Source organism: Streptomyces liliiviolaceus, assembly GCF_018070025.1.
In the GTDB taxonomy this organism is placed as follows: Bacteria; Actinomycetota; Actinomycetes; order Streptomycetales; family Streptomycetaceae; genus Streptomyces; species Streptomyces liliiviolaceus.
The window spans coordinates 4,808,208-4,865,878 of record NZ_JAGPYQ010000001.1; the positions used below are offsets into that span (position 1 = coordinate 4,808,208).

The window sequence follows — 57,671 nt, forward strand, 5'->3', positions numbered from 1 at the left end:
TTCACCCCGGCACTGACGCAGAGCGCCGGCCAGGCGCTGCTCGGCAGGGAAGCCTCCGCCGCCGAGCGGAAACTCGACTCCTGGCAGCCTCCGGCCCCCGGCAGCACCGGAATCTATCAGGGCATCGACCCGGACGACCGGCCCGTGGAGAACGCCGACCCCATCGACAGGATCACCGTCGCGCTCGGCCCGGCGGACCTCGCAACGGTGGGCGGTGTCGGCCTCGGCATCGGCCTCCTCGCCACCGCCGTCCCGGCCGCGTCCGTACTGCGGCTGAGTCCCCGCACCATCCTCACGAAGGGCAAGTGACCCGCCATGACCACGCTCCCCGCCAGCACGGCTCCGCCCCTTCTGCGCCTGGCAGGCGTCAGCCACACCTACTCCGGCCAGCGCCGCAGGACCACGGTCCTCAAAGACGTCGACCACACCTTCGAACGAGGCACCTTCTACACCGTCCTGGGCCCCTCCGGCAGCGGCAAGACCACCCTGCTCTCCCTCGCCAGCGGCCTCGACACCCCCACCAAGGGCACCATCAGCTTCAACGGGCAGGACCTCACCGAGCTCGGTCTCGGCCGCTACCGCAACAAGCACGCCGCCACGGTCTTCCAGCAGTACAACCTCCTCACCTACATGACCGCCCTCCAGAACGTCACCACCGCCATGGAGATCACCGGCGCGAAACCCGTCACCGGAACCCGCAGGGCACGGGCCCTGCGGCTCCTGGAGGACATCGGCCTCGACAGGGCGACGGCCACCCGCAACGTCCTGCGCCTGTCCGGCGGCCAGCAGCAGCGCGTCGCCATCGCCCGCGCCCTCGCCTGCGACGTCGACATCCTCTTCGCCGACGAACCCACCGGAAACCTCGACGAGGACACCGCCCAGGGCATCATCGACACCTTCCGCGACCTCGCCCACGAGCAGGGCACCTGCGTCGTCGTGGTCACCCACTCCCAGCACCTGGCGTCCCAGTCCGACCGCGTCCTCAGGCTCCGCAAAGGCAGGCTCACGGAACAGGTCAACGCCCGGTGAATCCCCGCGCCCGCCCGCGCGGTGCTGACAGCCGCTGCCGCTCCTCTGCTCGCGGTGCGCCTTTCGTTCAGTGGCGGCGAAGGGTCAGCGCACCGTGCCGAGCTGCTTGACGTTGTGCAGCAGCGGCTCCGACTCGATCCGCTCCACACCGTCCAGCGAGCCCAGTTTCTCGGTCAGGTACCGGTAGAGCTCCGGCATGTCCCGGCAGACGACGAGGGCCTGTACGTTCGTCGGACCGGTGGTGGCCGCCGCGAAGACGACCTCCTCGTGCGCGCGAAGTGCCGCGCCGACGGCCGCCAGCCGGGACGGGGACACCGTCAGCCAGAGTAGGACGGGGGCGCGGAACCCGTACAGCTCCACATCGATCTCCACGTCGGTGTAGAGCGCCCCGGACTCGAACAGTTCCTGCACCCGGCGGCGGGTGGTCGACTCCGGCCAGCCGGCGGCAGCCGCCAACTCCGCGTAGCCGAGCCGCCCGTCCTGGGCGAGCGCCTCCAGCAGGGGCGCGTCCGCGGGGGTGAGGCGCGTCGCCGGTCGGTCGCTCCCCTGCGGCGGCCTGGCCGGAGTCAGCGCGGTGATCTGTTCGGCGGTCAGTGCGTCGTCGTGCAGGTCGGGTCCGACCGCCCCGCCGACGAACTGGTGGATGACGCAGTGCGCGCTGACGGAGGTCACCCGCGGGGTCCGGGGCAGTTTCTGCAGCAGCAGGGTCTCCCGGTCGGCCGAGGCCGGTACCCGCGCCATGCAGGCGATCTCGGTACCGCCGGAGGTGATCGACACCCAGCCGGTGTCCGGGCGGCGGGCCAGCGCGCCGGCGATCCGCGGCGCCGACTCCGGGGCGGTACGCAGGCGGATCAGCCAGGTTTCGTAGCCCAGCCGGATGGGGTTGGGCACGCTGACCACCCGCACGCCCGCTTCGGCGCGCAGCCGGCGGTATCGCCGGGCGACGGTCTGGTCGGAGACGCCGAGCACCGCGCCGATCTCCCGGTACCCGGCCCGGCCGTTGATCCGCAGCGCGTGCGTCACCTGCCGGTCCAGCTCATCGATTTCCACCGCGTCAGCGTAGCGAGTGTCGAGATCCGCAGGAACAGCGAAGAAAGGTGGGGAGAGTTGGGCAGGTACCGGCATTCTGCGGCGCATGCGTAAATGGTCTCCGCTCATCGCCGTCTGTCTCGGCACCTTCCTGCTACTCGTGGACGTCCTCATCGTCGTCGTCGCCCTGCCGGCGATCTCCGACGACTTCCGGACGGACTACACCGACCTCCAGTGGGTCATCGACGGGTACGCCCTGTCCCTGGCCGCCCTGGTGCTCGGCGCCGGTTCTATCGCCGACCGGTTCGGCCGCCGCCGCGTCTATCTGATCGGCATCGGCGTCTTCGCCCTCTCCTCGCTGCTCTGCGCGCTCGCCCCGAACGAACAGGCCCTGATCGCCGCCCGGATCCTCCAGGGCGTCGGCGGCGCGGCCATGTTCGCGTGCACCGCCGCCCTGCTCAACTTCACCTACCACGGCCACGACCGGGGCATCGCGTTCGGCATCTGGGGCGCGGTGAACGGCGCCGCCGCCGCGGCGGGCCCGCTCGCCGGCGGCCTGCTCACCGAACACCTCGGCTGGCGCTGGGTGTTCCTCGTCAACCTGCCGGTCTGCCTGGTCGCGCTCTGGTTCACGGTCCGCGGAGTCAGCGAATCCCGGGCGCCGCGGGGCGGCCGCCTCGACCTGCCGGGCACGATCAGCTTCACCGTGGCTGCGGCCGCCGTGACGTACGGACTGATCCGCGCAGGTGAAGCCGGCTGGACCGACGGCGTGGCCCTGGGCGCGTTCGCCGCCGGCCTCGCGGCCCTGGCCCTGTTCCTGGTCGTCGAGGCCCGCTCGGAGCACCCGATGCTCGATCTGGCGCTGTTCCGCCGGGCGCCGTTCACCGTACTGATCGTCGCCGCGTTCCTCACCCAGGCCGCCGCCTTCGGCTATCTGCCGTTCAGCACCGTCTGGCTGCAGCAGGTGCTCGGCAACGGTCCGGTCGACGCCGGACTGTACGGCGCCCTCCCGATGGCGGCCGCCTCCCTGGTCGTCGGCGCGGGCGCCGGACGGGTCCTGCAGAGGATCGCCCCGCGGTTGACCGTCGGCCTCGGCCTGTTGCTGATCGCCGCCGGCAACCTGCTGCAGGCCAGGATCGACGCGGACAGCACCGGTACGGTCCTGGTCCCCGGACTGATCGTGGCCGGACTCGGCGTCGGCAGCGTGCTGCCCACGAACGCCTCGGCACTGCTGGCCGAGGTGCCGCGCGAGCGCAGCGGGATGGCCGGCGGGGCACTGAACACGTTCCGCCAGCTCGGACTCGCACTCGGCGTGGCGGTCTTCGGGAGCGTCTTCGCCGACCGGGTCGCCGACGGACACGGCTCACCGGCCGCATTCGCCGACGGGGTCAACGCGACCCTGCGGATCGCCTCCGCGACCGCCTTGGCCGCCGGGATCCTGGTGCTCGTCCTGCTCCGCAAGCACGCCGCCACGCCGGTCGCGGCACCGGCCCTGGAGGAGGCGCAACCATCGGCCCGCCGCTGAGGCCGCTCCGGCAAGGTGGCCTCAGGACGGAGAGCCCGGCGCAGGACGAAACCACTGGTACGGGGTGGGGCTGTCACCCTCCGTCGCGTGCGCGCCCGAGCAACTCCTCCAAGGTGTCCACCGCCGCGTCGGGTTCGGCCACCCTGGCCAACGACCAGAAGAGCAGGGCCACTCCGACGGCTCCGGGGTCGGGGGCTCCGAGTGCGCGGTCGCCCACGTAGGCGGCGCGGCCCCGGCGGGCCCTGATGCCGGCGGTGGCCTGTGCGCCGGAGAGGGCGGCACGGGCTGTGCCGGCGAAGTCCTCTCCCGCGGTCAGGGCGTCCCGGGCCGGGGCGAGCGCGTCGACCATGGTGCGGTCCCCCGGCTCCGCCTCGCCCACGCGTTGGATCGCGGCTAGGCCCTCGGCGACGCCCGTACGCCAGCCCTCGCGGGCGTCTTCGGAGTGGGCCAGGGCGCGGGCGATCTCCTGGAAGAGCAGGCCGATCAGGGGACCGCTGGTGCCGCCGACCTCGTCGAGGAAGACGGAGGCGGCGACCGCGAAGGCGGCGTCGCTGGGGCGTTCGCCGAGAGCCGTCTCGACCCGGTCGAGGCCTTCACGGAGGTTGTCGCCGAAGTCGCCGTCGCCGGAAAGCTGGTCGAGCGCGGTCAGCGTGTCGTGCGCGGTGCGCGCGGTCTGCGCGTAGGTGCTCAGGACGAGGCGGTGGTCGAGGGTCATCGTGTGGGCTCCGTACCGGCGAGGGGCTGTGTGACGGGGAAGGCCGGGGTCCGGGCGGGCGCGTGCCACCAGTCGAGCCAGCGTTCTCCGGGCGTGGTGAGGGTGAGGGAGAAGCCGCTCATGTCGAGGGCGGGGACGAACGTGCCGACGAGTTGTCCGGCGACGCGCACACTCTGGGCGTCCAGGAAGTGGCGGACCCGGTCGTGGACGGCGTACAGCTCCAGCAGGGTGGTCGCGCCGAGGCCGCCCACGAGGAGGAGGACGTCGTCGGGGCGCCGGGGCAGGCCGTCGAGCACCTGCCGTGCCATGCGGTCGACGAGTTCCTCCAGCGGTGGACGGGCGACGGTCCGCGCGGCGCGCTCGCCGTGGATGCCCACCCCGTACTCCAGCTCGTCGTCGCCGAGTTCGAAGGCGCGGCCGCCCTGGGCGGGTGAGGTGTGGGCGCGGGAGGCGACGGCAACGCTGCGCGAGGCCGCGGCGATCTCGGTTCCGAGGTCGGCGAGTTCGTCGAGGCCGAGTCCGGTGTCGCCGGCCCCGCCGAGGAGTTTCTCGACGATGACGGTGGCTCCCGTACCGCGCCGGCCGGTCGCGGTCGTCTCGTCCTCGGTGGCGAGGTCGTCGTCGACCAGGACGCGGCGCACCCGGATGCCGTCGGCGCGCAGGCGCTCGGCGGCGATACCGAAGTTGATGCGGTCCCCCGTGTAGTTCTTCACGATGTGCAGGACGCCGTCCTCGCCCGCGACGGCCCGTGAGGCCTCGTAGACCTGGCGGTTGTGCGGTGAGGCGAAGACCCGGCCGGGGACGGAGGCGTCGAGCATGCCGCGGCCGACGAACCCGGTGTGCAGGGGTTCGTGCCCGGAGCCGCCGCCGGAGAGGAGTCCAACGCGGCGCCGGGGGTCGCGGTCGCGGGCGGTGACGTAGAGCGGGTCCTGGTGGAGGTGGAGCAGGTCGGGGTGGGCCAGGGCGAGACCGCGCACCGCGGCCTCCACGGGTGCGGTGTCGGGGAGGAAGAGGCGGGTCACGGGGTCGCGGTCCTTTCGGGGGCGGGCGTCGGCAGCGGAGCCGGGGTGGTGGGTTCGGCCTCGCCCGCGCCGAGCCGGGTGGTGGCGAGCGCGGACAGGACCGCCACGCCGACGCAGTAGAGGATCAGCCAGCCCCAGTGGCCTCCCGCGGTGGCCAGCAGGGCCGTTCCAATGAGCGGGGACAGGCCACCGCCGAGGGTGGCGCCGAACTGCTGGGTGACGGAGAGGCCGGTGTAGCGGACGTTGACGGGATACAGGTTGGAGAACAGCGCGCCCTGCGCGCCGTACATCGCCGCGTGGCCCACGCCGAGGCCGAGGGTCATGCCGAGGACGTACGCCCAGAACTGGCCGGTCTCGATGAGCAGGAAGAACGGCACGGCGAGAACGGCCTGGAAGAGGGCGCCGGCGATGTACACCTTGCGGCGGCCGATGCGGTCGGAGAGCGCACCGAACAGGGGCAGGGTGCAGCATTCGACGGCGCACGCGACCAGGACGGCGAGCAGTACGGGTGTCTTGTCGCGGTCGAGTTCGGTGGTGACGTAGGTGATGGCCACCACGTAGTAGATGTTGAACAGACCGCTCTCCGCGATCTTGGCGAGGATCGAGAAGACGACGGTGGCAGGGCGCCGGGTGAGCACTTCCCGTACGGGCAGGCTCTGCACCTCGCGGTCGGCCCGCATCTTGACGAACTCGGGACTCTCGGTGATGTGGAAGCGCATCCACATGCCGACGCCGACGAGCAGGATGCTGGCGAGGAACGGCAGTCGCCAGGCCCAGTCGTCATAGGCCCCGCCGGGCAGCGCCGCGTCCAGGGCCGTGACGAGTCCGACGGGGATGAGCACTCCCGCCGGGGTGCCGATGTGCACGAGGGAGGTGAAGAAGCCCTGTCGGGTCCTGGGGCTGTATTCCAGCGCCATGAGGACGCCGCCGCCGTATTCGCCGCCCATGCCGAGGCCCTGCACGAGGCGGATGAGGACGAGCAGGATCGGGGCGGCGATGCCGATGCTGTCGTAGGAGGGCAGCAGTCCGATGGCGAAGGTCCCCAGGCCCATCATCAGCATGGTGATGATCAGTACGTTCTTGCGGCCGAGGCGGTCGCCGAAGTGGCCGAAGAGGATGCCGCCGAGCGGACGGGCCGCGTACCCGACGAAGTAGGTGGCGAACGCGGCGAGGGTGCCCACCAGGGGTGAGGCGTCGGGGAAGAAGATCTTGTCGAAGACCAGGGCCGCGGTCGTCGCGTAGAGGGTGAAGTCGTAGTACTCGACGGTGGTGCCCAGGGCGCTGGCGGTGACGACCTTGCGCAGCGACGCCCGGGAGGCCGGCGCGGCGGCCGGTGCCGTGGCTGGTGTGGACATGCTCGCTCCATTGCGATGGCGGCTCGAATGCGATGGCGGCTCGAAGACGCGGTCGGTGCCGTCCTCATCATGCGCGCGGGTCGGCGGTGACCGGAAACTGCGGTTCCGCTTTCGGGGACCCGTGCTAACATCTGATGCATCAGACATTACATCCGCATCCTGAGCGCGGCAATACGCAGGAGGACACGTGAAGGACATCCAGCTCGGCGGGATGATTTCCACCGTCGTCACGCCGTTCGACGAGAACGACGAGGTCGACCTGGATCTGCTGCGCGGCGAGGTGAAGTACCTCCTCGGCCAGGGCGTCACCGCCATCTGCGCCTGCGGCAGTACCGGTGAGGGACAGACCCTCTCCCTGGAGGAGAGCGCGGCGATCTGCGCCACCGTCGTCGACGAGGTCGCCGGCCGGGTGCCGGTGATCGGCGGCGTCATCCAGAACTCGACCGCCCAGGCCAAGCGCTACTCGCTCGCCCTCAAGGAGGTCGGCGTCGACGCCCTCCAGGTGACGCCCGTGCACTACGTCTTCTCACCCTCGCCCGAGGAGACCGTGGCGCACTACCGGGAGATCGGCGAGGCGACCGACCTGCCCATCGTCCTGTACAACGTGGTGCCCTGGGCCCTGGTCCCCGTCGACACCATCGAGCTGCTGCGCGACGTTCCGCAGGTCGTGGCGATCAAGCAGTCCGGCGGCGACATGCACCTGCTCGCCGACCTGCTGCACCGCATGCGCGAGCGGTTCGTCATCCTCGCCGCGCTCGACGACCTGCACTACCCGGCGTTCGCCATGGGCGCCCACGGCGCGCTCGCCGCGATCCCCACCGTCACGCCCGCGCTGAGCGTCGAACTCTGGAACGCGGTCCAGAGCGGTGACCACGCCAAGGCCCTGAGCCTGCACGAGCGCATCCTCACCGTGTGGCGGGCGATCGACGCGCCCAACCTCCCCGCGACACTGAAGGCGGCACTCGAACTCCAGGGCCGCTCCCCGGGTCTCCCCCGCCGCCCCTTCCAGCCGGCCACCGAATCCGACCGCGCCCGCATCCGCGCCGCGCTCCGAACGGCTAATCTGATCGATTAGATGTCACGTCCCACAACCTCGTGGGCGACCCGTCAGACCAGATCCGACCGGACCCGACCAGAGGGGCGATCATGGCCAGCACATCGGTCCGCAACCGTCGCGGACCACAGCCCCTCGTCGTCGAGTCGATCTCCGAGCAGCTGTACGCGATCCTCTGCGCACGCATCACCTCCGGCGAGTACGCCCCCGGTTCACGCCTCGACCCGGGGGCCATCGCGACCGAGTTCGGCGTGTCGCGCACACCGGTACGCGACACACTGGTGCGCCTCGAACACGACAGGCTCGTCGAGACACGTCCCCGCTCGGGTACGTTCGTGACGCGGCCGAGCCGTCAGGACGTGCACGAGGTCTGCCAGTTGCGCAAAGGGCTTGAGTGGCTCGCCACCGGTGTCGCCGCGGCGGCCATGCCGCTGAAACAGATCGCCGACCTCCGCGAGGAGGCCGTGGCCGCCCTCGCGGCCGCCGAACGCGGCGACTACGAACCGTTCTTCGCCAGCGACACCCGCATCCACGGCGAGATCATCGCCAGCACCGGCAACAGCAGGCTCATCTCCGCCCGTGACTCGGTCGAGCCCTTCGTGTACTGGCTGCGGGTCCTCGGCGCGACCGGCCCGCACCGCCTCGCCGGCTCCACCGAACGGCACCTGGAGATCCTGGACGCCATGGCGGCACGCAATGTGCCGGCCGCCCAGGAGGCCGCCGCCGTCCACCTCGCCGAGGTCGAGGAATGGACCCTGGCCGACATGGACTCCCACAGCATCGTCACATGATCCCCGAGCGCACCTGCGACCCCCCTCACGCGCAGCCCTGGCTTTCCACCCCCGGCTCCAGCCAGTCGAAGCGACGCCGGCCGGCGCGCAACCGCGAGCCGGTACCTGGGCAGGAAGTAGCTCTTTGGATTGACGAAGGCCGCTGCGTGAGCTCCTAGGGTTGGCCGGATGGGAATCGTTGACGTTCGGTGGCCGGGGTGGGGCGGCGATGCGGGCCTGGTCGTACTGACACTTGTTCCACCGCTGCTGTCGCAGCCCTACGCGGACCCGTCCGGGCCGGCGTGGGTCGCGCTGACTGCGTACGAGGCGGTGGCCGCCGTGGTCCTGCTGTTGCGCCGGCGACTGCCGGCCACTGCCCTCGTCGTGGGGGCCGGGGCCCTTGTGACGGCGCTGGTCGCGGGCGCGGCGCAGGGCGCGAAGCTGTCCCCGCTGGTCTTCCTGCCGCTCGCCGTGCTGCTCTACAACCTGGGCAGCCGCTGTCCGCGTTGGACGCGAGCCGTACCGGCAGCGGCAGGCAGCGCCGCGTTGTTCGCGGCCGGTATCTGGGTGAACCGGGCGACGGCCGCTCCCCCCGGGTTCAGGGGCGGCGTGGACGTCCTCGCCGTGCTCGCCCCGATGCCGCTGGCCTGGGCGATGGGGTTCGCCGCGCGCACCCGGGGGACACTGCTCGCCGCGGCCGAGCGGCGGGCGGCCGACGCGAGCCGGGCCCGGGCCATGGAGGCCGAGCACGTCGCACGGCGGGAGCGGGAGCGCATCGCGCGCGAGATGCACGACGTGGTCGCGCACTCGCTCACGCTGCTGGTCATGCACGCGGAGATCCTGCGTTCTCACGGCGCCGAGCTGCCCGGCTGGGCCCGTCCCCAGGTCGACGCACTGGCGGCGGCCGGCCGGCAGAGCAGCGGCGATCTGCGGGGCCTGCTGCGGATGCTGCGTGACCCCGCGGACGCCACCGCGCTGCTGCCGACGCCCGGGTTCGGCGAGCTGGACGCCCTGCTGGACAGCCACCGTGCCGCGGGTGGAACCGTGGAGGTGCGCAAGGCGGACACCTTGGAGTCGTTGCCGGGACCGGTGCAACTGGCCGGGTACCGCGTCCTCCAGGAAGCACTGGTCAACGCCCGCCGGCACGCGCCCGGCGCGCCGGTCCGGCTGACCCTCGACCATGGGCCGACGCAGCTGCGGTGCGAGGTCGTGAACGACCGCGGGACACGGCGCGCCACGGCCGGTGCGGGCGTCGGCCACGGCCTGACCGGCATGCGCGAACGAGTCGGCGCACTGGGCGGCGAGTTCACCGCGGGGCCGACCGGCGACGGCGGCTTCCGCGTCCTGGTCACGATGCCGTTGGAGGTCTTCGGTGGCTGAGCGGATCAGTGTGCTCGTGGTGGACGACGAGCCGGTCATCCGCGCCGGCCTCAGCGCGATCCTGGACAGCCAGGCGGACCTGACGGTGGTGGGCACGGCGGGCGACGGCGAGGAAGCCGTCGAAGCGTGCACGCGGCTTCGGCCGGACGTACTGCTGATGGACATCCGCATGCCGCGCCGCAACGGACTGTGGGCGCTCACCGAGCTGGGCCGCCGGGGACTGGTCGGTCCCGGACGCTGCCGTGTCCTCATGGTGACGACGTTCGACCTGGACGAGTTCGTCGACGACGCGCTCGCCGCGGGGGCGTCCGGATTCCTGCTCAAGAACAGTTCGTACGAAGAACTGGCCGGGGCCGTCCGGGCCGCGGCGGCGGGCCACAGCGCACTGAGCCCCCTGGTGACCCGCCGGATCATCGAGGGCCATCTCAACGGCCGGCAGCGGCCCGACGGCCAGGAACTGGCCCGGCTGGAACACCTCACCGAGCGGGAACGCGACGTCCTGGGACTCATCGGGGAGGGGCTGAGCAACGCCGAGATCGCCGAGCGGCTCGTCGTGAGCCTGCACACGGTGAAGACGCATGTCAGCCGGATGCTCACGAAGACCGGCTGCCGAAGCCGCGCCCAGGCGGCGGTCCTGGCCAGGAACGCGTTGTCGTCCCCCGCCCCCGGGGACGCGGCGACGCCGGAGCCCGGCGGCCGGGGTCGTCCCTTGGAGTGAGCCGGCACCCGCGACAGCCACGCCATGGAGCGATGTGCCGGGCCGGCGCCGCTGGCTGAATGGTTCTTGTGCGCGGGGCCCGGCCGGCAGACGGCCGAACGGGGCCGACGCCCCGGGTTCCCGGCGCACCAGGCAACCGTCACCCGTCGAAGGAAACCGTCATGCCCGCACAGACATCGTCCCACTCCCACCGCATCCTGCGCAGGACACTGGCCATGGGGCTTGCCACCTGCACCGGTGCGGTGCTCATGGGCTGCTCCCAGCCACCGGCCGAAGCCGCACACCCCTCGGGCGGACAGAGCAAGGGGGCGGTGAACGCGTCGGCCGACAGGACTCTGGGCGGCCTCGCGCAGAAGGCCGCGGACACCGGCTCCCTGGGCGTGATCGTCCGCGTCGACACCGGCAGGGGCAAGGCCCTGGAGACCGCCCGACAGGCCTCCTGGACGAAGGCCGACCACCGCCTCGCTCCCGGTGACCTGTTCAGGGTCGGTTCCAACACGAAGACACTCACCGCCACCCTCGTCCTGCAGCAGGTCGCCGAGCACCGCATCGGTCTCGACGACACGGTCGACAAGTGGCTGCCCGGGGCGGTCAGGGGCGGCAAGGACATCACCGTACGGATGCTGCTCAACCACACCAGCGGACTCGGCGACTTCTTCCTCACGCCGCAGTTCCTGGGTTCCCTGACGGGCCAGGAAGAGCGGACGTGGACTCCGCAGGAACTCCTCGCGATCACCCCCGACCAGGACCCGCCGACCGCACCCGGTGAGAAGTACTCCTACAGCAACACCAACTACGTAGCCCTCGGGATGATCCTGGAGAAGGCCACCGGTACGGGTCTGGCCCGGCTGCTAGAGCAGCGGATCACCGAGCCGCTGGGCATGAAGGACTCGTACCTGGCCACGAACGCGGACTGGACCTCGGACAGTCATGCGGCGGGCTACGAGCCGGACGCCGAGCGTCTCAAGGCCATCCTGGCCGGGGTCGTGGATCTGCCCGACGGTTTCGGGTTCGCTGGTCCCGAGCGTCCCGAGGGCAACGTCGAGACGTCCGCCATCGACCCGGCTTGGTCCTGGGCGGAGGGAGGCATGGTCTCCACCGCGCAGGACTGGCAGCGCTTCCTCACCGCGCTGATGTCCGGCGACCTGCTGCCCCCGGCCCAGATGAAGGAGATGCGCACCACGGTCGACGCCCCCGAGGAAGGCGGACGCTACGGACTCGGTCTGATGCGGATCAACACTCCTTGCGGCACCGTCTGGGGGCACACGGGCGGCCTGCCCGGCTACTCCAGCGAGATCTACACCGACACGAGCGGCCGCCGCAGTGTCGCCGTCCTGACGAGCACCAACTTCGGCATCAAGGAGGAGCGGGCAGCCGCCGCGAACAAGGAACTCACCCAGGCCGCCATCTGCCTCATGCTGGGCAAGCCGCAGCCCTAGCCTCCGCCTTGAGGATCGCGTCGGGGGCGGGCCGCAGTTCGCATGCGCTGTTTTCCAGCCAGGATCGACACGGGCACGGCCCCCGGCTGCGACAACGCGTCGAGACTCCGGTCCGCCCCGCGCCCCATGAGCACGGCACCCGGGCCGACTTGGGTATATCTCACACCGGGATCTGAGTATCCGACCCGGGACGTGGAGCCGATCCTGTGCCTAATATCGCCACGCACCGGGAAGATCGGGCGTGGTTCGCACGAGCCCCGAGGCGCAAAACGACCGGGGGTAGACCATGGCAAACATGCATGAAGCATGCCGATCCGTCGCGATGGGGACAGCCGTCGCGTTGGCCGTCACCGTCCTTGCCGCCTGCGGCGGGGACGGTTCCGCTTCGGAGAAGACGGATGGGGACGGTAAGGGCTCGTCGGGTACCGGCGCCGGGGGGCCGGGCAAGAACAGCCCGTCGGCGGACCCGAGCCCGGCTGTGGAAGCGAGCGGCGAGCCGAGCACCGGCTCCACGGCGGACCCGCAGCAGAGCGATGACGCCTACGACTTCACGCCCGACCCGAAGAAGGTCCCCAAGAACGCGGCCCAAGCGCGCGAGTTGAGCCGGAACGCTGCACTGGCACCGGCCGACTGGACGCCCGGCATGGTGAAGCACGACCCGTACGAGACGGCGGGTACCTGGCCGGTGCTCGCCGATTCCTGCGTCTGGTCGCGCGGCAGCCTGCCGCAGCACGTCCTGGACAGCTACACCCGCCGGATCGACGTACCGGCGAAGGGCGGCAAGGGCCGTGTGCAGGGTTCGGTGACGGTGACGGTCCACCGCACGACCGAGGACGCCGACCGGGAGATGAAGGACACGGTCCAGGAGAGCTTCCGCTGCCCGGGGCAGGACCTGGGCGGCGGACAGCGGCTGGACGGCCTGATGTCGATGCACCTGGATCAGAAGGACATCAAGAACGCGGACGCCACCCTGTTCGAGGCGGGCAAGTACACCGGAGCCGGTTCGGGCGGGAAACAGGAGTACGTGTGGACGAAGTCCCGTATCGGCCCGGTGACGACGGCCGTCTCGGTCAAGGGGGCCCGGGGGTACGAGACCACGGACCTCGTCCGGCTGGCGGCCGAGGCGGGCGCCAAGCTCCTCTACCGGGTCGAGACGGAGCTGAAGTGACCTTCCCCGGCAGGCACTTGGCGCCAGGCGAGGCCGGCCACCGCCATGAACCGCTCCCCCACCGGCCGACCGCCACCAGATGACCACGCTCAGATCTCCGGGACGTCACCGCTGATGGAACCACTCCACTCCTCCGATCCGGCCCACATCGCCGGCTACCGCGTCCTCGGCCGGCTCGGCGCCGGCGGAATGGGTGTGGTCCTGCTGGGCCGCTCCCAGGGCGGCGCGCTCGTCGCGATCAAGCTGATCCGGGCCGAGTACGCCGACGACGACGCCTTCCGTACCCGTTTCCGCCGCGAGGTGTCGATCGCCCGGCAGGTCCGCAACCGCTGGGCGGTGCCGGTCGTGGACGCGGACACGGAGGCGGCGGCCCCATGGCTGGCCACCGAGTTCGTGCCCGGTCCCGCGCTGAGCGACGCGATCGGAGCCGGGCCGCCGCTCCCGGAGCACAGCGTGTGGGCCCTCGGCGCGAGGCTCGCCGAGGCACTGGAGGCGGTGCACGCGGCGGGGATGGTACACCGGGACGTCAAGCCGGGCAACGTCCTGCTCGCACTGGACGGGCCCCGCCTGATCGACTTCGGGATCGCCCGCGCCCTGGACGACACCGTCCTCACCGCGACGGGCACGGTCGTCGGTTCCCCCGGCTTCCTCTCCCCCGAGCAGGCCCAGGGCCGCCGGATCGGCCCGCCCAGCGACATCTTCTCGCTGGGCTGTGTCCTGGCGTACGCGGCGACCGGCCGCCGCCCGTTCGGCAGCGGCCCGGTCGACGCGATGCTGTTCCGTACGGTCTACGATCCGCCGGACCTGGACGGCGTACCCCCGGCTCTGCTGCCCCTCGTCCAGGCATGTGTGTCCAAGGACGCGGAGTCCCGGCCGACGGCCGCGCAGATCCGGACACGGTGGACGCAGGACACGGTCGGGCAGAGCTGGCTGCCCGCCCCGGTGACCCATCTGATCGCGTCACGTTCCACGCGGATGCTGAGTCTGCCGGACATCGAGTCCACGCAGTTCGTCGCGGCCCAGGGCGACACGGACACCCGTCCCGCACAACCCGGAGCCCCAGCGCCCGGCCGGCGCCGCTTCCTGACCTACCTGGCCGCGGGCGGCGCGGTCCTCGCGGCGGGCGGGGCGACGACAGCATGGCTCACCGGAGCGGGGAACGACGGCCGAACCGGTTCGGACGATGGCAGAGGCACCGGTTCGGACGGCAACGGCGGCGGGGCGAAGACCCGCCCGGTGCTGGGCATCGGCATCCAGGCGGACCTGAGCGGCGCGCAGAGCGCCCGGGGCAGGGCACAACAGCAGGGTGCCCAGCTGGCGGTCGAGGCCCACAACTCCCGCTCGGACGCCCCCTTCACGCTGAAGCTGACCACGGTCGACGACCGGGGTGACGAAGCGCGGGCACTGACCGCCGCCCGCCGGTTCACGGACGACGCCTCGGTGGTCGCCGTCCTGGGTGCGACGAGCACGCGCGCGGCGGGCGCGGTGCTGAGCGCGTACGACGAGGCCGCCCTGTCGGTGATCAGCGTGATGGACGGGGACACCCGGCACATCAACCGGGTGTTCCAGTGCGCCCGGCCGAACGACGCGATGCAGATGGTCCCCGTCTCCGGCTACCTGGGGATCCACGATCTCGACGACATCGCCCTCGTCGACAACGAGACCGAGTACAGCCGCCAGGTCACCCGCTTCCTCAGCGAGGGCCTGCGCACCGGCGGCGACCGGAACGTCCTCGCCGAAACCCTGCCGCTGGACAGCGACGACCACGCGGCCCGCGCCCGGCAGTTGGTGGCGAAGCGGCCCGGTGCCGTGGTCCACGGCGGGGACTGGCAGGACGCGGCCCGCTTCGCCCGCGCCCTCGCGAAGACCGGCTACCGGGGCCCGAAGTTCGCCACCCAGGCCGCCCACGACCCACGGTTCCTGCGCGAGGCGGGCGCCGCGGGCGACGACTGGCTGATCGTGTCCACGGCGGTCGACCCGTCGGCCGTACGGTCGGCGCGCGCCTTCGCGACGGCGTTCCGCGCCCGCTTCGATTCCGCTCCGCCGCTGTTCGCCGCCGAGGCGTACGACGCGGTCCGGCTGATCACCGCCTGCGTGGAGGGCCTGGACAGGAAGAGCGTGTCCCGCCAGGACCTGGTGCCGGTGCTGCGCACCACCACGTTCGAAGGGGTGTCCAAGCCGTACGCCTTCAACAAGGAGAACGGCTGGTACACAGGCGATCAGGGCGTCTTCCTGTACCGGGTGAAGAACGGCCGGTTCCACTTCCTGGGCACGGACCCCGAGAAAGCCTGAGCCTGCCCTCGGTGCCCCGGTCCGGTGACAGCGGGAAACTTTGGCCTCGGTGAGGACAGAGTATGGACGAGTTCGGAGAAAGTCCCTACTGTGTCCGTCGCGACGGCACGAGATCTCATACGTCCCGTACGCCACACTCCGTATCCGGTGCGACGGCGCGCACCGGCAGCGGTGGATCTACTCACTCGTCCATCTGCGTTCCCCATGCCGGGGAGCGAACAGGAGGCCACGTGTATCCACGGCTGTTATCCGGGCGGTTCGGCAGACGCCTGGCCACGACCATCGTCACTTCGCTTCTGGCACTGGGGCTGTCCACCCCCACGGGTTCGGCGGCCCCGCCCGACCGTTCCGCCGACGCTCTTCCCCCGCAGGAGCCGGGCGTCACCCTGCGTGTCTTCGACATGCAGGTGCCGCTTGAGAAGCTCTGTGAGCTCAAGCCCGGCCAGACACCGAACGTCGACAAGCTGATGCCGGTGATCGACTGGTCCTCCGACGCGGACTTCGGCTTCAGCGCCAACTTCGTCTCGCAGACGATCGCCAACATCAACGTCCCCACCGCCGGGACGTACAGCTTCCGGCTCACCACCGACGACGGCTCCCGGCTCCTCGTCGACGACCAACTCGTCATCAGCCACGACGGGCTGCACGGCGCCGACCCGAAGGACGGCAACGTTGTCCTGACGGCCGGATACCACTCGATCCGCATCGACCACTTCGAGAAGGACGGCGGGCAGCAGGTCACCCTGGCCTGGAAGCCGCCCTCCGCCACCGCCTTCACCGTGGTGCCCAACTCGGTGCTCAGCACGGACGCCGACGTCGTCCGGGTCACGGCTCCGGGACGCAAGGAATGCGAACTTGCCGGCGATTCACCGGGCGACGGCCTGCCCCTGACCGGCGTGCACCCGAACTACACCCTGACCAACCTGCGGCCCACCGGGTTCGAACCGCAGGTCTCCGCCATGGACTGGCTTCCCGACGGCAGGCTCGCCGTGGCCACCTGGGGCGGCTCGGAGAACACGACCGGCGAGGTCTACCTATTGAGCAACGTCACCGGCAGCACCGGACCGGACAAGGTGACGTACAAGAAGGTGGCTTCGGGGCTCAAGGAGCCCATGGGCATCAAGTACGTGGACGGCAAGCTGTACGTGTCACAGAAGCACGAACTGACCGAACTCAACGACACCAACGGCGACGAGGTCACCGACACCTACCGGAGGGTCGCCACCTGGCCCTACGGCGGCAACTTCCACGAGTTCGCGTTCGGCCTGCTGTACAAGGACGGGTTCTTCTACCTGAACCTGTCCGTATCCATCAACTACGGCGGAGCGACGACGAATCCGCAGCCCGCCGCGAACCGCGGCACCACGATCAAGGTCAACAAGGCCACGGGAGCGGTCAGTTACGTGGCCGGCGGGCTGCGCACCCCCAACGGCATCGGGTGGGGTCCTGAGGGTGACATCTTCGTCACCGACAACCAGGGCGGGTGGCTGCCCTCGTCGAAGCTGGTCCAGGTCAAACAGGACCGCTTCTTCAACCACTACATCAATCCGGCGGGCCCGTTCAGCTCGCAGAACGTGACCAAGCCGGTGCTGTGGCTCCCCCAGAACGAGATAGCCAACTCCCCGAGCACACCACTGCAGTTGAACGACGGGCCGTTCGCCGGCCAGATGCTGTTCGGCGACGTGACCTACGGCGGCATCCAGCGCGGATACCTGGAGAAGGTCAACGACGAGTACCAGGGCGCCGTGTTCCGCCTCACCCAGGGCCTGGAAGTCGGCGTCAACCGGATCAGTGTCGGCCCCGACGGGGCCCTCTACATCGGCGGCCTCGGCGCGGACGGCAACTGGGGCCAGGAAGGCAAGCTCAAGTTCGGTCTGCAGAAGCTGACGCCGTCCGGCACCGGCGCCTTCGACATCCGTCAGATGCGTGCCGTCAACGGCGGCTTCGCCTTCGAATACACCCAGCCCATATCGAACGAGACCGCCGCAGGCCTGGCCGCGCGCTACAAGGTCAAGCAGTGGCGCTACGTGCCCCGGGTCGACTACGGCGGTCCCAAGGTCGACGAGGAGACACTGACCGTCCAGTCGGCCACGGTCTCCAGCGACCGCAAGACGGTCACCCTGGCCATCCCCGGGCTCAAGCCCAACCGGGTGGTCCATGTCCGTTCGGCCCGCCCCTTCAGCTCGGCCGACGGCAAGCAGCTGTGGAGCACCGAGGCCTGGTACACCCTCAACCAGCTCCCCGGTACGCCGTCCCGCACCGGAGAGGTGAAGGGCCTCGGCAAGTGCCTGGACGTGGACAACGCCAACACGGCCGACGGGACCAAGGTCCAGCTGTGGACCTGCAACAGCACCGTGGCCCAGGAGTGGTCCCTGCTCGGCACCGGCGCCGTCCGCGCGCTGGGCAAATGCCTGGACATCGACAACTCGGGCACGGCCGACGGCACGAAGGTGCAGCTCTACACCTGCAACGGAACCGCGGCCCAGGTCTGGCAGCCGCAGACCAACGGCACGTTGCGCAATCCGCAGTCCGGCAAATGCCTGGACGTCACCGGCGGGGCGTCGGCCGACGGCACCGCGGTCCATCTGTGGACGTGTGGCAGTCAGCAGAGCCAGAAGTGGGTCCTTTCGTAGAGGTCCTGCCGAAAGGTGACGGTTCCACAGCGCCGAGGCCCGGGAACACCTGGGCCTCGGCGCACCGTCGGGACACGGGAAGCGTCGTCCTGCCGGCCGCCGGCCGCCGGCTAGACGTCAGCTGGGCGTCCACTCACGCATAGCGGCGACAAGGGACCTGTCAGCCCCTGCGTTCGAACGCCCGGTGGAAGAGACCGCGGAGGGAGGGATCGGTCCAGAACGCGTTGTCGCAGAAACCCATGGAGCCGTTGCGGGCGACGATGAATCCGTGGTCGCCGGCGTGGAAGGTGATGCCGTCCTCCCAGTGTTCGATGTTCGTGACCCGGACGGTGGAAGCGTCCCCGTCGGTGTACCAGTGGTCGACCTTGAAGGTGACCTGATCGCCGCTGACGGAAGTCACCGTGCCCTCGAAGGCTGCCGTATGTCCTGTCGCCCGGTCGCGCAGACTGTCGACGGTGGGGCCTGCGCACCTGGCTTCGCCGCTCTCCCCCGCGGCCTTGAGGACAAGCGCGGACGGGCGCGCGGACGGGGTGTCGTCGGAGAAGTCCACCGCGCCCCAGGCGATACCGCCGGCCACCGTGAACACCGCCGCCGCCACGAGGGCCAGTCGGCGGCGAGGCCGGTGGGGGGACGACGGCACGGTTCGTACCTCGGTGTCGACGGTCATGGTGGCCTCCATCAGCCGGTGGGGAACGGGGGGAGGAGTCGACGCGGCCGATGCGGGGTCGGCGGCCTTCAGCCGGGCGAGCAGTTCCTCATCGTTCACCGGTCGCTCCTTCCTTGTCCTTCACCAGACATATGTGCGGCCGAAGCGCCGTTCTTTCGCTCCAGCAACGCGGCGAGCTTCCTCTTCGCCCGATGCATGCGGATGCTGACGGCGTTCGGGGTCATGCCGATCGCCTCGGCTATCTCACGCGGCGCCAGCCCCTCCCAGGCCCACAGCAGCAGCACCTCGCGGTCGACCGCGCCCAGCCTCCGCAGTGCGGATTCCAGCTCACCGTCACCGATGTCCTGGGCCCCCGGCCACGAGACAGGTGCCCGTGTTGTACGGGCCAGCCGTTCCACCAGCCGGAGCCGACGCCCTTCGGCCCGGCGCGCGTTGGCCAGACAGCCACGGGCAACTCCGTAACACCACGGCAGCACTTCGGCGGGATCGGCCGTACGCCCCGTGCCGAGCCCCGGCACATCCTCCAGCCTGCGCCACAGCACGAGCATCGTCTCCGCGAGGACGTCGTCGACCGCACCGGGATCCGCTCTGCGACGCAGATACCGGTGCAGCGGCTCGGCGACAACACCCACCAGCGCCTCGAATCGGGCTTCCCGATCCCGGGAGCGCCCACGCTCCAGCATGAACTCCATACCTCCGCCTGTCCGGCACCACCCGCTTTCTTTCACCGGGGCCCGCTGTCGGGACCGGACCGTCTGCGGGTGGAGATCTCTCCTTCTTGAGGACTACTCGGCGACAGCGACCTTCGACTTTGGTCAGGAGCAGTAACGGGCGTGCGGGCGGATGTCCGAGGTCTCGTCGGCACGGAGGATGGAGACCACGACGAAACCCCACTGGTTCACCCCCACGGGCCCCAGGCATCTTCCGGTCCGACGGCCCTCGTACGACAGGAGCACTCCACCGTGACCGCCTTCCCCTCCGGCGCCCCCACCGCGACCCGCCCCGCCGTGGCCGCAGCCCGCGCAACGGACCTGACCAAGGTCTACGGACAGGGCGAGACCCAGGTGGTCGCCCTGGACAGCGTCTCTGTCGAGTTCCGGCAGGCCGAGTTCACGGCGATCATGGGCCCCTCGGGCTCCGGCAAGTCCACGCTCATGCACTGTATGGCCGGTCTGGACACGATCTCCAGCGGCTCTGCGCGCATCGGCGACGTCGAGGTGTCCTCACTCAAGGACAAGAAACTCACCCAGCTGCGCCGCGACAAGATCGGCTTCATCTTCCAGGCCTTCAACCTGCTGCCGACGCTGACGGCGTTGGAGAACATCACGCTCCCCATGGACATCGCCGGCCGCAAGCCCAACAAGCAGTGGGTGGACATGGTCGTGGAGACCGTCGGCCTGTCCGGGCGGCTCAAGCACCGGCCGAACCAGCTGTCCGGTGGTCAGCAGCAGCGTGTGGCCGTGGCCCGCGCGCTGGCCGGCAAGCCCGAGATCATGTTCGCCGACGAGCCCACGGGCAACCTCGACTCGCGCTCCGGCGCCGAGGTCCTCGGCTTCCTGCGCAACTCGGTGCAGCAGCTCGGCCAGACCGTCGTCATGGTCACCCATGACCCGGTCGCGGCCGCCCACGCGGGCCGGGTGATCTTTCTCGCCGACGGCCGGATCGTCGACGAGCTGTACGACCCGACCGCAGGCACCGTCCTCGACCGCATGAAGCGCTTCGACGCCAAGGGACGCACGACCTGACGCCGCGCGCGGCGGCCTCCCGGCGCCGTCGCACCGTGAACCGGCCACCACGCTCCCGCCTCTCCTCCAGGACTCCCCCATGTTCCGTACCGCCCTGCGCAATGTGCTGGCCCACAAGGCCCGGTTGTTGATGACCGTGCTCGCCGTGCTCCTCGGCGTCGCCTTCGTCTCCGGCACCCTGGTTTTCACCGACACGATCTCGAAGGCCTACCAGAAGAGCTCCGAGAAGGGATTCGGCGATGTCGATGTCGCGGTCCGCCCGCACGACAAGGACGCCGACACGACTCCCGGCGATCCACCGCGGCTGAGCCAGCGTCTGCTGGACCAGGTCTCGGGCGTTCCCGGGGCCGGGACCGTCACCGGCACGGTGGCCGGCTACACCGCCGTCGCCGACAAGGACGGCGACCTCCTCGGCAACGGCTTCTCCAGCACCGGTGGCAATTACTACCCCGCGAAGAACGGCAAGGACCCGCGGTACGACCTCGGCTCCGGCCGCGCCCCGGTGACCGCCGCCGAGGTGGCACTCGATTCCAGGACCGCCGACCGCGGGGACTACCGCGTCGGCGACACCGTGCGGCTGTCGACCGACGGCCCGGTGCGCCAGAAGAAGATCGTCGGCATCTTCACCACCGACGACGGCAATGTCGCGGCGGGCGGCACCCTCACGCTCTTCGACAACGCCACCGCGCAGAAGCTGTTCACCAAGCCCGGCCAGTACGACCAGATCGACATCGAGGCCGCGGCCGGCACCTCCCAGGCGACGCTGAAGGCCGGTGTGGACAAGCTGCTGCCTGCCAGGTCGGAGGCGGTCACCGGCAAGAAGCTCGCCGATGACCAGGCCAAGGACATCAAGGCCGGCATGAGCGGCCTGCAGACGGCCCTGCTGGTGTTCGCCGGGATCGCGCTGTTCGTCAGCATCTTCATCATCGCCAACACGTTCACCATGCTGGTCGCCCAGCGCACCAGGGAACTCGCCCTGATGCGTGCGGTCGGTGCCAGCCGCCGCCAGGTGACCCGCTCGGTACTGATCGAGGCCACCGTCGTCGGTTCGGTCGCTGCCGTCACCGGTCTCCTCGCCGGCATCGGCCTGGGCGCCGCACTGCGCTCGCTGCTGGGCGCCACCGGGTCCACGGTTCCCGACGGGCCGCTGGTCGTCTCCTCGACCACCGTCCTTGCCGCGCTCCTCGTCGGCGTCGTCGTCACCGTCCTCGCCGCGTGGCTGCCCGGCCGCCGTGCCGCGAAAATCCCCCCGATCGCCGCGATGAGCAGCGTGCACGCCGCTCCGAGCACCCGCGGCCTCGTCGTACGCAACACCATCGGCACGATCCTCGCCGTCGGCGGTGTCGCACTGGTCCTCGCCGGGACGGGCATGAGCAGCGGCGACGCCAAGGCACCGATGGGTCTGGGCGCCGGCGCGCTGGTGATCGGCGTGTTCGTGCTCACCCCGCTGCTGTCCCGGCCGATGATCGCCGCCTTCGCCCCGGTGCTGCGCGTCTTCGGTATCTCGGGCAAGCTCGCCCGCCAGAACGCGGTGCGCAACCCCCGCCGCACCGCCGCCACCGCCTCCGCGCTCATGATCGGCCTCACCCTCATCACCGGCCTGACCGTGATCGCGGGCAGTGTGCAGAAGAGCATCGAAGAGATGGCCGCAGGTTCACTGCGCAGTGACTACGTCGTCTCCCTGGGAGCCATCGGCGCCACCGGCCTGTCACCCAACGTGGAGAAGACCCTCAAGCACACCGACGGCGTCACCGCCACCAGCGCCCAGCGCACCTCCCCGGCCCTGGTCGACGGCGACACGACGGCGCTCACCGGCGTCGACGGCGACACCATCAGCCAGATGATCTCGGTCGACTTCAGCTCCGGCTCGCTCTCCGAGGTCACCGGGAACAGCATCGTCGTCGACGAGGACACCGCCAAGGACAACAACTGGCGCGCGGGCTCGAACGTCCCGGTCACCTTCGAGGACGGCGCCAGGAAGCAATTCACCGTCGCAGGCGTCTACGAGGGCAATTCCCTGCTCAACGGAATCGTCATCGACAGCACGGTCCTCTCCGCGCACATGGACAACGTCACCGACAACAAGGTGATGGTGAAGACCGAGGACGGCCCGAACCAGGCCACGAAGGACGCGTTGCAGAAGGCACTGGGCGACAACCCGGCCATCAACGTGCAGGACAAGAAGGACATCTCGGACGACATCGCCAAGGCGATCACTCTGCTGCTGAACATGCTCTACGGACTGCTCGCCATGGCCGTGATCGTCGCCGTCCTCGGCGTCATCAACACCCTGGCCATGTCGGTCTTCGAGCGTTCCCGGGAGATCGGCATGCTGCGCGCCATCGGCCTGGACCGCAAGGGCATCAAGCGCATGGTGCGCCTGGAGTCGCTGGTCATCTCGCTCTTCGGCGCGGTCCTGGGCCTGTGCCTCGGTGCGTTCTTCGGCTGGGCGACCGGCGAACTGATCGCGCCCTCACTTCCGACGTACGAACTGGTCATGCCCTGGGGCCGACTGGCACTCTTCCTCGCCCTCGCCGCCGGAGTGGGCATGCTGGCCGCGGTATGGCCCGCCCGTCGCGCCTCCAAGCTCAACATGCTGGCGGCCATCAAGTCCGAGTGACTTCGCGCCTCGCGTGACACCCACGTCGGCCGGGCTGGCTTCCAGCCCGCCCGACGTGGGTTCGTCGGGTCGAGGGTCAGGCCGGTCACCGTCTGCGCCGAGGTCGTCCGGGTGGCAGGCCACCCGCCTTCGACGCCGAGGCGTACCAGCAGCGCGACGCGGTCGAGCGACGCGTCAACCGGCTCAATGTGTGTCGCGGGGCGTGGCTGCGCAGCCCTGCCCCTGAGCTACCCCTGAGCTATCCCTGGGCTGTGGGGCGAACGACGATGTCGCCTACGTCGACGCCGTCCGGCTGTTCGATGGCGAAGGCGATGGCGCGGGCCACCGCGTCCGGCGGAAGGGCGATCTCCATCAACTTGTCGATCTGGCCCTTCACCGCCGGATCCATGCGCTCCGCGAAGTCCGTGCGCACGGCGCCGGGCGAGACGACGGTCACGCGCAGGCTGTCGCCGGCCTCCTGGCGCAGACCCTCGGAGATGGTGCGCACGGCGTTCTTCGTGCCGGCGTACACCGACTGGAGCGGCACGATACGCAGTCCGGCGGTGGACACGGTGTTGACGAAGTGTCCGAAGCCCTGCTCCCGGAAGACGGGAAGGGCTGCGGCGATCCCGTACAGGACGCCTTTGAGGTTGACGTCGATCATCTCCTCCCAGTCCTCGACACGCAGGTCGTCCAGGCGGGAGATCAGACCGACACCGGCATTGCTGACGAGGACGTCGAGCTTGCCGTATCGATCGCGCGCCAGCTCGACGAGGCCCAGAAGGTCCTCGTGTCGCGTCACGTCCGTGCGGGCCCAGGCGGCTTCACCGCCGGCCTTCTCGATGCGGGCGGCCAGGGCCTCAAGACGTTCCGGACGGCGTGCCCCGAGGACGATCTTCGCGCCGCGCTCGGCGAGCAGGAGCGCGGTCGCCTCACCGATGCCGCTGCTGGCGCCCGTGATCGCCACGACTTTGCCTTCGATTCCCGACATGATGGACAGTCCTTCCAGTAAAGGAGCAGGGGCGGCCATGCCCTACGATCTAAGTGGAGGCGCCGCCACTTAATCGACACTAAGCGGCGGCGCCTCCACTTAGCAAATGGATGCAGGGAGAGTGCTTGATGACCCGGGATGCAGGACGCCCGCTGAGGGCTGACGCACAGCGGAACCGGGACAAGATCCTGGCCGCCGCGGTACGCGTGTTCACCGAGGAAGGGCTGGACGCGCATTTCGAGCGCATCGCCAGGGAAGCGGGCGTGGGAACCGGCACCCTCTACCGCAACTTCCCGACCAGGGAAGCCCTGATCGAGGCGGCGTACCGCAACGAGGTGGCCCGGCTGTGCGACGCCGTCCCCGGCCTCCTCGCGGCGATGCCGCCCCCCGAGGCCCTGCGAGCCTGGACCCGCCGCTTCATCGACTACGCCACCGCCAAACTAGGCATGGCCAACGCCCTGCGAGCCGTCGTCGACGCGGGAACCAATCCCTACGCCGACAGCCACAAGATGATTCAGGCCGCCCTCTCCTCCCTCATGGACGCCAATACCGCCGCCGGAACGATCCGGTCCGACATCAGCCCGACCGACATGTTCGCCGCCCTCGCCGGCATCGCCCTCACCTCGGCCAAACCCGAGCAGCGGGAACAGGCCGAACGCCTCCTCGACCTCACCCTGGACGGACTCAAACCCGCGCACTCGCGGGCCCCCTCGCCGGAGGACTTGGCCTAGCCGTTCCTCCCGCTACCCGTTCGGTCGTCGAAGCGACTCGGCGGTGGAGCGGTTTTGGGCTCAGGGTCAGCCGAAAGGGGTGACCAGTAGCGGGATTCGACGTAGGTCTTCGACAGTGCAGGAGAGGCCGGCAAGAGCGCAGATGGCGCGCATACAGATGTCGTAGTCGGGTTGGCCGGGCTTGAGATAGTCGTGTGCGACGGTTCCGGCCGCCCGGAACGCGGCGCGCAGTTCGTCCGGCATCCCGGGCAGATCCCTCTTGAGGTCGAGGTCGTCGACGTCGATCCAGGCGAGCTGGGTCCCGTCGACGGTATACGTGAGACTGGCGTCGGCGTTGATGGAGAACATGCTCGTGGCCGCCGCTCGGCCGTCGGCGGACAGCGACATCGTGTCATCGTGGTCGGTGAACCCGGAGTCGTCGTAGACGAATGTCCACGCGCCGATGCGTCCTGCCAACAGTGCGGCGGAAGTTCCCGGTTCGATGCCAAGGGCCGCACCGGGCAGGGAGCTCCACCGGTCCGGCTTGGCAGCGGGCAGCTCGCACGGTTGGAACAGTTGCGGATTGGCGCCCAGCGCTTCCAGTGCCTGTGCCGGTTCGAGGCCGCGCACGACGTGCAGGGTGTGGTGCGGATCGTCGCTGGCCAACTCGCTGAGCCAGATCGGCGTTCCCTGGGAATTCAGCGTGTTCAGCGGGAATCCAGGCGTTGACGTGGTCGGCGTCGTTCTCGAAGGCGCCGGCGCATCCTCGGGCAGCGGTTCCGCCGGCGTATCCGGTGCCGCTGCCTGCGCGATTCGTATGCCCCGGTAGGCGGCTGGGGCGTGACCCGCACGTTGGCGGTAGCCGATGAAACCGGCACTGCCGTCGGCCAGGAACCGAACGGCTTCGAGTTGCAGGTGGGGAGAGCCGTTGTTGCCCGTGATGTCGAGACGATAGCGGTCATAGGTACCTGGCTCGGCGATCCGGTACGTCCTGGACTGGTGCCGCTCGCCGAAGGACTGACCGGAGCGGATGTCGAGGGTTCGCCACAACTGCCCGTCCGCCGAGCCGCGCAGGGTCCATGCCGCCGGGTCGCGATCAGGGGCGTCGTCGGCGGAGGTGAGAACGTATCGGTCCACCGCGATCGGCCGGGCCAGCTGAATTTCGAGGGCGGCACGGTTGTGCGGTGCGAACCATTTGCCGGCCGATGCGTCCACTAGGTTCCTGGCCACCTCGCCGGCGTCGCGATGCTCGGCACTGGCCCACACGCTCACCGGGTCGCCGACGTCCGGGATACCGGACGGGCTCACCGAACGCAGCGCGAGGGAGCAGGTGTTGCCCGTCTGATCGCCCCAGGTCAGCCACCGCACGGGCGCCTCACCGCCGTCGTCGATCAGCACCCTCAGTCGTCCCGCCGGGTGCCAGTCCCCCGCCTCCTCGGTCTCCGTGGCGAACTCATGTCCGCGAGCAGTGTCAGCCCCTTCCGGGTACTCTCGCCGGTCGTCGCGTTCGCCGCGGATCTCGACCACATCACCGCTGGTTGTGCGGCGGTGGCCGTAGCAGCTCGCCATGTCCGGCGAGAAGGCCACCGAGGACTGTGTACCGTCCTCGGTGACCCAGGAAAGGTGTGCCGGTATCGCACTCTTCCCGTCGCCCACCTGCACCAGCAACCGTGACGTCGGCAGCCATTCCGCGGAGTCCGACGCGCGCCGCGACAATCGAAACACCAGCACTTCATCCGATACCGACGGCACCGATCCTCCTCAGTAACTACGCTGCCGGGAACAGTTCCCCCGGTGGCACACGGTGAGAGGACCATATCCACGCCGGGGACCGAGCTGGACACCGTCTTGGCGCTGCGGGACGACAGGCTCAACCGCCCCTCTCGGCAAGGGCCTTGGTATTCCTCTCGGCGACCTCGCAGGACGTGAAGTGGTTGGCCGGCCCGGCACGCGGTGCGTTGTCGTTTTCAGGCGATCGGGGTGCGGGGGCCGGTGAACCGGCTTGCGTCGCCGCCCAGGAGGTTCTCGCGGATCATCCCATTGATCCCGTGAGGGACACCCAGTTCAACGGCGCTGACCTCGCCAAGCCGTATGTACTGCTCATCGGTGAGCGTCACTTCGAGTGCGCCGAGGTAGTCGTCCAGCTGGGTCAGCGTGCGCGGTCCGACGATCGGGACGAGGGTCGCGGCGGGCCTCGTACCCCGTTCACGCAACCAGGCCATCGACACCTGTGCGGCGCTCGCGCCCGTCTCCTCGGCCACCGCCAGGACCGCATCGATGACAGCGGTGCGCTGATGGGTGGATTCCGCGGTCACGAACCGGCTGGGATCGGTTGCCCGGCCCTCTCCTCCGTTGCGGTACTTGCCGGTCAGCAACCCGCCGGACAGTGGTGACCACAGGTTCACGGCCAGCCCGAGCGCTTCGGCCATCGGCAGCAGTTCCCGCTCCGCGGTCCGCTCGACGAGGCTGTACTCCGTCTGGATACCGACGATCGGCGCCCAGCCGCGCAGATCCGCCAGGGTCGCCGCGGACGACACCTGCCATGCCGGGAAGTTCGAGAGTCCGACGTGATGGACCTTCCCGGAGCTCACCAGATCGTCCATGCCGCGAACGATCTCGTCCATGGGTGTGACGCCGTCGGGGAAGTGGACCCACAGCAGGTCGATGTAGTCCGTGCGCAGTCGCTTCAGGCTTGCCTCCACCGAGGAGACGAGGTTCTTCCGTCCACCGCCCGTCAGCGATACGTGCGGCCGCGCCGCATCGCTCGCACCGTACTTCGTCGAGACCACGAACTGTCCGCGGTCGGCGCGCAACAGGTCACCGAGGATCGTCTCGGACTCTCCCGCCTGGTACATGCCCGCGGTGTCCAGGTACGTGCCGCCGGCCTCGGCGAACCGGTCGAAGATCGCGCGGGCGCCGGCGGCGTCCGTACCGCTGGCCCAGGCCGTCCCGAAGTTCCCCGTACCGAGGGCGTACTCGGAGACCCGCAGGCCGGATCGACGCCCGAATGTCGTATAGCGCATGAAGCTCTTCTCCTGAATGAGTTGATCGTCTTGAAGCGAGGGGCAGAGGTCGGTGGTGGTGCGGCTGCCGGAGCTACGTGTGGCGCATGTCCCGCACGACGCTCGGGACAGGACGGGAAGCCTGCGCACCTGTCCAGCCGATCGAGGGCCGTGACCCCGTCCCGCTTCGGACGACGGTTGACCTTCCTGTAGGGGGAAGGTCAACTCTTGTCGCGGTGACCGTGACGTGACAGACCTGGGTCGGTCACTCCGCTCGCTGCCGTGGGCCAGGGCCTGCCGCCCCTACCCTTGGGTCCCCGAGCCCCGCAGCATGTTCGCGAAGGAGAAGACGTGACGGCACGCCTCACCATCGGGGAGTTCGCCTTCGTAACGCATCTGAGCAAGAAGGCGCTGCGCCACTACCATGAAGTCGGCCTGCTGGAACCGGCTCACACCGACCCGCACACCGGATACCGGCACTACGGCACCGATCAGGTCGCCCAAGCACAGATCATCCGGTGCTACCGCGGGCTGGACATGCCGTTGCCGGACGTGAAGGCAGTGCTGGGGGCGGAAAGCGCGGAGGACCGCAACGCGATCATCGCCGCGCATCTGACGCGCATGGAGGACCAGCTCCGCGAGACCGGCGAAGCCGTCCGGACACTGCGTGAACTCCTGACCGCGGAGACCACGGAGATCGACGTCGAGTTCCGCACGCTGCCCGCCGTACGAGTGTGGGCCCTGACCAACATGATCGCTCTGGGCGATTACCACACGTGGTACGCCGACGCTCTGCAAGAGATCCGGGCGGCCCTGGCCGGTGTCGATCAGGCCCCGCTCGGCCCACTGGGCGGGCTCACCACACGAGAGCTGTTCACCGAGGACACGGGAAGGGCTACGCTCTTCGTCCCCACAGACCTGTCGGTGCCGTCCGGTACCCGGCTGGTGGAGAGCCACCTGCCGCCCGCCCGCTATGCGATCGCGGTGCACGACGGTGACCGCGCGAGCTCGGATCTGACGTGCGGTGCCCTGGGCAGCTACGTGACGGAACGGCACATCGGTGTCTCGGGGCCCGTCCGCGAGCACTACATGTCGATGGACGGCTCCAGCCCTTCGACCACCGAAATCTGCTGGCCTGTCATGGCGGACGCGTAGTAGTCCCAGGACGTCCGCGGATGGGCCGCAGACTCTGACGCACGCGGGCCTGCCCCGAAACACCCGCGAACATCACCACCTGACCAGAAGTGTGACAGCACTCAACCGGCAGACATCTCCTACCGTCGGTGATGGGCGCAGAAGGAGCTACTCAGGGCGCTCACAGACCGCTTCGATGTTGTTGCCGTCCGGACCGCGTGCGAAGGCGGCGTAGTCCTCCTCCAACCGTCCGGCACGAGCGTCACCGATGCGGGCCCGGGTCCTGCGGGTACTGGGAGAGGATGGCGCGGGCGAGGTCGGCGAGGGGCAGGTTCTGTGCGCGTGCCATGGTCTGCAGCCAGGTGACGGCTTCACTGGGGCTGATGTGTTGGGTCGCGGCGACGATACCGATGGCTGTGTTCAGGTCGTCCCGGTCGGCGGTCGCTCTGATCTCCTCGATGATCTCGCCGTCCATGTCGGCCAGCAGCACCGCCGTCGTGATCTCCGCGAAGGCCTGCGCGTCGGCGGGCGGTCCCGCGGGGGCGGTGGCGCCGCGCCTGCGGTAGAGGGTGAGGGTGCCGAGGGTGGCGGTGGCCGTGCGCAGGGGGTAGGCGAAGACTGCGCCGACAGCGATACCGGCCGTGGCTTCGGCGAACAGCGGCCACCTGGCAGCGCCGTGGTCCAGGTCGGGCACGAGAACGCGTTCACCCGTGTCGAACGCGGTCAGGGAGGGCCCCTCGCCGGTGATGTACTGCAGTTCTTCGGCACGTCGGCCCCACGAGGAGCTGACGGCGAGCTGAAAATTCTCCGGGCCCTCACCGTGCAGGGTGATCACGGCGGCATCGGCTGCTGACAGTTCCCGCACGGCGGCCTCACACACCGCACCGGCGCAGTCGCGGGGGCGGGTGTGGCGGGCGGCGTGAAGGACCGCGTGCCACAGCCCGTCACTGCGGGCGACCTCGGCGACCGGCAGGACTGCGGAGGGAGACGGCCCGCCGGGGTTGGCGCGACCGGCGGCGACGGCCCGGGCCGCGCGCTCGTAGCGGGTGAGGGCCAGCATGGCGCGGCGCAGCACCACGGCCGGCGGGCGCGCGGTGTCCGTCCTGTCGTCGCGGTGGGCGCGGTACAGAGCCTCGTGCACCGCGGTGACGTCCTCGACGTGGTGCAGGGCGCCGACCACGTGGCCGTCGGCGTCCGTCAGAGGGGAGTTGACCGGGCTCCAGGCCCGGCGTTGGAAGGCCCCGGCGACGCGGATGTCGGGGATGTCGTAGCGCTGGATGCCCATGTCGTCCGGTGCACCGCGGCGCAGGACCCGTTCCAGGGAGGCGGTGAGGTTGCGTACGCCGGTCGCGTCAGCGTCCCGGGGGTCGTCGGGGAACGCGTCGAACATGTACGCGCCGAGCAGTTCCTCGCGCTCGCGTCCGGTGGCGTGCAGGTAGGCCGCGTTGACCCCGCGGATCCGGAAATCCGTGTCGAGCACCACGTAGGGGGCGGTGGTCACTTCGAACACAGGGCTGTCCGTTGTGACACGCAGCACTTCGTGCACGGGCATGCACCTGCCGAAATTCGGGACCATGACGGGTGTCCATCGCCAGCGTAGTCCTGCCCGCTGACCGGCCGTCAGCACTTTGCGGGAGGGCGTCCCAGGCCTGCCGTCACCCGCCCGTAGCACGTGGCCCGTGGCCCGTGGCCGTCGCGTCGGCGGTGCCGGCGCCGGTGCACGGCAGCGCGCCGCCCTCGTACAAGGTGGGGGCTGCGCAGCGGCTGCAGGGGGCAGGGGCGTCAGTCGGTCTCAGGGGTGCCGGTCTGGGGCTGGCCGGGAGCGGTGGATGCGAGCGATGCGCTCCTGCCTGCTCATGGGTGTACTCCCTGGCGCGGCCCCACCAGGCCGGCCGCTGGATCCTTCGCTGTCATCCTGGCAGCTCCCGCGCGATGACAGCGCGGGCGGCGTCCGCCAGAGAGCGGCCCGAGGTGTAGGCCTGGGCCCGCAGTCGGTCCAGCGCTTCCGCGAGCGGAACACCGAGGCGCACGCTCAGCACACCGGTCGCCTGGTGCACCTCGGCCCGGTGCAGGTCGACGGCCCCCGCATGGCCGGGACCGTCCACGGCCTCGCCGGCAGAGGGCCACAGGCGCACCACCCGCTGGGCGAGCGCGTCGGCGACCAGCCAGCCCTCCGTCGACGCCCGGCCGGTCAGCGGGCCGGTTGTGCGGCGATAGCCGGTCATCGTTCCGACCTGTACGGCACCGATGTGCACCGGCCAGACAAACACGGCCGCCACCCCCAGCACCTCCGCCTCCGCGGCGAACTGCGGCCACTGCCGCAGCAGCAGCCGCTCCAGGTCGGGCACCTCAACCGTCGTCTCGTCCTGGAACAGCAGGCCGGGCCCCTGCCCCAGGACGAACTGCAGATCCTCCAGCCGTTCACTGGTCGCGTCGCTGAACCACACCAGTTCCCGGCCCACCGAGACGGCCATCCCGTCCAGACCCAGAGCCCGCGCGCAGGCCACCGCCCACCGCCGGTGCTCCTCCTCGGTCGCCGCCGTATGCAGGGCGTCCAGAAGATCCCGGACCGAAGGCCCCATCCCTACACCCTTCCGCCGCTCCCGCAAGCTTTCCGCGCCGTGCGGCCGGCGCCAGCCGCACACCGGCAGCGTAGTACGACCACCACACACCGTGACAGGCGGACCGTCACAGATCTCACCGCACTGCCCGCCTCACGCGCTAGGCCTGCCACGCCAGGAGGTCGATGCCTGCCTCAGCGGGCCGGGCGGCAGAGTGTCTCGGTTCGGGGGCGGACAGGCCGAGCCCAAGGTGAGACGCTGAAGGTGCCGGCCGCCGCCCATCGGGTGCGGCGGCGGCCAGGAAGCGCGAGGGGTCGGGAGCCCCCTCCTCGATCGGTTCCTCGCGCGGGCATGCCCTCCCGGCGATGCGAGGCCGCGGGAGTTGCCTCGCCGGGTGTGCCGGGCCGGGCGGAGGCTGGAGCTGCGTTGTCGGCGGCGCGGCTCCAGCCGGCTCTGTGTGGTCGTCACGGCTCAAGGGCTGGGAGCCTGCGGCATGGGCATCGCGCCCAACGTCACCTGCTCATGAGCGTAGAAGGAAAGCCGGATGATCGGAAGGCCGCACCCCACCACATGCACGGCGGGACGGCATAGCTCTCGCCCTCCGCCACGGGACCGGGCAGCCAAGGGCCGGGAACACGGGGCGACCCCACCGGGATGGGACGTCGGGGGCAGTGAAAATGAGGCCGGGGTTCTCTAGCTACGGTCCGGAGTCTTGACGATACTGGGCGGTGTCAGTAAGGAGAGGACGCCTGCTGAAGGGGTGTCCACGCGACTTGGGAGGCGAGTGGGCATGCCGGACAGGTCGCGTGACGATCGGTTGGCTGCCGCTTTCGTCGAGCTCTCCGACACGCTGGTGCGGGACTTCGACGTGATCAGTTTCCTGCACACGCTCACCGAGCACTGTGTGGGACTGCTGGAGGTGCGGGCCGCGGGAGTCCTGTTGGCCACCCCGCAAGGACAGTTGGTGGACGCGGCCGCCTCGGACGACCACACCCGCCAACTGGAGATGGACAGCATCGAGTGGGACGAGGGCCCCTGCCGGGACTGCTACCACTCCGGCGTCCAGATGCCCGATATGCCGCTCGACACCGAAGCGGCCCGCACCCGCTGGCCCCGGTTCGCGCCCCGGGCCCTGGAGATGGGCTTCACCTCGGTGGTGGCAGCCCCGCTGCGGATGCACGAACAGGTGATCGGCGCCCTCAACCTGTTCCGCGACCAAACCGGCCCGCTGGATCCTTCCCAACTGCGGCTGGGCCAGGCCCTGGCGGACACCGCGACCATCGGCATCCTCCAACAGCGGGCGGTGACCGAGCAGATGAACATCACCGTGCAACTCCAGGCGGCCCTCGACAGCCGCGTCATCGTCGAACAGGCCAAGGGTTCCCTCTCCCAGCGCCGCCGGGTCAGCGTCGAGGAGGCGTTCACGCTGATGCGGGTCCACGCACGTGAACACCAGGTCCGGCTCACCGACATCGCCCGCCAGATCCTGGACGGCACCGCCGACGCCTCCCTGCTCGATCCCGGACACTAAACAGCCGCGCCCGGCCGCTCTCCGAGCTGCCGGGCCGACGAGCAGAGCGGAGGGGTGAGCACCATGGTGCTGTCGGCGATGGCCTCCTACCTCCGGGCTCTGCACGTTCACCCGGGACCGGAACTCGCCCCGCTGCCGCTTCAGGCCTGCGCCGCGGCACTCGGCCTGGACGGCCTGGGTTTCCTGCTCGCCCCCGCCCAGGGGCCCGTCGAACTGGTGCAGTCCTTCGGCCCCCGCACCCTCGCCCTGGAGGACCTGCAACTGACGCAGGGACAGGGACCCAGCCTCGACGCCGCCCGAGACGGCACACTCCTCCTGCTGCCCGACCTCAGCGATCCCACCGCCACCGCCGCAACCCGCTGGCCCACCCTGCCCGGCGCCATCCAAGACCTGGGCATCGCCGCGGTGTTCGCCTTTCCCGTACGCATCGGCGTCATCACCCTCGGCGCGCTCACCGGCCACCGCACCAGCCCCGGCCCCCTCAGCGCCGACCGGCTCGCCGACACCTTCGCCCTGACCACCACCCTCGCCCAGGTCATCATCGACCAGGCCGCCCGCCCCGGGGCCATGAGCAGCCTCCTCCTCGACGAACCCGGCCTGCACTTCGCCGAGGTCCACCAGGCCACCGGCATGCTCTCCAACCAACTCGACATCACCTGCGCCCAGGCCTTGGTCCTCCTGCGCGCCCACGCCTACAGCCAGAACCGGTCCATACTCACCTGCGCCCGCGACATCCTCCATCACCGGCTCCAGCTGAAGAAGGATGGCAGCCGAGACCACGGTACGTAACAGGGTGATCATCGGCGTGGGGTCACTGGAGGGGATGCACCACGGCCGCGTCGCCCCCGCCGAGGAGCGAAGCGAGGCTGCGCGCCAAGCAGGAACGACCGTGCATCGCCGCCAACTGCACGACGTGATCTGATCTGTCCCCCTCCCCCCTCACTCGGGCGAATGTGCCTGATCCTCTCGCCACATCAGTTATGGGGAAGACGACCAGGGATGCGCGATGGACGTCCGGGATGCGGGCAGTCAGGCTTCGACCCCGCGGACGCATGAGGTAAGAAGACATCCGTGACCGAACCGCCCCGGACCGCCACCCAGCACGCGTTCATCGCGCTCGCCCCGCCCGACGAGGCGAAGGTCGAGCTGGCACACGCGCTGAGCCCGGCCTACGCCGCCTACCCGGACCTGCGCTGGAACCGCATCGAGGACTGGCACATCACCCTGGCCTTCCTGGGCGAGCTGCCGGTGCAGGCCGTCCAGCGGCTGCGTGCACCCCTCGCCGACCTGGCGGCTGCCAGCTCCCCTCTCGAACTGGCACTGCTCGGTGGCGGACACTTCGACGAGCGGGTGCTGTGGAGCGGCATCGAGGGCGATCTCGACGGACTGCACGAGCTGGCCGACACGGTACGGGCGCGGGTCAAGGACTGCGGCATCGCCTTCGTCGAACGTCCGCTGCGTCCCCACCTCACGCTGGCCCGCGCTCGCCGCTCCGACACCGCGTCCATAACGGCGGCGACCGCCTGCCTCGACGGCTTCACCGGACGCCCCTGGCGGACCGAACGCCTCCACCTGGTCGGCAGCACGGAACGAGGCCACCCAGGCCCGCGGCGCTACCAGGACGTCGACGCATGGCCCCTGGCCGCGGGGCAAAGGCGTCCCGATCCGAAACCGCCGCAGGCTGCTCCGCGTGAACAGCGGGGCGGTTCGGGCTCTGCGTTGACGCCGCCGCAGCCCCACGCACCCTGAACCCGGCGGGCCGGTCGCCCCGCCGGTGAAGCCCGCCGGTTAAGGAGGCGCGCACTCAGGGCCAACTACACAATCGTGACTGGTCTCTGGTCCTCAGGGTCCGCCGTACAGGGCACCGACAGAAGAAGCGACAGCCTTCTGGGACTGGGCAACCGGCGAAACCCTTCGCCACTCAGGCGCCCGCATCGAGGAGATGTGCGAGATCAGCCACCTCAGCATCCGCCACTACCAACGCGACAACGGTGAGACGGTCACCCTCCTGGTCATCAGCCCGAGCAAGACCAACCGCGAGCGCGTCATCCCGATGTCCGGCGAACTGTTCCACGTCATCGCGTCCGTCATCCGCCGGCACACCCGCGACGGCAGCCCGGTCCCGATCCTGCGGCGCTTCGACCCGCACGACAAGGTCTGGAGCCCGCCCATGCCGTTCCTGTTCCAGCGCAAGATCGTCTCCACCCGCAGCGTGATCAGTCCGGCATCCGTTCCGTCAAGGATTCGGCCGCCGTCGGGTCCAATCGCATCAGGGCAACGGCCAGAAGCGCAACGTGGGTGACACGAGCGGACCGACGCATGACCTGGTCGGTGACACTGCGGACGGTCAGCTGAAGGCAGAGGAGCATGCGTCGGGCTCAGCCCGGTGCGATGAATAGCTCCGAGTGCCGCCGAACGCGCCCGGTTGAAGACGATGGCCTACAACCACAAGACCAAGTACCGCCTGCGGGTGCGTGCACAGTTGGTGCTGCACGCCGCGCGCGGACGCTCCAACGCGCGTCTCGCCCAGGAGACGGGGCTACGACGGCCTGGAGCGCCAGGTCCGCCAGTCGACATACCACGACGGCGACTACATGTACGCGACGTACCTCACGCACAGCGACACCAGCACCTACGTGAACCCGGCCGGCTCGACCGTTCCCCGGACCCGGACCTCCACCGACGCGCTCGGCCGCGTCACCTCCGTCAAGCACTACAGCAACGACGACTCGAGCTCGGACAGCGGGCACGTGACCGCCTACGAGTACGACGCCCGCGGCTATCGCACCAAGGTCACCGACCCGGCAGGCAACGCCTGGACGTACACCTACGACGCCCGCGGCCGCATGACGTCCACCACCGATCCCGACGTGGGGAAAACGGATACCGGCTACGACGACGCGGACCGGCCGAACAAGGTCACGGACGCCAAGTCCCGTACCACGTACACCGAGTACGACGAACTCAGCCGGATCAGATACATCCGGGAAGGTTCCGCGACCGCCACGCCCGTCAAGTCGTTCACCTACGACACGCTGCCCGGCGCGCTCGGCCAGCCCGTCGCCGCCACCCGGCACACCACCAACGGCGACTACACCAACCGCGTCCCGGCTACGACACCGAATACCGGCCCACCGGCAGCGAGACGGTCATCACGTCCAACACGATGACCACCGGCCTGGCCGGCACCTACGCCTCCACCTACACCCCCACCGGCTACAGCTACGGCTACAACAGCCCGCAGCCGCACACCATGAAGTGGATCAGCTCCACCCCCTCCGGCAAGGACAGCAGCTACACCTACGACGCCGTGGGAAACACCGAAGTCCGCGACCTCCCCGACGCCACCCAGAACCTGACCTGGACGGCCGAGAACACACTCGACACCATCACCGACGACGGCAAGAAGACGACCTACGTCTACGACGCCGACGGCAACCGCCTCCTGGAGGCCTCGCCCTCGGGCTCCACCCTCTACCTGGGCGAGACCGAGGTAACCACCAACGCCTCCGGCGCCATCACCCGCGCTTCCCGCACCTACACCCACCCCGGCGCCCCGGCCGTCACCCGCACCACCACCAGCAGCGCCACGGGCCACACCCTCACCGTGCTGCTCACCGACCACCTCGGCACGGCCAACACCACGGTCGGACTCTCCAGCGGCCAGCCCGTCACCCGCCGCGCATTCAAGCCCTACGGCGAAGTCCGCGGCACCAGGCCGACGACGTGGCCCAACAAGCGCACCTTCCTCGGCGTCGGCATCGACGACAAGGCCACCGGACTGACCCACATCGGAGCCCGCGAGTACGACCAGAGCACGGGCCGCTTCCTGTCGGCCGACCCGATCATCGACGTCGCCGACCCGCTGCAGATGAACGGATACGCATACGCCAACAACAGCCCGGTGAGCAAGAGCGACCCGACGGGCCTGAAGGTCGCCTGCGGCGCCGGATTCGACACACCCTGCGCAAAGGACGACCACAACGGCGACGGAGTCCTCGACAAGACGTCATACGGCTCCAACACCACCAACAGCTCGGGAAGCAGCTCAGGCACCGGAACAACATGGGTGGCCAGCCAGACGCCCAAGACGAACAACATCCAAGACCTGCTGCGCTACTTCTCCATGAGCAGTCCGAACGGGGACTCGCCGGACACGAATTACTGGATCACCCCGGCCCATGAGAACAGCGGAGACAGCAACTCATGCTTCGGCAGGGAGGGCTGCCGTCAAGCCCTGAAGTACCTTTTGAAGCACAGTGACGCAGCGAAAGCCAAACGTATCGCCGCCAACTACTGCGTCGAAAACTTCAACAAGTGCGTGTCGGACGCCAAGGGATTCGAGCGCGCCAAGCTGATCGAAGATTTCATCGGGACCCTGGTCGCCGGCGGGAAAGCAGGAAGCAAGGCAGCGAAGTCAGTAAGGGCGATCGGCTGCAAGTGCTTCCTCGCCGGCACGGACGTTCTGATGGCCGACGGCTCTACCAAGAACATCGAGGACATCGAACTCGGTGACGAAGTCCTGGCAACTGACCCTGAATCCCGCGAATCCGGGCCCCGAAAAGTCACCCGCCTCATCGTCACCAACAGCGACAAACAGTTCAGTGAACTGTCCATCGCCACCGACGACGGCATCGATAAACTCACCGCCACTCACGAGCACCCCTTCTGGTCACCCTCCGAGGACGACTGGATCGAGGCCGGTGCCCTGACCGCGGGCATGACCCTGCTCACCGACGAAAAGGACACGGTCCTCGTCACCGGCAACCGGTCCTTCACCAAGCACGCCCGCACATACAACCTCACGGTCGCCGACCTGCACACCTACTATGTGCTAGCCGGGCACACACCCGTCCTGGTCCACAACTCCACCTGCCCGATCACGATGGACGAGGCAGTCTCCCGGGCGGCCGACTTCGTCGGCGGCGAAGGGCGCATGATCGTTTCGAAGAGCGGCGGCTGGCAATTCATGAGACAATTCCGGGATGCCCAGGGCAGCAGAATCACCCAGATAGCGCGCTTCGACATCAACCCCAAGTCACCGCATGTGCAAAACGAAGGCCCGCACCTGAACCTGGAGACACAGATCAACGGCAGGACAGTACGCGGAGGGCCATTGAAGGACCCGCACACTCCGATCGATCCAAGCACAGCCAGAACCGGAGACATTCCGTGATTTCCATCGATGCGACCATCCGCTACTCCGCCGCCACCAACGAGGTGGATATAGCAGGATCGGCAGCCGCTCTCGAGGAGTTGGGGAACGCTCTGCTGCAGGACGGCGCAGAAGTAGTCATGTCCGTAGGGTCTGACCCTTCTCCGTACACGTCCTATCTCTCCGGCATTCGAATAGAACTACGCGAAGACCGGATGGTCCTCATGGCTGTAGATGAGGGCCAGAAGATGCTGACCTTCACAGGCTCCGAAGAGTCCATGACCGTGTTGGCAGACAATATTCGGGACCTGGGCCGAGAAGGAGATCCAGGAGAGCATCAGCATATTGAGCACCACGAGGGCCACTATTACCTGGCAGAGTCACCCGTCTCGCTTGTAGTTTCCCGCAAGGACCGATGACGTTGACCGACTACGCTCTCACTCCTCTGACGTGCGGCCTCATTCACTGAAGGCATCTCAAGAAGGTCCACCCATGATCACGTTAAGTCACCCCGAGAAGTGAGGTAGATCCTTGATTGGCGGCGGCTCGTTGTCTCGGCATGGGCATAGTTGAGCGGCTGGTGTCGAACGGACTGTGGGAGATCTTCCAGAATGTGGCGCCGGGACCGCCGGTGCGCGCACAGGGCGGCGGACGGCAGAGGTGTGATGACCGCGCCGTGCTGGCCGCGATCATCTTCGTTGCGACATCGGGCTGCACCTGGCGGCAGTTGCCGCCAGTTTTCGGCGCCTCCTGGCAGACCGTCCACCGACGCTTCACTGACTGGTCCAGGGCTCGGGTATGGGCGAAGCTACACCGGGTCGTGCTGGACCGCCTCGGTGCAAACGGCGAACTCGACTGGTCGCGTTGCGCGATCGACTCAATCAGTATTCGGGCGGTCAAAGGGGGCCCTTGACCGGACCGAATCCGACCGATCGCGGGAAGCTCGGGTCAAAGATCCATGTCATCTGTGACCGCAACGGACTCCCGCTCTCCATCGGCATCTCCGGCGCCAACCTCCACGACAGCCAAGCGCTTGCGCCAATGATGCTAGGCATCCCGCCCATCCGCTCCCGGCGCGGCCCCCGGCGTCGTCGACCGGCCAAACTGCATGCGGACAAGGCGTACGACTTCGACCACCTGCGCAGCTGGCTGCGCCGCCGACAGATCGTGCCAAGAATCGCCCGTCGTGGGGTTGAAGCCAGCGACCGTCTTGGCCGGCACCGCTGGGTGGTCGAGCGCACGATGTCGTGGCTGAACGGATGCCGTCGTCTGCACCGCCGCTACGAACGCAAGGCTGAGCACTTCCTGGCCTTCGTCGGTATCGCCAGTACCCTCATCTGCTTTCGCCGGAGCACCAACGCGGACCAGTTCTGACGCCAGGTCCTCTGGACGTACCACGGGAGAAACCTGGACTGCACTACTGTCAGTGGCAGAAGGAATCATGCTGGGTATGACCGCCGAACTGATCACCTGGCTGCATGAGCAGATCAACGTCGACGAGGCAACAGCCGCAGACCAGCCCCCCGAGCTCTGGCTACCCGATGGGCTGACCCCCGAGAGCCCGCTCGCCGCGCTCTATGCTCCGGCACGCACAATTGCCATGAAGCGCGACGTTCTCGCCGCCTGGCGCGACCCGGATCACGCTGACCTCGGGGACTACGAGGCTCTCCACAGTGACTGGGCTGTGCGGGTTCTCGCGTTGACCAGCTACTCCGATCGCCCGGGATATCGAACAGAGTGGGCTCCTGACGACGAGTAGGCCCCTACAGGCCATCGAGGGCTTGCTGAGCGCGTCCACTACCACTCGGCGGCCTACTGCGATTAGCTCGTCCGCGAGGCGCAGCGCCGACGCGGTAGCCCTCCGCCCTTCCGCTCTCATTCTTGTCCACAACTCGCCTACGAGACCGGCCGTCAAAACACCAACTGAGACGACCTCTTACTCACACAAAGGATTTCCAAGGACATCGAGACCGGCAGCGCGGCTGCGGCCAGCCGTGTCCTCCAGAGCATCAAGGTCGGCTTCGGAGGGTTGCCTGACGCGCACGTCGACCAGGCCGAGGGTCGGACGTAACAGCTCCAGCTCTGCGGCTGACGCACCGCTGTCATCAGAGTTGCGGCAGTCGGTCCGCAACAGTGGGAGTGCGTCGCTCCTCAAGCCAGAAGAGATAGACACGCAGGTGCGACGCCAGCTCGCCGTCGAGGTAGGCGGCGTAGTCCAAGGCCGCGTCGCCCACGCCCTGCCCGGCCTTCGCGTCGTCGGCCTCCCAGTCGGCACGCCTGTTCACCAGGTACTCCCTGATCCGCCCTCGGTCACACCACCACTCCCGGACCGCTGTCGGCGTCCATTGAGCGTCACCGTCACAGCCGTAGCCGGAGAAGGCCTCAGCCTCCGCTGCGTCAACCAGCTGCTGAAGCTCCTCCGGCGTCCGGGGCTGCCGGTACACGTATTCGGTGAAGTGGTCGGCCTCGTAGAGCACGAGCTCCGGGGCGTGGATACGGCCGGTGCCGCAGTTGTCGGTTCCAGCGCCGTAGAACGGTCCGGGCACGTTGAGCCACTTCCGATCCGACCACTGTCCCAGGAACGCTCCGCGCGCATCGCCGAGCACAGGCACCGGATCGAAGTAGAGGTCCACGGGACAAGGTTAGCCATGTGATGATCGATCCACCGGACAGGCTTTAGGTCCTCGTACTCTCCGCACGCCATCGACCCCGGGCTCATCTCACGGACCGCCCCGTCCGCACCGAGCTCCCGCTGCGCGCCCCCGCGCCCGGCGTGTATCTCCCACTCCGCATCGGGAGCCGGGGCCGGTCGGCACCGAAGCGCTCCTGCGCCTACTTCTTGAGTCGGCGGCTTCCCGCGTGCCAGTCCTCGGTCCTGCCCGTCCGCCCTGGCGTCACCCCGAACGACGGCAGTTGCGGCCGCTCACGCAGACTGCGCTTGAGCTCGGCGAAGCCGGGGAATCGGGCGAGACCGATGACGTGATCCCACAGCACCCCCGCCTGCTCCTCGCCGGGCAGCCGACTGATCACCGGCCCGAAGAAGGCGACGCCCTCGGGCGGCTCGAAGTGCACGATCGGTGTGCCGACGTCCTTGCCCGTCAGTGACAGCGCTTCGTCGGACTCGGCCTGGATCTCGACATCGCGGGCCGTGTCGTCGAGTGCGTCGACGAGCGAGATCGGGAGGCCGGCCTCCGCGAGGGCCTCCGAGACGAGGGCAGGGTCGGCCTGCCACCCGGGGGCCCGCCCTTCGTCGGGTCCGACCTCCATGATGCGCGCGCCAAAGGCCTGGTAGAGCGGTCCGGTCACGTCGCGACCGTGTCTCTCCCGGGCCGCCGAGGCCACTCTCAGCAGCCGCAGGCCCGCCGGGTGCTGGGCCTCGTACTCCGAGGGGAAGTGGCTGTCGTAGTCGAGGTGCGAGTTGATCAGGCGCAGGGAGATGAACCGCCACTCGACGGTGTAATCGCGCTGTGCCTGAACCAGCCGAATCCACTTGCTGGTCATCCACGCGAAGGGACAGACGGGGTCGAAGTAGAAGTTGATGTCGGCTTTCTTCGTCATCGTGTCCACAATCCTGGGTCGGGTGATTTCCTGTGCGATGAGTGCTGGAACGGTGCCGGTTCAGTAGATCAGGGTCTGCCATCCCTTCACGTAGTTGATGAAGCGCTCGCTCAGTCCTCCCTCCCGCAAGTACTGCGCCGTCACGGGAAGTTCCGGACTCTCGTACAGCGGGTCAGCCTTCACCTGTCGGGGGAAGTCCCGCTGGAGAATGCCGGCCCGGCCGATCAGTACGAAGTCACAGCCCTCGTCCAGCAACTGCCCAGCACGCCGGGCGCTCCTGACCTTTCCCGCGGCCCCCACGCGCACACCCTTTCGGGGAAGGTCCGTGAAGACGCTGAGCATCGTCTTTCCGCGGAACTCCCCCTCCTGCACGATCTGCGCGGAGTCCCACAGGGCCAGATCGAGGTAATCGATCAATTCCTGATCAAGGATCTCGGTGACGATCTCGCGCAGTTCCGCCAGACGCAGCCCGTAACGCTCGACCGACAGACGCCAGCCGATCTGGAATTCGGGACCGCACGCCTTGCGAATCCCTTCGATCACCTCGATGGTGAGGCGTGCTCGATTCTCAGTATTTCCGCCATATTTGTCCGTACGGTCGTTGAGCAGGGGGGACATGAACTCTGACAGGATCCATCCGAACGCGCCGTGCACGGAGACGCCGTCGAATCCTGCCTTCTCCGCTCTGACCGCGGCCGCGACGAAGCTGTCGCGGATGCCCTCGACCTGTTCCGTTGCGAGTGCTTTGACACCCGGCACCGTGTTGCTGGAAGCCGGAGCCGGAACGCCTCCCAGTTCCGGGCGGGCGCGATGGCCGGCGTGGTGCAACTGCACTGCCGACAGAGCCCCTCCCTCCCGGACCGAAGTGGCCATTTCGGCCAGGCCGGGAAGATGCTCATCACTGTGGATTCCGAGCTGGCGCACGAATGCCTTTGCGCCGGGTTCGACGGTGGCGGCAGCGGTCTGGATCAAGGCGTAATCGCCTTGCGCGAGTTGCCTGATCCACTCCTGATCGATTGCGGACGCGGAACCGTCATGTTCACTCTGCTGATTGGTGAGCGGCGCCAGCATGAACCGATTTCGCATGGCAGGGCCGTGCGAAAGGGTGAGTGGATTGAACAGATCTGGGACTGACATCAAGACTCCAGGTGGTCGTGGGTGCGAGGGCACAGGCCGGAGGGATGTACTACGACGCGCCCAACGTCATGCGACATAGAGGGCGTCATGGGCGGCCGCCGCGCGGAGCTGGCATCCGGTCGCCTCGTCTCGCGTCGCCGGTACCTTCGCGGGGCCTTGCCCAAGGGACTGAGAGACCGAGGGGCTGAGGGAACCGTTCGGGTGGCCGTCCCGCAGCGTGCGGGACGGCCACCGATAGCAAGGGAGCGCGCCCTTCCCCCGCATGGGCCGGGTGAGGCGATCGGCCGCAGCCCTTTCCCTGTTCCGGCTACTCCGGCCACTCCGGCTGTTCCCGGGGGTTCACAGCGCCCTGCCGCGCTCCATGAGCGGCGGAAGGCGCCGCGGCATCAGAAGGTCAGGATCCGGTAGCCGGACTCCACCAGTTCCCGGATGCTCGCGACCCCCGGGGTGCCGGGCGCCTGGTTCTGGCCGATCTGCTTGATCCCCTCGCCCTCGATGCCCTTCTCCGCGCCGAAGACGGTCGTGCAGCCCGAGGAGGCCACCGTGGCGACCTGCTTCTTCACCGCCGTGTAGAGCTCGTGGGCGGGGTGATCCGAGTCGGCCAGCACGGCCGGCCAGCGCGTGCCGGTCCCCTGGAACAGCACCAGGGCCTCGCCGTCCTGCGCGAACTCCCAGGCAGTGGCGAGGGCGTCGAAGACCCGCCCCAGCGCTTCGTCAGTACCTGTCGACGGGTCGGACAGAACCACGACTGCGGTCTTGCTGCTCATTGCACATGCTCCTCAAGAGTCGTACGAGGTGGACGATTTCATTTTTACCGTACGTTCGGTAACTTTCCAAAAGTGACCTGCGCCACACTCTCGAAGGCATGGGTCGCGTTCCTGGGCTCAGCCCTTGCGGCGCGTTCGGTGGAGTGCGGCCAGCGTCCGCAGGGTCGGCCGTGCACGACTCGGAGGCCGCTCATCGACAGCAGCGCAGGGCCGATCAACGCATGGGCAGCCAGTGGGTGGACAGCCACCGTGCGGCAGCTGCCGAGGGGTTACGGGAGAACGGCCAGTGCCGGAATCCCGCTAACAGCGGCGCTTGACTTCCAGCCCTGCCCGGACAGGACCTAGACCCGCTCGGGCGTCAGAAGGGTCGGCAAAAGGGCCACGGCTTCCGTGAAGGGCTCCGTGTCACCCAACACCCGGGCAAGCACCAAGGCCCCCTCGATCCGCAGGAACACGTCTTTCGCGACGCGCTGCGCGTCATCGGGGCCTCGACCCGCGCGCTGCGCGGCTTCGGCCATCGCCTCGATCCACGTCACGGCGAGCGAGCGGGCGTGTTCGCGCACCTTCGCCGGAGCGCCCGCCAGCGTCATCGTGTCGAGGACGCACGACAACGCCCCCGCCCCGTAGAAGTCACTCAGCCGGCGAGCGGTCTCGTCCATCCCCTGCGAGACGTCGGACTCCGTCCGCAGCGGTTCCAGGATCCACAGGAAACGCTCACCCACGGCGGTGAGGACCGCCTCCGCGATCCCTTCCTTCCCGGCGGGGAACCGGTGGTAAAGGCTCGCCCGCTGCAGGCCCGAGGCCGCCGAGAGGTCGCCGATCAGGGCTCCTTCGAAGCCCTTCTCCCGGAAGACAGGCATGAGCAGGTCGAGTAGTTGAGCCTCGCCGATGGAGGGGGGACGCGCCATTCCTCAATGTTACCGAACTTTCGGTAATGTTGAAGGCGAGGCCGACGCCGGCCGACGTGTGACGTTCAACCGCAGGGGCGATGATGAGGATCAAGGAGCTTTCGGAGCGGGTCGGTGTGTCCACCCGTCTTCTGCGTTACTACGAGGAACAGGGTCTCCTCGCCCCGCGTCGTGAGGAGAACGGCTACCGGTGCTACGAAGAGACGGCCGTGGAGAGGGTCGAGCACATCCGCGGTCTGCTGGGGGCGGGTCTCACCACCGAGATCATCCGTGAGGTCCTCCCGTGCTTGGCCGCTGCCGCGTGCTCGCAGTACGACGACCCCGATTTCGTTCGCCGGATCGCAGCGGAACGAGACCGGCTGCGCGAGCGCGTCACCCTCCTGACACGGAACCTGAACGCTCTGGACGACTATCTGAGCGCTGTGTCCGGGGGTGAGTCGTCCGCCGATGCCGCCTGACCGTGCACGAACCCATCCTTACCGTGCACGAACTCACCGAGCACACGGTTGAACGTCGCCGGCTCCTCCAGATAGGGCAGGTGTCCACTGCCGGAGAGACGACTGATCGTCACCTCACCGGTGAGCGAGGCCAGTTGATCGGTGGACGACGACGGGACGAGGTGGTCCCGCTCCCCCACGATCAGCTGCACGGGAACGGTCAACGCACGGAACTCCTCCAGCTGATCGGACTGGTCGACCTGATGGAAGACGGCGTTCACGTGTGCGGGATCGATGCGGTCGGCCGACTTCAGAAAACCTCTCGTTATGCCGGCGTGTCCGTGCACGCCCATGCCGTCGAGCAGCAGCTCCGCCCATGTGCGGGCGCCACCCGGGCGCAGGAGCAGGTCGTAGAGTTCGGCGCGTTGCCGGCGCTCGTGCGGCGGGAGCTCCAGGTACCCGTTCACGATCGTCAGACGCCTGACACGATGCGGTGAGCGTGCCGCGAGCATGATGCCGACCCTGGCCCCCATCGCCAGTCCCACGACTGAGACCTGGTCCACTCGCAGATGGTCGAGCACCGCGTGAGCGGCGTTCGCGTAGTGCCCGAACGGGACTTTCGTTCCCGTGGATCGCCCGTGACCGGGCAGGTCCAGGGTGATCACGCGATGATGCCGTGCGAAGGCCCGGCGCTGATGCAGCCAGTTGTTCGCGTTGCCGCCGAGACCGTGGAGGAACAGGATCGCGTCGCCTGCGACGCCCTCGTCGGTGTAGTGAAGTGTCTCTCCGTGCCAGTCCAGTTCCATCGCTTCGCATCCTTCCAGCCTGATCCGGTCAGTCCCCCTCCTAGAGGCTGCCGGGCCGTACGAAGTCTCCCCAGCCGCGCAGATGGTCGATGAAGCGCTCGCTCATTCCGCCTCTCCGCAGGAAGTCCGCGGGCACGGGAAGAGCCGGGCTCCGGTGGGAGAAGTCCGACTCCACCAAAACGGGGCAGTTCCGCTCCAGGATGCCGGCCCGGCCGATCAGTACGAAGTCGCATCCCTCGTCCAGCAGTCGCGCGGCACGCTCGGCGCTCCTGATCCGGCCCGCCGCGCCCAACCGGACGCCCTTGCGCGGCAGATCGGCGAAGACGCTGAGCATCGTGCGCCCGCGGAACGCACCCTCCTGGACGATCTGGTCGTAGTCCCACAGGGCCAGATCCAGGTAGTCGATCAGCTCTCGGTCGAGGATCTCCGCGGTCATCTCCCGAAGTTCTCCGAGGCGCAGGCCGTACCATTCTATCGACAGACGCCATCCGATCTGGAAGTCGGGTCCGCATTCCCGGCGGATCCCCTCGATCACCTCGATCGTGAAACGTGCGCGATTCCCAAGACTGCCGCCGTACCTGTCGGTCCGGTCGTTCAGCACCGGGGACATGAATTCCGACAGGATCCAACCGAAGGCGCCGTGTACCGCGACTCCGTCGAACCCGGCCGCCTCGGCTCGCTTGGCGCCTACGACGAAACTGTCCCGGATGCGCTCCACCTCTGCCGTCGACAGCGCCGAGACGTCGGGGATCGTCTTGCCGGAGGCGGGCGACGGCACACCGCCGAAGCGCGGGTTCGCGCGGTGACCCGCGTGGTGGAGCTGGACGGCGGACAAGCCACCGTTCCCGCGGATCGAAGCGGCCACCTCCGTCAGCCCGGGCAGGTGCTCATCGCTGAAGATGCCCGGCTGTCGAGCGCACGCGATCCCACCGGCTTCTACGATCGTCGCGCCCGTCTGGACCAGCCCGTAGCCGCCTCGGGCCAGCTGGCGCATCCAGTCCTTGTCGAACTCGGACAGGAAACCGCCCGGCTCGCTCTGCTGACTTGTCAGCGGCGCCATCATGAACCGGTTTCGCATCGCAGGGCCGTGCAGAAGAGGGAGGGGCTCGAAGAGGTCTGAAACGGTCACGGACAGTCTCCAGTTCAAGAGCGGTCATTCAGCGGACGGGTGCGGCCGGCTCGTCGTTCACCCGGACCGGCGGCGCGTGACCCACGTTCACACCTTCACATCAATGAGAAGGCAAGCCGCCCACCCTTCCGAAGAGCCGCCGACTGCCCTGTTTGCCTTCACATTGATGTCAAAGTTGCAGGATCCTCCACGTCCCGCAAACGCGGTGCACGCAGACACGTTGCAGGCCGTCGAGCTTTGGCTCCGGCATGCCGGGAGGAAGAAGAAATGACCAAGGTTCAGGACGCGATCCCGCATGCGCAGAGAGAGGACCGCCTACCCGTCGCGGCTCTCGTCGCGCTCTTCACAGCAGGTTTCATCACCACGCTCACCGAGGCGCTGCCCGCGGGGGTGCTCCCCGAGATGAGCCGTGCACTCGGTGTTTCCGAATCGATGGCCGGGCAGACGGTGACCATCTACGCCGTCGCCACGATGCTCACGGCGATCCCCGTGGCGGTCGCCACGACGAACTGGCCCAGACGTCACCTTCTCGTCGTCGCGCTCATCGGATTCCTCGTCGCCAACCTCGGCACGGCGATCTCCGTCGACTACACGGTCACGATGGTGGCGCGGTTCGTCGCGGGCGCGGCGTCCGGTGTCACGTGGAGCATCCTCGGCGGCTATGCGCAGCGCATAGCTCCGGAGGCGTTGAAGGGCAGGGCCATGGCCTTCGCTTTCGCCGGTACGCCCGTCGCGCTCGCCCTGGGTGTTCCCATCGGGGCGTTCCTCGGTCAGATGGTGGGCTGGCAGGTGACCTTCGGCCTCATGTCGGTGCTGAGCGGGCTGCTCATCGTCTGGGCGATGTGGAAGCTGCCGAACGTCCCCGGCCAGGAGGCCGCCGAGCGGTTGCCCCTGCGCCGCCTCCTGCGCATCGGAGGCCTTCGCACCATCCTGGCCGTCACGGGCGTGTACGTGCTCGCTCACACCATCCTCTACACATACATCGCGCCCGTGCTGGCGGGAGTCGGGCTCGCGGACCAGGTGCAGTGGATCCTGCTCACCTTCGGTATCGCCTCGATCCTGAGCATCTGGCTCACCGGCGTGTTCGTCGACCGGCACCACCGGCGCCTTGTCATCCTCAGCACGGTGTTCTTCGCCGCAGCGGCGGTGGCGCTGGCCCTCTGGTCCGGGAACGTGGTCGTGGACCATGTCGCGGTGACCGCTTGGGGACTCGCGTTCGGCGGGGCCGCGACCCTGTTCCAGGGCGCACTGATGACAGCATCGCGCGAACACGCTGACGCCGCGCAGCCGTTGATGGTCACGATGTGGAACGGCGGCATCGGACTCGGCGGCCTGATCGGCGGCATCCTCCTGGCCGGCCTCGGATCCGCGTCGCTCATGATCGCGGTTGCGGTCCTCGTCGTCTTCACAGTGATCGTCGTGATCCTCGCGCGCACTCACGCATTCCCCGGGCCCCGTGCACGGAGTTGACGGCCCGCCGAACCGGCACTCCCGGAGCCGTCGCCGACTGCTCGCGCAGTAGTTCAAGCCGCCGGTCATTGACCTGACCGGCCTCCCAAGGAGACTCGGGCAAGAAGAACTGAACCGCTCCGGGAATCGGTGGAGGCTCTAGGGCCGAGGACGCGCTTCGGCTTCTCCACCCCCGTGTCTGGCGGGATGTAGCAACGAGCACGACAAACTGCCGAAGTCGCTTCGCCTGGAGCTGGTACACAGTTGGAAGCTGGTCCACCAGTTCGTCGGACAACCGCAAGGCGGGCTGGGTCAAACACTGGCGGCAGCTCGCTGCCGAGCACTCTAACGGCTGACTGCCGTCGCCTGTCCTGGCGGCGACACCGGACCCGGGTCCTGGTCTTCCGAGCCTTTCCGACCCGGGATCGTTGGCCGACCATGCCGAGTTCGACCGCGGTCTGCCTGGCCCGCGTGCCGACGCGGACCAACGCGACGGCACGCGCCCGGAGCTCCGGAGGATTGGGATGACGAATGACTGCCAGCCTTCCGTGAAGGGCTGTCAGCCGGCCACCAGAACTGGAACCCAGGACGTGGGGCGGGTCGAGAATGTCACCCGGTCGTGCGACAGATCCCATGGTGGTCGTCGTTGCACGGCGTCGGCCTTCGGGGCGATCTCGCTGTGGCTGGTGGGATCACGGCCTCCGAGCCCTCCTGGGCAACCCCGTTCACGGGGCTGATCCCCCGTGGGCAGAAGAGCAGGCCGGTCAAGGCCGCTCCGCGGTCGGGGGCGCGCGGTGGGCGATCAGCGCGCCGCGGCGACAGCCGGGCGACGGAGATTCGCCACTGGTGGTTCACCACTCACAGTTTGTCACTGACAGTTTGTCACTGACGGTTCGTCACTCACCGGTGTGTGACTCCGCGGTCGTGTCACTCCGCGGCAGTCACGCCCCGCTTGCGCAGGTCGGTGACCTCGCCGGCGCGGCGGAGGGCGTCCTCGTCGGTGCGGGCGTCATAGCTGAGGAGCTTGGGCAGCACGGCCGCCAGCACCCCCACCGTGGCGACACAGGCGAGCCCGCCGGTCCAGATCGCCGGGCGGGCGCCGGTCCAGCCGGCCATCGCTCCGGCGCGGACCTGACCGAGCTGGGGGCCGACACTGTAGGAGAGGACCTCGATGCCGGCGAGCCTGCCGCGGATCCGGTCGGGAATGGTCTGGTTCCAGATGGTCGAGCGGCCCAGACCGCTCAGCATGTCCCCCGCTCCCGCCAGGCCGAGGCACACCAGCACCAGCCAGATGTTCGAGGTCCAGCCGGCCGCCGCGACAGCCACGCCCCACCCTGCGGCACCGAACACCACCAGCAGGCCGTGGCGCCGGGTACGGGACACCCAGCCGCTGGTCAGGCTGACGAACAGTGAGCCGACAGAGCCTGCCGCGTACATCAGGCCGAGCGACCATTCGGCGTCGAGTTCGTCGGCGAGAAAGGGGAAGATCGTGTTCGGGAAGGCGAAGAACATCGCGGCGAGGTCGATGGCGTACGTGCCGAGCAGGACCGGCCTCGACCAGGCGTACCGGGCTCCTTCGAGGATGCCGCGCCAGGAGGGCCTGGCCGCGTGCTCCACGGGCGGCACGGCCGAGAGGCGACGGCACATCAGGACCGACGCGGCGAAGCCGGCCACGGTGGTGGCGTAGGCGGGAACGTTGCCCGCGTACGCCACCACCAGCCCGGCCGCCGCGGGGCCGGCGATGGCCCCGATCTGCCAGCGCAGGGCGTTCAGTGCGGCCGCGGCGGCGAGCTGGTCGTGCGGGACGATGCGGGCCAGCAGCGAGTCCATGGCGGGCCGTTGGAGACCGGCGAGTGCGGCCACTCCCGCGGCGACCACGTACAGGGGCCACAGCATGGGGCTGGGCAGCATCGCGTTCACCAGCAGGACGACCGCGAGCAGTCCCAGGCCCGCTTCGGTCAGCAGGATGACCTTGCGCCGGTCCACCGCGTCGGCGAGGGCGCCGCCGTACAGTCCGAACACGACGAGGGGTACGAGTTCGACGGCGCCCATCGCGCCCACGGCCAGCGGTGATCCGGTCAGGTCCTTGATCTGGAGCGGCAGCGCGATCAGCGCCATCACGCTGCCCAGGTAGGTGACCAGGCCCTGCACCCACAGGAGGCGGAAGTCCCGGGAGGTGCGCCAGGGCGAGAGGTCGGGCAGCAGTGCGGTGAGTCTCGATGTCACCGGTCGGCTGCCTTCCGCGCGTTCACGGGCGGCTCCGCCCGGTGTCCGGCACCGATTCCGTCGGCCTTCGAGTGGTGACGCCCGATGGGCAGGACGAGGGGTTTGCCGGAGAGCGGGTCCTCGATGACGCGGCTCTCCATGCCGTACACGGCCTGGACGGTGTCCTCGGTCATCACTTCTTCGGGGGTCCCGGCGGCGTGCAGCGCGCCGGATGCCAGGGCGACGAGGCGGTCGGCGTAGCGCGCGGCCAGGTTGAGGTCGTGCAGGACCATGACGATCGTGGTGCCGCGGGTCCGGTTCAGGTCGGTCAGCAGGTCGAGTACCTCGATCTGGTGGCTGATGTCGAGGAACGTGGTGGGCTCGTCGAGCAGCAGGAGGTCGGTCTGCTGGGCGAGCGCCATGGCGATCCACACGCGCTGGCGCTGGCCGCCGGAGAGTTCGTCGACCGACCGGTCCACCAGTTCGGTGGTCCTCGTGGCTTCCAGCGCGACGGCCACCGCCTCGTCGTCCTTGGCCGTCCAGCGGGAGAACGCGCGCTGGTGCGGGTGGCGGCCCCGTCCGACCAGGTCGAGCACCGTGATGCCCTCGGGGGTGACCGGCGCCTGCGGCAGCAGGCCCATCGTGCGGGCGAGTTCCTTGGCGGGGGTGCGGTGGATCTCCCTGCCGTCCAGGACGACCCGCCCGGTACGCGGGGTGAGCAGCCGGGACATCGAGCGCAGCAGGGTCGACTTGCCGCAGGCGTTGGCGCCGACGATCACCGTGATCCGGCCGGCCGCGAGGGTCAGGTCCAGTCCCTCGATGACGGCACGGTCGCCGTAGCCGAGTGTGAGGTTCTCGGTGGACAGGGTGTGGGACGCGGTCACAGTGAGCCTCCGGCCCGGTTGGTGCGGACGATCAGGTAGACGAGGTAGGGGGCACCGAGGACGCCGGTGACGACGCCGACGGGGTAGCGGATGTCGAAGGCGTACTGGCCGGTGAAGTCGGCGACCAGGACGAGCAGGGAGCCGACCAGGCCCGCGGGTATCAGCAGCGATCCGCTGTTGCCGACCAGCCGGGCGGCGATCGGACCGGAGAGGAAGGCGACGAAGGCGATGGGCCCGGCAGCGGCCGTCGCGAAGGCGATGAGCCCGACGGCCGCGACGATCACGATGACGCGGGTGCGTTCGACGCGGACGCCGAGTGCGGACGCCGTGTCGTCGCCGAGGCTCAGTGCGTTCAGGTTGCGGCCCTGGGAGAGCAGCACCGGACTGAGCACGAGCACGGCGAGGACGGCGGGCACGGTCTCCTGCCAGGAGGTGCCGTTGAGACTGCCAGTGAGCCAGCGCATCGCCTCCTGGAGGTCCCATTCGGCCGCCTGCGACAGGACGTACGAGGTGACGCTGTCGAGGAGGGCGGAGATACCGATGCCGATCAGGATGAGCCGGGTGCCGGCGACCCCGTCCCGGAACGCGAGGGTGTAGACGAGCAGTGCCACCCCGAGCGCGGCGGCGATGGCGAGGACCGAGACCTCGGTCTCGCTCAGTGAGAGGACCACGATGGCGATGGCCGCGGCGGCGCTCGCGCCCGCGCTGATGCCGATGATGTCGGGGCTGGCGAGCGGGTTGCGGAGCATCGTCTGGAAGGTGACGCCGGCGATGCCGAAGCTGAATCCGGCGGTCAGGGCGAGTACCGCGCGCGGCAGGCGCAGCGTACCGACGGTGAAGGAGGCGCCCGGCACCTGCTCCCCCATGATCACGCGCAGTACGTCGCGGGCCGGATAGTAGGTGTGCCCGGCCATGAGGGTCGTGGCGAACGCGGCGGCGACGAGGACCAGCAGCACGAGGACGAGCAGCCGCCTACGTCGGGCGCGGCCGACCCGGGTACGGGCGACCCGGGTGACGGTCCGCGCCACGGACTGGCCAGGGACGGCGGGGGCAGTCACAGGGATCTGACCTTCTGTCGGCGGACGATGTGGATGAAGAAGGGGGCACCGACCAGCGCGGTCACGATTCCCACGTCGATCTCGGACGGCCGTGCCACGACCCGGCCCACCACGTCCGCGGCCGTCAGCAGGACGGCGCCGCTCAGCGCGGAGAACGGCAGCAGCCAGCGGTGGTCCACGCCGACCAGCAGGCGGCAGGCGTGCGGTACGACGAGTCCGACGAAGCCGATCGGTCCGGCGACGGCGGTGGAGGCGCCGCACAGGACGACCGCCCCGAGTGCGGCGGTGGCCCGGACGAGGGCGACGCGCTCACCGAGCCCGGCGGCCAGGTCGTCGCCGAGGGCCAGCGAGTTGAGGGCACGGGCGGAGGCCAGGGAGAGCACGAACCCCACGGCGAGGAACGGCAGGACGCTGCCGAGCTGCTCGTACGAGGCACCTCCGACTCCGCCGATCTGCCACAGCCTGAAGGTGTCGGCGATGTCGTTGCGCGGCAGGACGACGGCACTGACCAGGGAGGCCAGCGCGGCCGAGATGGCGGCGCCGGCGAGGGCCAGCTTCAGCGGGGTGGCGCCGCCCCGTCCCAGTGAGCCGACGCCGTAGACGAAGGCGGCGGTCAGGGCGGCGCCGAGCATCGCCACCCAGATGTAGCCGGACGCCGAGGCAAGGCCGAAGGAGGCGATGGCGGTGACCACGGCGAGGGAGGCGCCCATGTTGACGCCGAGGATGCCGGGGTCGGCCAGCGGGTTGCGGGTCACCCCCTGCATCACCGCGCCGGCGAGGCCGAGGGCGGCGCCGACGACGACGGCGAGGAGGGTACGCGGAATGCGTTTGGCGACCGCGGCCTGTTCCAGGGTGTGGTCCGCCCCGCCGAGCGCCGACCACACGTCGGACCAGGCGACATCGCGGGAACCGAAGGCGAGGGAGGCGGTCATGACGGCGATCAGGACCGCGGTGACGGCGAGGAGCGAACTGACGCGCACACGCGCCGAACGCCGTAGCGGGACGGCGTCCGGCGCACGCGGGATGTCGGTGACGCTCACGCGGCCTTGTCCGCGGCCTTGGCGAGTGCTGCCACGTAGTCGTCCAGGACGTACGGGATGGAGAGCGGGGTCGGGTTCGCGGCGGTGGCCAGCGGGGTGCTGCCGGGCAGCAGATAGATGGAGTCCCGTCCGACCGCGGCCAGCTTCGACGTGAGCGGGTCCTGCTTGAGCGCCTTCAGCAGCTCGCCCTTGTCGTCTCCGTAGCCGGTGATGATGTCGACGTCGTTGAAGTCGTCGATGCGCTCGGCGCTCTTGGTGAGCACGAACTTCTTCGTCGACTTGGACGGCCCGGAGACGCTGGCCGGGATCTTCATGCCGAGGTCGGTGAAGAACTGCGTGCGGGTGTCGTAGGTCGTGTAGTAGCCGACCTCACTGACGTCCTTGGACGACACGTGGGTCATGAACATCGCCGACTTCCCCTTCAGCTGGGGGTACTTGGCGACGGTCTTGTCGATCTGCCCCTCAAGGTCGCCGATCAGGTCGTCGCCCTCGTCGGCCAGTCCGATGGCCTTGCTGTTGAGACGGATGATGTCGCGCCACGGGGTCGCCCAGGCGGCCTCGGGGTAGGCCACCACGGGGGCGATCTGGCTGAGGGTCTCGTAGTCCTGCTTTGTCAGCCCGGAGTACGAGGCGAGGATGACGTCCGGCTCGGTGTCCGCGACGGCCTCGAAGTCGATGCCGTCGGTCTCGTCGAACAGGACCGGTGTCTTGGCGCCGAGTTCCTTGAGGCGCGCCTCGGTCCAAGGCAGCACCCCGTTGTCGTCGTCGTCGCCGAAGTTGGCCTTGGCCATACCCACGGGAACGACACCGAGGGCCAACGGCACTTCGTCGTTCGCCCAGTTCACGGTGGCGACGCGCTTCGGCTTGGCGGGGATGGTGGTGGTGCCGAGCGCGTGCTTGATCTTCACGGGGAACTGGCCGGAGCTTTTCGCGCCGGCGTCCGAGGCGCCGTTGTCGTCCGTGTCGTCGGACTGGCCGCCGCAGGCGGTGAGTCCGAGCAGGAGTGTCGCCGCGAGGGCGAGCGCGCGAAGGCGTGGGCTTCTCATCGACCCTTGTTCCACTTTCCATCAGGAGTTCCGGGCGGGCTCGTACACGAGGGCCCGCGGTCCGGGGGCCTTGGAGCGGGGCGCCACGAACACACCAGAAACTTAGGTAAGGCTTACCTGATGAGCGTATGGATTCGGAGAGTGCGAATCAATCGAGCTTTTTCGACAGCCCTTGTTGCGATCGGGACATGCACCGGCCCTGTACGAGGCTGTCGCTGCCGTGAGCCGGGCCGCCTCTCCGGCCTGCGTCAGTGCGCCCGGAAACGACCCGGAGTCATTCCCGTCGTACGCCGAAAGGCCACCCCGAACGCGCTCGCCGAGCGGTAGCCCACCGCGTCGGCGACCACGTCGACCTCGAACCCGAGGGACAGCAGCCGCACGGCGTGCTGGGCCCGGACCGAGGCCACCCATCGAGCGAAACTCGTGCCTGTCTCCGCCCTGAACGCGCGGGTCAGCGTGCGCGCGCTGCATCCCAGGGCGGCGGCCCAGCCGGTCAGCGTCCGCTGGTTGGAGGGATCCGCCCGGACCGCGTCCACGATCGGTCGCAGCAGCGCGGAGGTCGGCAGCTGGACCAGCAGCGCGCGGGGTGACGGCCGCAGTACGTCGAGGACCATCGCCTCGGTCACGGACCGGGACCGCGGTGACAGGTCCGCCTCCCCCAGCCTCTCCAGCAGGAGGCGGAGCAGTGGCGTGATCTCCACGGCCACGGGCTCGTCGGCCAGCGCCGACAGCGTTCCGTGACGGAAGAAGTGGGCGCGGTAGGAGGTGCCCGCGGTCGCGGACGCGGAATGCAGCTGCCCGGCCGGCATCCACAGCCCCAGGGTCGGCGTGATGCACCACACCTGGGAACCCACCACTGCCGTGGATGCCCCGCGCTCGTTCCAGAGGAGTTCGTGCCAGGAGTGCGAGTGTTCGTTCCACGCCATGTCGGCGGTGACGATCTCCTCGTAGCCCTGGATCACGAACGGCACGTCCACCTCGCCCGCGGCGAGCGTGGGCAGCTCTCTGGTGACGCGCATCCCATGAGGCTAACCGGCACCGATCCAGCACGCGGAAGCAGTACCACCGGGAACCGGCACCGCCCGGCTGCGGCACATACTCTGCCGAAATCCACCTCGCCCCGACGTGGCGCCTCAGATCTGGTTCGTGCCACCGTCGACGTAGAGGTTTGCGCCGACGACGTAGCTGCTCTGTTCCGAGGCCAGGAAGGCCACGACCGCGGCGGCCTCCTGCGACGTACCCATGCGGCCCTTGGGCACGGTCGTGGCGACATGCTCCCTGATGGCCTGGAAGGCTTGGTCGTCGCCGAATGCGGCGGTGCCGCCGGGAGTCTCGATCCATGCCGGGGAGACCACGTTGACCCGAATGCCGCGGCCCTTGAGTTCGACGGACCACGTCCGCGCGAAGGACCGGACGGCCGCCTTCGACGCCGCGTAGGCGCCGAACGCCTCCATCCCGCGATCAGCGGCCGTCGATCCGACCAGGACGATCGAGGCTCCGTCGTTGAGCAGTGGCAACGCCTTCTGCACGGTGAACAGCGTGCCTCGGGTATTGACCGCGAAGATCTCGTCGAAGTGCTCCTCGGTGGTCTGTTCCAGCGTCATGAACGAGCCGATCGCCGCGTTCGCCACGAGCACGTCCAGATTCCGTCCTCGCGCCCGGACCGTGTCGTAGAGCCGGTCCAGGTCCTCCGGCTTTCCGATGTCCCCGACGACCGCGGTGGCCCGGTCCGTTCCGATGGCCTTGACGGCGGCTTCCAGCTCGGTCTCCCGTCGCCCGGTGACGAAGACGTACGCACCCTCGTCCGCCAGTCGTACGGCGGTGGCCAGACCGATACCGGTGCTGCCTCCGGTGACGACTGCCGTCTTGCCTTCCAGCTGTCCCATGTGGGCGTCTCCGTAATGCTCTCGATGCGATCCGTTTCACCTCCACCCTGGGGGACAGCGGCAACATCATCCATAATGCGAAGTCCAGAATCCTTTACGCATCGTCCAGGAGGTGTCACTGATGCTCGGCTTCCGGGACCCCGTGGCTGACGCGATCGGCCTGCTCCGGCCCCGCACGGTGATCGGGCCCAGCCTCCGAGCCGCAGGGAAGTGGGCGTTGCGCTTCGACACGTTCCTGCATGTGCGGATCGGGGGCCTCGTGCGCGGCACGTGCTGGCTGATCCTCGAAGGGCACGAACCTGTGCTCCTGCATGAGGGCGACACCTTCATGATGGGTAACCCGCCTCCCTACGTTCTGGCCGGCACGCTCAACGCAAGCCCACGTCCTGCGAAACAGGTACTGGCGGGCGCCGTGGACGGGTTCGTGCGGATCGGCCCGGAATCCGAGGAGGATCTCTACCTCTGCGTCGGGCACATCACTTTCGACGACAGGAACGCGGCCCTCCTGACCGATCTCCTGCCGCCGCTCGTGATCGTCCGCGTGGACGATCCCCATGGCGGCAGGCTCGCCCAGTTGATCGATCTGCTGGCCACCGAGGTCGGCCTCACCGCAGCCGGTGGTCCACTGGTGCAGAACCACCTTGCGCAGATCCTGCTCGTCCACATGCTGCGTGCTCACGCCGCCCGGACGGACCGGCCCACCGGCTGGCTGGGCGCCCTGAACGAGGACGGCATCGGTAGCGCCCTGCGCGCCCTGCACGCGGACGTGGCCCACTCCTGGAGCCTCAAGGAACTCGCCCAGATCAGTAACATGTCGCGTTCCGCGTTCGCCCACGCCTTCAAGAACCACGTCGGGGTCCCGCCACTGGAGTACCTGATCCACTGGCGCATGAGTCTGGCGCGCGACGCCCTCACCCGCGACACCCTGTCGATCTCCGAACTCGCACGGGCCACGGGTTACCGGTCCGAGAGCGCATTCAGCACGGCATTCCGCCGCGTGGTCGGCTCGTCTCCCGCACAATTCCGGAACCAGGTGAGGCAGCCAGCACACTCGGCCGCGAACGAGAACTGAAGACGGCGTCGGCGTTCAGCAGTGATCACACGCCCTTCAGCGCTGAGCCTCCCAGCCGTACACGG

Annotated in this window: 51 protein-coding genes and 2 pseudogenes (1 of these 53 only partly in view); 28 read left to right on the plus strand and 25 right to left on the minus strand. The window is 69.0% G+C overall.

What is annotated here, in order from left to right; translation table 11 throughout:
* A protein-coding gene (locus J8N05_RS21065; RefSeq protein ID WP_210884907.1) for an FtsX-like permease family protein crosses the window boundary here: on the plus strand, positions 1–309 show its 3' end. 1,071 nt of this gene lie to the left of the window's left edge; the window shows 309 of its 1,380 coding nt (coding positions 1,072–1,380); the start codon falls outside the window, past its left edge; the stop codon is at positions 307–309.
* A gap of 6 nt (positions 310–315) precedes the next feature.
* Positions 316–1,029 carry an ABC transporter ATP-binding protein gene (locus tag J8N05_RS21070; protein WP_210884909.1) on the plus strand — a complete coding sequence of 238 codons (714 nt, stop codon included), beginning with the start codon at positions 316–318 and terminating at the stop codon, positions 1,027–1,029.
* A gap of 84 nt (positions 1,030–1,113) precedes the next feature.
* Here the strand turns inward: J8N05_RS21070 and J8N05_RS21075 are convergent, their stop codons facing one another.
* Entirely contained in the window at positions 1,114–2,079 is a 966-nt protein-coding gene (locus tag J8N05_RS21075) for an Lrp/AsnC family transcriptional regulator (RefSeq protein WP_247706377.1), read from the minus strand.
* A gap of 85 nt (positions 2,080–2,164) precedes the next feature.
* Here J8N05_RS21075 and J8N05_RS21080 point away from each other — a divergent pair, with 85 nt between their 5' ends.
* Positions 2,165–3,583, plus strand: a complete 1,419-nt coding sequence (locus J8N05_RS21080; RefSeq protein WP_210884910.1) for an MFS transporter — start codon at positions 2,165–2,167, stop codon at positions 3,581–3,583.
* Positions 3,584–3,656: 73 nt separating this feature from the next.
* On the opposite strand, the gene dhaL is transcribed toward J8N05_RS21080, so the two are convergent.
* Genes dhaL through J8N05_RS21095 form a run of 3 tightly spaced genes read right to left on the minus strand, consistent with a single transcriptional unit; the run spans position 3,657 to position 6,675 of the window.
* On the minus strand, positions 3,657–4,298 hold the full coding sequence (gene dhaL, locus J8N05_RS21085) for a dihydroxyacetone kinase subunit DhaL (RefSeq protein ID WP_210884911.1): 642 nt from the start codon (positions 4,296–4,298) through the stop codon (positions 3,657–3,659).
* Positions 4,295–5,320, minus strand: coding sequence for a dihydroxyacetone kinase subunit DhaK (locus J8N05_RS21090; RefSeq protein ID WP_210884912.1), 1,026 nt, complete (start codon positions 5,318–5,320; stop codon positions 4,295–4,297). Before J8N05_RS21090 ends, dhaL begins: the two co-directional genes overlap by 4 nt.
* Positions 5,317–6,675, minus strand: coding sequence for an MFS transporter (locus J8N05_RS21095; RefSeq protein ID WP_210884913.1), 1,359 nt, complete (start codon positions 6,673–6,675; stop codon positions 5,317–5,319). Before J8N05_RS21095 ends, J8N05_RS21090 begins: the two co-directional genes overlap by 4 nt.
* Positions 6,676–6,862: 187 nt before the next feature.
* Between J8N05_RS21095 and J8N05_RS21100 the strand changes: the two genes are divergently transcribed.
* The 8 genes from J8N05_RS21100 (at position 6,863) to J8N05_RS21135 (ending at position 18,129) form a co-directional block, all read left to right on the plus strand.
* Positions 6,863–7,750, plus strand: coding sequence for a dihydrodipicolinate synthase family protein (locus tag J8N05_RS21100; protein WP_210884914.1), 888 nt, complete (start codon positions 6,863–6,865; stop codon positions 7,748–7,750).
* A 71-nt stretch (positions 7,751–7,821) separates the two neighbouring features.
* Positions 7,822–8,520 carry a GntR family transcriptional regulator gene (locus tag J8N05_RS21105; protein WP_210884916.1) on the plus strand — a complete coding sequence of 233 codons (699 nt, stop codon included), beginning with the start codon at positions 7,822–7,824 and terminating at the stop codon, positions 8,518–8,520.
* Positions 8,521–8,688: 168 nt separating this feature from the next.
* Positions 8,689–9,879: a sensor histidine kinase gene (locus J8N05_RS21110; RefSeq protein WP_210884918.1), complete on the plus strand. Its 1,191-nt coding sequence runs from the start codon at positions 8,689–8,691 to the stop codon at positions 9,877–9,879.
* Positions 9,872–10,597, plus strand: coding sequence for a response regulator (locus tag J8N05_RS21115; RefSeq protein WP_210884919.1), 726 nt, complete (start codon positions 9,872–9,874; stop codon positions 10,595–10,597). Before J8N05_RS21110 ends, J8N05_RS21115 begins: the two co-directional genes overlap by 8 nt.
* 161 nt (positions 10,598–10,758) lie before the next feature.
* Entirely contained in the window at positions 10,759–12,036 is a 1,278-nt protein-coding gene (locus J8N05_RS21120; protein WP_247706378.1) for a serine hydrolase domain-containing protein, read from the plus strand.
* Positions 12,037–12,331: 295 nt separating this feature from the next.
* Entirely contained in the window at positions 12,332–13,204 is an 873-nt protein-coding gene (locus J8N05_RS21125) for a hypothetical protein (RefSeq protein ID WP_210884920.1), read from the plus strand.
* 114 nt (positions 13,205–13,318) lie between these two features.
* Positions 13,319–15,496, plus strand: coding sequence for a bifunctional serine/threonine-protein kinase/ABC transporter substrate-binding protein (locus tag J8N05_RS21130; RefSeq protein WP_210884921.1), 2,178 nt, complete (start codon positions 13,319–13,321; stop codon positions 15,494–15,496).
* Positions 15,497–15,765: 269 nt separating this feature from the next.
* Positions 15,766–18,129, plus strand: a complete 2,364-nt coding sequence (locus tag J8N05_RS21135; protein ID WP_383951309.1) for a ricin-type beta-trefoil lectin domain protein — start codon at positions 15,766–15,768, stop codon at positions 18,127–18,129.
* Positions 18,130–18,289: 160 nt separating this feature from the next.
* Here the strand turns inward: J8N05_RS21135 and J8N05_RS21140 are convergent, their stop codons facing one another.
* A complete protein-coding gene (locus tag J8N05_RS21140) occupies positions 18,290–18,895 on the minus strand; it encodes a hypothetical protein (protein ID WP_210884923.1) in 606 nt (201 codons plus the stop codon).
* Positions 18,892–19,479 (minus strand): RNA polymerase sigma factor, encoded by a 588-nt coding sequence (locus tag J8N05_RS21145; protein WP_247706379.1) that lies wholly within the window; start codon positions 19,477–19,479, stop codon positions 18,892–18,894. The genes J8N05_RS21140 and J8N05_RS21145 overlap by 4 nt, the downstream gene beginning before the upstream one ends.
* A 279-nt stretch (positions 19,480–19,758) precedes the next feature.
* On the opposite strand from J8N05_RS21145, the gene J8N05_RS21150 reads away from it, so the two are divergent.
* The 3 genes and pseudogenes from J8N05_RS21150 to J8N05_RS47515 form a co-directional block, all read left to right on the plus strand.
* A complete protein-coding gene (locus J8N05_RS21150) occupies positions 19,759–20,541 on the plus strand; it encodes an ABC transporter ATP-binding protein (RefSeq protein ID WP_210884926.1) in 783 nt (260 codons plus the stop codon).
* Positions 20,542–20,620: 79 nt separating this feature from the next.
* Complete coding sequence (locus J8N05_RS21155; protein WP_210884928.1) at positions 20,621–23,161, plus strand: ABC transporter permease; 2,541 nt, start codon at positions 20,621–20,623, stop codon at positions 23,159–23,161.
* 89 nt (positions 23,162–23,250) lie between these two features.
* Positions 23,251–23,346: pseudogene (locus J8N05_RS47515) on the plus strand (IS5/IS1182 family transposase); the annotation flags it as partial.
* A 53-nt stretch (positions 23,347–23,399) separates the two neighbouring features.
* On the opposite strand, the gene J8N05_RS21160 reads toward J8N05_RS47515, so the two are convergent.
* Positions 23,400–24,131, minus strand: a complete 732-nt coding sequence (locus J8N05_RS21160; protein WP_210884930.1) for an SDR family oxidoreductase — start codon at positions 24,129–24,131, stop codon at positions 23,400–23,402.
* A gap of 128 nt (positions 24,132–24,259) precedes the next feature.
* Here J8N05_RS21160 and J8N05_RS21165 point away from each other — a divergent pair, with 128 nt between their 5' ends.
* A complete protein-coding gene (locus J8N05_RS21165) occupies positions 24,260–24,862 on the plus strand; it encodes a TetR/AcrR family transcriptional regulator (RefSeq protein ID WP_210884931.1) in 603 nt (200 codons plus the stop codon).
* 66 nt (positions 24,863–24,928) lie between these two features.
* Here J8N05_RS21165 and J8N05_RS47520 read toward each other — a convergent pair whose 3' ends face one another.
* Together J8N05_RS47520 and J8N05_RS21175 are read right to left on the minus strand one after the other, a co-directional pair.
* Positions 24,929–26,593: a hypothetical protein gene (locus J8N05_RS47520; RefSeq protein ID WP_247706380.1), complete on the minus strand. Its 1,665-nt coding sequence runs from the start codon at positions 26,591–26,593 to the stop codon at positions 24,929–24,931.
* A gap of 215 nt (positions 26,594–26,808) precedes the next feature.
* Entirely contained in the window at positions 26,809–27,864 is a 1,056-nt protein-coding gene (locus J8N05_RS21175; protein WP_210884932.1) for an aldo/keto reductase, read from the minus strand.
* Between the two features lie 330 nt (positions 27,865–28,194).
* Between J8N05_RS21175 and J8N05_RS21180 the strand changes: the two genes are divergently transcribed.
* A complete protein-coding gene (locus tag J8N05_RS21180; RefSeq protein WP_210884933.1) occupies positions 28,195–28,998 on the plus strand; it encodes a MerR family transcriptional regulator in 804 nt (267 codons plus the stop codon).
* Between the two features lie 241 nt (positions 28,999–29,239).
* On the opposite strand, the gene J8N05_RS21185 is transcribed toward J8N05_RS21180, so the two are convergent.
* Positions 29,240–30,478: a PAS domain-containing protein gene (locus J8N05_RS21185; protein WP_210884934.1), complete on the minus strand. Its 1,239-nt coding sequence runs from the start codon at positions 30,476–30,478 to the stop codon at positions 29,240–29,242.
* Positions 30,479–30,887: 409 nt separating this feature from the next.
* Complete coding sequence (locus J8N05_RS21190; RefSeq protein WP_210884935.1) at positions 30,888–31,559, minus strand: ANTAR domain-containing protein; 672 nt, start codon at positions 31,557–31,559, stop codon at positions 30,888–30,890.
* A gap of 769 nt (positions 31,560–32,328) precedes the next feature.
* On the opposite strand from J8N05_RS21190, the gene J8N05_RS21195 reads away from it, so the two are divergent.
* The 9 genes and pseudogenes from J8N05_RS21195 to J8N05_RS21230 all read left to right on the plus strand — a co-directional run bounded on the left by J8N05_RS21195 (position 32,329) and on the right by J8N05_RS21230 (position 39,983).
* The gene (locus J8N05_RS21195; RefSeq protein WP_210884936.1) at positions 32,329–33,069 is read left to right on the plus strand and encodes a GAF and ANTAR domain-containing protein; all 741 of its coding nucleotides are present in this window, start codon (positions 32,329–32,331) and stop codon (positions 33,067–33,069) included.
* 54 nt (positions 33,070–33,123) lie between these two features.
* The gene (locus J8N05_RS21200) at positions 33,124–33,858 is read left to right on the plus strand and encodes an ANTAR domain-containing protein (protein WP_210884938.1); all 735 of its coding nucleotides are present in this window, start codon (positions 33,124–33,126) and stop codon (positions 33,856–33,858) included.
* Positions 33,859–34,140: 282 nt separating this feature from the next.
* Complete coding sequence (thpR, locus tag J8N05_RS21205) at positions 34,141–34,818, plus strand: RNA 2',3'-cyclic phosphodiesterase (protein ID WP_210884940.1); 678 nt, start codon at positions 34,141–34,143, stop codon at positions 34,816–34,818.
* A gap of 193 nt (positions 34,819–35,011) precedes the next feature.
* The gene (locus J8N05_RS21210; RefSeq protein ID WP_247706381.1) at positions 35,012–35,371 is read left to right on the plus strand and encodes a hypothetical protein; all 360 of its coding nucleotides are present in this window, start codon (positions 35,012–35,014) and stop codon (positions 35,369–35,371) included.
* A 292-nt stretch (positions 35,372–35,663) separates the two neighbouring features.
* Positions 35,664–36,239 carry an RHS repeat domain-containing protein gene (locus J8N05_RS48190; protein WP_407699921.1) on the plus strand — a complete coding sequence of 192 codons (576 nt, stop codon included), beginning with the start codon at positions 35,664–35,666 and terminating at the stop codon, positions 36,237–36,239.
* Positions 36,236–38,245, plus strand: a pseudogene (locus tag J8N05_RS21215) (polymorphic toxin-type HINT domain-containing protein); the annotation flags it as partial. The gene J8N05_RS48190 and the pseudogene J8N05_RS21215, both read left to right, overlap by 4 nt.
* Positions 38,242–38,643 carry an Imm32 family immunity protein gene (locus J8N05_RS21220; protein WP_210884942.1) on the plus strand — a complete coding sequence of 134 codons (402 nt, stop codon included), beginning with the start codon at positions 38,242–38,244 and terminating at the stop codon, positions 38,641–38,643. The pseudogene J8N05_RS21215 and the gene J8N05_RS21220, both read left to right, overlap by 4 nt.
* 140 nt (positions 38,644–38,783) lie before the next feature.
* Positions 38,784–39,598 (plus strand): IS5 family transposase gene (locus tag J8N05_RS21225; protein WP_210884943.1). Its coding sequence is split into 2 segments (ribosomal slippage): positions 38,784–39,135 and positions 39,135–39,598, totalling 816 coding nucleotides; the frame shifts between segments, so codons are not numbered across the junction.
* 76 nt (positions 39,599–39,674) lie between these two features.
* Positions 39,675–39,983, plus strand: coding sequence for a DUF6221 family protein (locus J8N05_RS21230; RefSeq protein WP_210884944.1), 309 nt, complete (start codon positions 39,675–39,677; stop codon positions 39,981–39,983).
* A gap of 346 nt (positions 39,984–40,329) precedes the next feature.
* Here J8N05_RS21230 and J8N05_RS21235 read toward each other — a convergent pair whose 3' ends face one another.
* The 5 genes from J8N05_RS21235 to J8N05_RS21255 all read right to left on the minus strand — a co-directional run bounded on the left by J8N05_RS21235 (position 40,330) and on the right by J8N05_RS21255 (position 44,594).
* The gene (locus tag J8N05_RS21235) at positions 40,330–40,857 is read right to left on the minus strand and encodes a ferredoxin (RefSeq protein ID WP_210884945.1); all 528 of its coding nucleotides are present in this window, start codon (positions 40,855–40,857) and stop codon (positions 40,330–40,332) included.
* A gap of 199 nt (positions 40,858–41,056) precedes the next feature.
* Positions 41,057–41,782 (minus strand): mycothiol-dependent nitroreductase Rv2466c family protein, encoded by a 726-nt coding sequence (locus J8N05_RS21240; protein ID WP_210884946.1) that lies wholly within the window; start codon positions 41,780–41,782, stop codon positions 41,057–41,059.
* A 60-nt stretch (positions 41,783–41,842) separates the two neighbouring features.
* Positions 41,843–42,919 carry an NADH:flavin oxidoreductase gene (locus tag J8N05_RS21245; RefSeq protein ID WP_210884947.1) on the minus strand — a complete coding sequence of 359 codons (1,077 nt, stop codon included), beginning with the start codon at positions 42,917–42,919 and terminating at the stop codon, positions 41,843–41,845.
* 386 nt (positions 42,920–43,305) lie between these two features.
* Positions 43,306–43,686, minus strand: coding sequence for a hypothetical protein (locus tag J8N05_RS21250; protein WP_210884949.1), 381 nt, complete (start codon positions 43,684–43,686; stop codon positions 43,306–43,308).
* A 341-nt stretch (positions 43,687–44,027) separates the two neighbouring features.
* Complete coding sequence (locus J8N05_RS21255; RefSeq protein WP_210884951.1) at positions 44,028–44,594, minus strand: TetR/AcrR family transcriptional regulator; 567 nt, start codon at positions 44,592–44,594, stop codon at positions 44,028–44,030.
* An 83-nt stretch (positions 44,595–44,677) separates the two neighbouring features.
* Here J8N05_RS21255 and J8N05_RS21260 point away from each other — a divergent pair, with 83 nt between their 5' ends.
* Positions 44,678–45,052, plus strand: coding sequence for a MerR family transcriptional regulator (locus J8N05_RS21260; RefSeq protein ID WP_210890282.1), 375 nt, complete (start codon positions 44,678–44,680; stop codon positions 45,050–45,052).
* Here J8N05_RS21260 and J8N05_RS21265 read toward each other — a convergent pair.
* Together J8N05_RS21265 and J8N05_RS21270 are read right to left on the minus strand one after the other, a co-directional pair.
* Complete coding sequence (locus J8N05_RS21265) at positions 45,004–45,837, minus strand: alpha/beta fold hydrolase (RefSeq protein ID WP_210884952.1); 834 nt, start codon at positions 45,835–45,837, stop codon at positions 45,004–45,006. The genes J8N05_RS21260 and J8N05_RS21265 overlap by 49 nt on opposite strands.
* Positions 45,838–45,877: 40 nt before the next feature.
* Positions 45,878–46,966 carry an oxidoreductase gene (locus J8N05_RS21270; RefSeq protein WP_210884954.1) on the minus strand — a complete coding sequence of 363 codons (1,089 nt, stop codon included), beginning with the start codon at positions 46,964–46,966 and terminating at the stop codon, positions 45,878–45,880.
* 267 nt (positions 46,967–47,233) lie between these two features.
* Here J8N05_RS21270 and J8N05_RS21275 point away from each other — a divergent pair, with 267 nt between their 5' ends.
* Complete coding sequence (locus J8N05_RS21275; protein WP_210884956.1) at positions 47,234–48,436, plus strand: MFS transporter; 1,203 nt, start codon at positions 47,234–47,236, stop codon at positions 48,434–48,436.
* Positions 48,437–49,342: 906 nt separating this feature from the next.
* Here the strand turns inward: J8N05_RS21275 and J8N05_RS21280 are convergent.
* The 7 genes from J8N05_RS21280 to J8N05_RS21310 form a co-directional block, all read right to left on the minus strand.
* Positions 49,343–50,641 (minus strand): MFS transporter, encoded by a 1,299-nt coding sequence (locus J8N05_RS21280; RefSeq protein ID WP_210884958.1) that lies wholly within the window; start codon positions 50,639–50,641, stop codon positions 49,343–49,345.
* A complete protein-coding gene (locus J8N05_RS21285) occupies positions 50,638–51,504 on the minus strand; it encodes an ABC transporter ATP-binding protein (RefSeq protein WP_210884960.1) in 867 nt (288 codons plus the stop codon). The genes J8N05_RS21280 and J8N05_RS21285 overlap by 4 nt, the downstream gene beginning before the upstream one ends.
* On the minus strand, positions 51,501–52,562 hold the full coding sequence (locus tag J8N05_RS21290; protein WP_210884962.1) for a FecCD family ABC transporter permease: 1,062 nt from the start codon (positions 52,560–52,562) through the stop codon (positions 51,501–51,503). The genes J8N05_RS21285 and J8N05_RS21290 overlap by 4 nt, the downstream gene beginning before the upstream one ends.
* Positions 52,559–53,602, minus strand: coding sequence for a FecCD family ABC transporter permease (locus tag J8N05_RS21295; protein ID WP_210884964.1), 1,044 nt, complete (start codon positions 53,600–53,602; stop codon positions 52,559–52,561). Before J8N05_RS21295 ends, J8N05_RS21290 begins: the two co-directional genes overlap by 4 nt.
* Positions 53,599–54,648 (minus strand): iron-siderophore ABC transporter substrate-binding protein, encoded by a 1,050-nt coding sequence (locus J8N05_RS21300; protein WP_210884966.1) that lies wholly within the window; start codon positions 54,646–54,648, stop codon positions 53,599–53,601. Before J8N05_RS21300 ends, J8N05_RS21295 begins: the two co-directional genes overlap by 4 nt.
* Before the next feature lie 248 nt (positions 54,649–54,896).
* On the minus strand, positions 54,897–55,667 hold the full coding sequence (locus J8N05_RS21305; protein WP_210884968.1) for a helix-turn-helix transcriptional regulator: 771 nt from the start codon (positions 55,665–55,667) through the stop codon (positions 54,897–54,899).
* A gap of 114 nt (positions 55,668–55,781) precedes the next feature.
* Positions 55,782–56,534: an SDR family NAD(P)-dependent oxidoreductase gene (locus J8N05_RS21310; protein ID WP_210884969.1), complete on the minus strand. Its 753-nt coding sequence runs from the start codon at positions 56,532–56,534 to the stop codon at positions 55,782–55,784.
* Positions 56,535–56,655: 121 nt separating this feature from the next.
* Between J8N05_RS21310 and J8N05_RS21315 the strand changes: the two genes are divergently transcribed.
* Positions 56,656–57,606, plus strand: coding sequence for an AraC family transcriptional regulator (locus J8N05_RS21315; protein ID WP_210890283.1), 951 nt, complete (start codon positions 56,656–56,658; stop codon positions 57,604–57,606).
* The last annotated feature ends 65 nt before the right edge of the window (positions 57,607–57,671 follow it).

What these genes read in the sequence shown, in the direction of transcription:
- J8N05_RS21275 (WP_210884956.1), top strand. Translation starts at nt 47,234, where the DNA reads ATGACCAAGGTTCAGGACGCGATCCCGCATGCGCAGAGAGAGGACCGC.
- J8N05_RS21165 (WP_210884931.1), top strand. Translation starts at nt 24,260, where the DNA reads ATGACCCGGGATGCAGGACGCCCGCTGAGGGCTGACGCACAGCGGAAC.
- J8N05_RS21230 (WP_210884944.1), top strand. Translation starts at nt 39,675, where the DNA reads ATGACCGCCGAACTGATCACCTGGCTGCATGAGCAGATCAACGTCGAC.
- J8N05_RS21300 (WP_210884966.1), bottom strand. Translation starts at nt 54,648, where the DNA reads ATGAGAAGCCCACGCCTTCGCGCGCTCGCCCTCGCGGCGACACTCCTG.
- J8N05_RS21175 (WP_210884932.1), bottom strand. Translation starts at nt 27,864, where the DNA reads ATGCGCTATACGACATTCGGGCGTCGATCCGGCCTGCGGGTCTCCGAG.
- J8N05_RS21190 (WP_210884935.1), bottom strand. Translation starts at nt 31,559, where the DNA reads ATGGGGCCTTCGGTCCGGGATCTTCTGGACGCCCTGCATACGGCGGCG.
- J8N05_RS21105 (WP_210884916.1), top strand. Translation starts at nt 7,822, where the DNA reads ATGGCCAGCACATCGGTCCGCAACCGTCGCGGACCACAGCCCCTCGTC.
- J8N05_RS21160 (WP_210884930.1), bottom strand. Translation starts at nt 24,131, where the DNA reads ATGTCGGGAATCGAAGGCAAAGTCGTGGCGATCACGGGCGCCAGCAGC.
- J8N05_RS21240 (WP_210884946.1), bottom strand. Translation starts at nt 41,782, where the DNA reads ATGACGAAGAAAGCCGACATCAACTTCTACTTCGACCCCGTCTGTCCC.
- J8N05_RS21310 (WP_210884969.1), bottom strand. Translation starts at nt 56,534, where the DNA reads ATGGGACAGCTGGAAGGCAAGACGGCAGTCGTCACCGGAGGCAGCACC.
- J8N05_RS48190 (WP_407699921.1), top strand. Translation starts at nt 35,664, where the DNA reads ATGTACGCGACGTACCTCACGCACAGCGACACCAGCACCTACGTGAAC.
- J8N05_RS21305 (WP_210884968.1), bottom strand. Translation starts at nt 55,667, where the DNA reads ATGCGCGTCACCAGAGAGCTGCCCACGCTCGCCGCGGGCGAGGTGGAC.
- J8N05_RS21130 (WP_210884921.1), top strand. Translation starts at nt 13,319, where the DNA reads ATGGAACCACTCCACTCCTCCGATCCGGCCCACATCGCCGGCTACCGC.
- J8N05_RS21195 (WP_210884936.1), top strand. Translation starts at nt 32,329, where the DNA reads ATGCCGGACAGGTCGCGTGACGATCGGTTGGCTGCCGCTTTCGTCGAG.
- dhaL (WP_210884911.1), bottom strand. Translation starts at nt 4,298, where the DNA reads ATGACCCTCGACCACCGCCTCGTCCTGAGCACCTACGCGCAGACCGCG.
- J8N05_RS21265 (WP_210884952.1), bottom strand. Translation starts at nt 45,837, where the DNA reads ATGGAACTGGACTGGCACGGAGAGACACTTCACTACACCGACGAGGGC.
- J8N05_RS21120 (WP_247706378.1), top strand. Translation starts at nt 10,759, where the DNA reads ATGCCCGCACAGACATCGTCCCACTCCCACCGCATCCTGCGCAGGACA.
- J8N05_RS21155 (WP_210884928.1), top strand. Translation starts at nt 20,621, where the DNA reads ATGTTCCGTACCGCCCTGCGCAATGTGCTGGCCCACAAGGCCCGGTTG.
- J8N05_RS21080 (WP_210884910.1), top strand. Translation starts at nt 2,165, where the DNA reads ATGCGTAAATGGTCTCCGCTCATCGCCGTCTGTCTCGGCACCTTCCTG.
- J8N05_RS21095 (WP_210884913.1), bottom strand. Translation starts at nt 6,675, where the DNA reads ATGTCCACACCAGCCACGGCACCGGCCGCCGCGCCGGCCTCCCGGGCG.
- J8N05_RS21125 (WP_210884920.1), top strand. Translation starts at nt 12,332, where the DNA reads ATGCATGAAGCATGCCGATCCGTCGCGATGGGGACAGCCGTCGCGTTG.
- J8N05_RS21250 (WP_210884949.1), bottom strand. Translation starts at nt 43,686, where the DNA reads ATGAGCAGCAAGACCGCAGTCGTGGTTCTGTCCGACCCGTCGACAGGT.
- J8N05_RS21210 (WP_247706381.1), top strand. Translation starts at nt 35,012, where the DNA reads ATGTGCGAGATCAGCCACCTCAGCATCCGCCACTACCAACGCGACAAC.
- J8N05_RS21070 (WP_210884909.1), top strand. Translation starts at nt 316, where the DNA reads ATGACCACGCTCCCCGCCAGCACGGCTCCGCCCCTTCTGCGCCTGGCA.
- J8N05_RS21315 (WP_210890283.1), top strand. Translation starts at nt 56,656, where the DNA reads ATGCTCGGCTTCCGGGACCCCGTGGCTGACGCGATCGGCCTGCTCCGG.
- J8N05_RS21145 (WP_247706379.1), bottom strand. Translation starts at nt 19,479, where the DNA reads ATGCTGGAGCGTGGGCGCTCCCGGGATCGGGAAGCCCGATTCGAGGCG.
- J8N05_RS21110 (WP_210884918.1), top strand. Translation starts at nt 8,689, where the DNA reads ATGGGAATCGTTGACGTTCGGTGGCCGGGGTGGGGCGGCGATGCGGGC.
- J8N05_RS21245 (WP_210884947.1), bottom strand. Translation starts at nt 42,919, where the DNA reads ATGTCAGTCCCAGATCTGTTCAATCCACTCACCCTTTCGCACGGCCCT.
- J8N05_RS21255 (WP_210884951.1), bottom strand. Translation starts at nt 44,594, where the DNA reads ATGGCGCGTCCCCCCTCCATCGGCGAGGCTCAACTACTCGACCTGCTC.
- J8N05_RS21260 (WP_210890282.1), top strand. Translation starts at nt 44,678, where the DNA reads ATGAGGATCAAGGAGCTTTCGGAGCGGGTCGGTGTGTCCACCCGTCTT.